Genomic DNA, 47,454 nt, shown 5'->3' with positions numbered 1-47,454 from the left:
TTGCGTACGCAATCGGGGCTGACGAGGACTATGTGAGGCGCTTGTCGCCCGGGCGGACGACGCGGAACCACCGGTGACCGTAACCGTCGAGCGGCACCTCGAGCTGACCCTTCCCGTCGGGCTGGAGGACATGGTCGTGGAACAGGTCGACGACGCGGGACTCCGGCTCGATCCGCTCCAGGGTGATCGGAACAGTGTGCGCCTCGGAGCCGAGGTTGTGCAGGGCGACGAGGTGTCCCGTGTCCGTGCGCAACGAGTGCGCGAGCACCGCGTCGTGCGGCTGCTCGAGCAGCGCGAACTCACCCCAGCCGATCTCCGGCGAGTTCCGATACGCCTGGACGAGCGTGCGGATGAACGTGAAGAGGGACGAGTCGGCATGACGCTGTTGCGCGGCGTTGACATACTCGGGGCCGAAGCCGCCCTCGGTGACCGCCGTGACGAGCTTCCGCTTCGGTGCGGACGAGAACCCACCGTTCTCCTGATCGGACCACTGCATGGGGGAGCGCACCGACTCGCGGCCCGAGAGGTCGAGGTTCTCACCCATCCCGATCTCCTCGCCGTAATACAGCACGGGCGCGCCCGGCAAGGAGAAGATGAGGCTGTAGACCATCGCGAGGCGGCGTGGGTCGCTGTCGATGAGCGGGGGGAGACGGCGCCGGATGCCGCGCCCGTGGAGTCGCATCGATTCCTCGGGAGCGAACTTCTCGAAGACGAACTGACGTTCCTCCTCACTCAGCTGGTTGAGGTTCAGCTCGTCGTGATTACGCACGAAGTTGCCCCACTGATTGCTGGATGCGAGGACCGGGCGCGACTGCAGTGACGTCGCGATCGGGCGGGCGTCCTCGCGAGCGAGCGCGAGGTAGAGCGCCTGGTTCGTGACGAAGTCGAACTGCATCGTGAGCCCGTCACCGTCCTCGGCACCGAAGAAGCCGAACTGCTCATGGTGCGGCAGATTGACTTCGCCCAGGAGCATTCCGGTGCCGCTGCGGCGACCCACGTAGCGGCGGACCGTACGCAGGAAGTCGTACGGGTCGTCGGGGGTGTCGTCGTCGAGCAGGTACGGCACTGCATCGACACGGAATCCGTCGACGCCCAGTTGGAACCAGAAGCCGATGATCTTCGCGATCTCGTCGCGCACCACCGGGTTCGCGGTATTGAGGTCGGGCTGGTGCCGGTAGAAGGAGTGGCGATAGTACTGGCCCGACTTCTCGTCGAGGAACCACGTGCCGTCCTCGGTATCGGGGAAGGCATTCTCCTTCTGATTCTTGGGTGGCGTATCGCGCCAGCGGTAGTAGTCGCGATACGGGTTGTCCTTCCCCTTGAGCGCCTCCCTGAACCACGGGTGCTGGTCGGAGGTGTGGTTGACGACGAGGTCGACGATGATGCGGATCCCGCGGTCCTTCGCCGTCCGGAACACCTCGACGACGTCTCCGAGATGTCCGTAGCGCGGGTCGACGCCGTAGTAGTCGGTGATGTCGTAGCCGTTGTCCTTCTGGGGCGACGGGTAGAAGGGGGCGAGCCAGAGGCACGTGACACCGAGCTCCGCGAGATAGTCGATGCGATGGGCGAGCCCTTCGAAGTCGCCGACGCCGTCGTCGTTCCAGTCGAGGTAGGTTTCGACGTCGAGGTTGTAGACGACCGCGGTCTTCCACCACAGGTCGCTCGTGTCCGTGACCTTCATGCGGTCACCTCCACGTTCAGGTTCGGGAAGACGTCGTTCAACATCATCTCCAGGAAGTGGGCGTGCTCGGTGCCGACGTTGTGGAGGTAGATGCGGTCCGCGCCGCAACTCTCGAGCATCGCGAGGTGCTCGAGGAGCGGGCCCGGCTCGGCGGTGATGAAGACGGACTTCGCGACGTCGTCGGGCGTCACGTAGCGCGATACCTCGTCGAACGCCTCGGGTGTCTCGAGGTCCCAGCAGACGGGCGGGTTGAAGATGTTCGACGCCCACTGGTCGTACGCCTCGGCGAGCGCGGCGTCGTGTGTGGGTGCGACGCTCAAGTGTGTCTGCACCGTGACCTCGCCGGTGCCGCCGTTCTCGCGGTAGGCACCGATGACCTGCTTGAGCTTCTCCTCGGGCTGGGCGATCGTCGCCATGCCGTCGGCCCATGAGGCGACCCACCCGGACGTCTGGTGCGTGACCGCGGTGCCGATGAGGAGCGGCTGGACTTCGGGGAGGGACCAGACGCGCGCTCGGTCCACGGTGACGTAGCCGCGGTGCGAGACCTCCTCGCCGCGGAGCAGCGCCCGGATGATCGTGACGCACTCGAGCAGCCGCTCGTTGCGCTCGGGCTTCGACGGCCAGCGGTCGCCGGTGACGTGCTCGTTCATGGCCTCGCCGCTGCCGAGAGCCGTCCAGAACCGGCCCGGGTACATCTGACCGAGGGTCGCGATCGCCTGGGCGATGATGACGGGGTGGTAGCGCTGTCCCGGCGCGTTCACGACGCCGAAGCTCATATCGGTGCTCTCGAGGGCGGCGCCGAGCCACGACCAGGCGAAGCCCGATTCCCCTTGCCGCTCGCTCCAGGGGGCGAGGTGGTCGGAGCACATCGCGGCGGTGAAGCCGGCCTGTTCGGCCTTCTTGGCCCAGTCGAGCATCGCCCGCGGGCCGATCTCCTCGTGGGAACAGTGGAATCCGTACGTCGTCATGCTCGGCGCTCCAAGGGGTCGGGGACGGCGGTTCCTCCGACCCTCTCGCGGATCGCCCGCCGCGGCGAGGGGTTGCGGCTCGTCATGCGCGGACATCGGGTGAGCGGCGCGGGCGTATTCATGAAAAACTGACACGGATGGTATCCGGTCCAGTAGACAGTCCGCCGCGGCGCGGTTCCTCCGACAGCGGCGATGGCTGGGTCGAGGGGCCCGACGGGCGACGGTTCTGGGGTCTCTTCGGAGCGGCCGGTCTCCTCGCGCTCGACCCCGAGCGCGGCATCCTCCTGCAGCACCGGGCCGTGTGGTCTCACTTCGGCGGGACGTGGGGACTTCCGGGCGGCGCGCGCCATCAGGGCGAGTCGGCGCTCGAGGGGGCCCTGCGAGAGGCGACCGAGGAGGCCGGAGTCCCCGACGGAGCGGTGCGGCCCCGGTTCGCGAGCGTTCTCGACCTGGGGTACTGGTCGTACGCGACGGTGCTCGTCGATGTGCTCGAACCGTTCGATGCGCGCGCGACGGACCCTGAGAGCATCGAACTCAAGTGGGTGGCGCTCGCCGATGTCGACGCGCTGCCCCTCCACCCGGGATTCGAGGCGGCGTGGCCGGCGCTCCGGGAGTCGCTCACGCGACGGGCCGTCGTGATCGTCGACGCCGCGAACGTCGTGGGATCGCGACCCGACGGCTGGTGGAAGGATCGGGCGGGCGCCGCGGAGCGGCTCATCGCCGCCGTCGCGCCACTCGCTGCGGAAGGCGTTCCCGCTCCCGCATTCGATCTGCCCGAGTCGTGGTGGTGGCCGGAGTTCGTGGTCGTCCTCGAGGGGGAGGGGCGGGACGCGACTGGGCCCGATACGTCCGGCGTCACGGTCGCGCGCGCAGAGGGCAGCGGCGACGACGCCGTCGTCGAGCAGGTCGAGCGCGCATTCGACGCGGGTGCCGAGCACGTCGTCGTCGTGACCGCGGATCGTGGCCTTTCCGACCGCGTCGAGCGGATGGGAGCCGGCTTCACCGGCCCCCGCGTCCTGCTCGAGCTCAGCGGCTACTGATCCGCGACTTTCCCCTCGCAGTTTCGCCCGGCGATCGCCCGGCCGGCCGCCTCCGTTCGGGGAGCGCTACGCGCTTCGCCGACCGCCACAGCTGTTCGTGTAGCGGTCGGCGAATCACGTAGCGCTCGGCCTGTCGCGCTGCCCGGTCTCAGCGGCGGTGGAGGATGTACGGACCGTGGTGCAGGACGCCGTTGATGAACTCCCCGAAGGCCCAGAATCCGAGGTCATCGAGGTAGTCGATGCGGTCCCCGTCGATCCAGAACGAGCCCTGGAAGGCGTGGGGCCGCCCGCCGCGAGTCTCGTCGTACCGGCCGTCGGCGGTGAGTTCCTGGTAGAGGAAATCGTCCTCGTCGATCCACATGCCGACGTAGGGGCTCGCCGAGGGGGCGACGACTCCCGACCGCGACGTATCGGGTCGCGTCGGAGCCGCAGTAGTGCACTCGCCGTTCCAGTGCACGACGGCGCCGTCGACGACGATCGCCGCGACGGACTCGGGCTGTCCGAGGATGAGTGCGACCGCTGACGCGGCGTCGGGAGCGAGCTCGGCGGGCACCACGGCGAAGTTCGCCGCGTTCCCCGGCCAGAGCGACCCCAGGTCCGAGGAGCGCTCGGCGTTGAGCCCGAGGGCGGCGCGCGCGTCGACGATCACCGGCACGATGACCATCCCGGTGCAGTCGATGACGAGGGCGTTGTCGTCTCCCGCGGCCGTCTCGATCCCCGGTCCCGTTCCGACGATGAAGCCCGGGCCGAGGAGGATGTCGCCGGACTCCATGTCCCCGACGAGCGAGTCGAAGAGGTGGATCCGCGCTCGAGTGAAGAGGAGCGGTTGGGTGTAGTCCGTGGAGTTCTCCATGATCCGCTCGAGGAGCTCCGGAGTGAATGTGTTCGACATGATGGGTTCCCTTTCCGGTCCCCGGAGTCGGGGGCCGTGACCAAGACTGCGAGAGGGGCACGCCGACAGACAGGCCGCGATGCACCCCGGCGGCCGGCGACGCGGGAGGAACCGCGATGCCTCGCTCGCGCGCGGGACTCCTGTCCGCATGGCAGGGTGCGGCCCACCCTGCCTCGGTTGCGATGTGCACGGCAGACTGGGGCCATGACGACGAGTGACCTGGGCGCTTTCCTCACCGCACGCCGCGCTGCTCTCGCTCCGGGCGACGTGGGTGTGCGCTGGAGCGGAGTCCGACGCGTACCCGGGCTGCGGCGCGAAGAGGTGGCGCTCCTCGCCGGCGTGAGTGTCGACTACTACGCCCGGCTCGAGCAAGGACGTGAACGCCACCCCTCGCTCTCGGTGCTCGACGCCCTCTGCCGCGCTCTCGACCTCGACGAGGATGCGCGCGGTCACCTCTTGCGTCTCGCGGACGTCGCACCGGGTTCGACGGCGCCGGCTCCCGGGACGGAGCGTGTCGACCCGTCGCTGCTCGCGGTGATGGACGCGTGGCCGGACACACCCGCTTTCGTGTTCAATCGGCGTCTCGACATCCTGGCGTGCAACGCCCTGGCCGGAGCCCTCTACTCGGACTTCGAGCGGGTGGACAATCTGGCGCGGATGATCTTCCTCGACCCGGTGGGCGCGGTGTTCTTCGCGGATTGGCGTCGTTCGGCGGAGTCGAGCGTCGCGAACCTCCGGCTCGCGCTCGGCTTCGACGCACACGACGCCGCGACACTGGCGCTCGTCGATGAGCTCGCGGCGGGAAGCCGGGCGTTCGCGGATCTGTGGTCCGGGAACGATGCGCGCGGGAAGACGCGTGAGGCGAAGACGTTCGTGCACTCGGACGTCGGGCCGATGACCCTCGAGTTCAACGCCTTCGATGTGCGAAGCGCTCCCGGCCAGCAGCTCATCGTGTATCGGGCGGAGCCGGGGTCGCCGAGCGATCATGCGCTCAAGATGCTCGGCTCACTCGACGCGACGTCGCGCGTGTACGGGTCGGAGGCCCGGGGCTGATGCTGGGCGGAACTGAAGCGTGCCCCTGAACGGACGCGCGGCTGCGGTCAGGAGAGCGGCCACCGCGCGGGCATGAGTGCGCGGAAGAGGGTGATCTCCTCCCCATCGAGGACACGACTCTCGAGGGCTACGAGAGGGTCATCTCGATCACCTCGACGGGCGCCTTCTTCGGGCAGGAGGCCGCGAGCGCTGCGCTCCACGCCGACGGCGGAGGAGCGGTCGTGAACGTCTCCTCGATGTTCGGCATCGTGGGCGGCTTCGGAGGCGGGCCCGGCTACGCGGCGCGGAGGGCGCCGTGCGCACTCTCACGAAGAACACCGCCCTCGGCTGGGCGACGAAGGGCGTGCGCGTCCACTCGGTACACCCCGGCTTCATCGACACCCCGATCCTCGGCGACCCCGACCGCTCGATGCTCGTCGACACGACGCCGATGGGTCACATCGGCCAGCCCGAGGAGATCGCGGCGGCCATCGCCTTCCTCACGAGCGACGACGCCTCCTTCATGAGGGGCGCCGAGCTCGTCGACGGCGGCTACATCGCCCGCCGACCCGGCGGCCTCCCCTCCTCGGCATTTGCGCACGCAACGGACAACCGCGGCCGTAATCTCACCCGCGGTTGTCCGTTGCGTACGCAGTTGCGACGAGGATCGCGGGTGAGCGGGGCGGTGGCCCTCGTGTCGTGCGCGAGCCGCGGAGTCCGCTACGATGGACGAGTTGTCCTCATGGCAACGGGCTGTGGCGCAGCTCGGTAGCGCACTTGACTGGGGGTCAGGTGAGTTGGAGCGGCAAGATGGCTCGAAAACTAAACAACGGGATGTGGCGCAGCTTGGTAGCGCACTTGACTGGGGGATAAGGGGTCTACCCCGCTTTGGTCGGCCCGAACAACTGAAAATGAATGCCACGGGCTGTGGCGCAGCTTGGTAGCGCACCTGACTGGGGGTCAGGGGGTCGCAGGTTCAAATCCTGTCAGCCCGACGTAAAAGCCCTGGTGAGAGTAGGTTTCTCACCGGGGCTTCACCGTGTCCAAGGGTCGTCTTCTGTGGTCCCCCTCTGGTCCCCCCGGCGTAGTGCGGGACGACCGCCTGTGGGTGGTTGGACCGCCTCGAACCCGCTTCCCGTGGATAAGGGGACTAAAAGGGGACCAGAACGCTTCCGACAGCATTCCCTCGACCTCGGAACGCATCACAGGCTCCTGGCCGCTGGCCGGCCGCGGAGAGGAAGGCGTTGGCCTGCTCGGCGGCGGAGGCGAGGTGGCGGTCGTCGGGGTGGAGGTAGCCGCGGGTGGTTTCCATCGAGGCGTGGCCGAGGATGTCTTGGAGGACGTGCAGCGGGATGCCGGCGTCGGCCATCCAGGTGGCCCCAGTGTGGCGAAGGCCATGTCGGGTGAGGTCGGGCAGTCCGAGCTTCGCGACGATGCCGTCCCAGTTGGTGGCGTCGCGGACGGTCGCGGTGGTGAGGTAACCGCCTTTCGGGCCGACCAGCAGGGAATCGTCTGGCTGCTTGCCTGCGGTGAGGCGTTCCAATACCGGACGGAGAGGTTCCAGGATCGGCACCCGGCGCTCTTTGCGGCTCTTGGTCGGCTTGGTCACCAAGCCGCCCTTGCCGGGGAAGACCTGCCGCCGGATCGCGACGAGGTTCTTGCCGAACTCAACGTCCCCGACCTGGAGCCCGGACACCTCCGAGGACCGTGCGGCGAGCAGGGCGGCGAGCATCACGAAGTCGCTGTAGGACTGGTGCACCTTGCCGCACGCCCTGGCGAGCCGGTTGAGGGTCTTCATGTCCGGGATTGCGTGCGCCCGCGGGGAGGACTGCTCGGCCGACTGTCCGCGGAAGGTGTTGCGGTTCAGGCTCCGCTTGGCGCGGTTCTTGGCGGGGTTGATCAGCACCAAGTGGAGAAAGCAACGTTTCAGCCCCCGTAAGGCTCCGGGAGGTCAAGGGGTGGGGTCGGTGAGCGCCTGCTCGATGCGGGCCGCGGAACTCTTGAGCTCGGCCGCGGCGTCGGGGAGCGACATCCGCCCGGCAGGTGCGATCACGCTGAGCGCCCCGAGGCACCAGTCGCCGCGCATCACGGGCACGGCGATCGCTTCGACGTCATCGCCCATCCACGACTTGTTGCGCACCTCGCCGTGCCCGGTGCGCTCGACCTCGGCGATGAGTTGCTCGTGCTGGGGCGTCCGTAGCGCCTGCGCCCGCCGGTCGTAGGCCAGTAACACCTGCCCCGATGCGGACACGAGAGAGAGGTAGCGCTCCGGGTTGCGATGGATCAGCGAGCGCCGGGGCTCGCGCCGCTCGATGATCACCGCCTCCTCGCCGTGCAGCACCGCGAACGAGATCGGCTCCTTTAGCACGTCGACGAGCTCGTCCATCGCGTCGGTGATCGGATGTGGCAGGAAGTCGAGCTCGACGATCGACCGGGCGAACAGCACCGCGCCGCTGCCCGGACGGTACCGGCGCTCCTGATCCTGCTCCACCCACCCGGTTCGGCTGAGGCTCGTCAGATACTGGTGCGTCGCCGCACGGCTCCAGCCCAGTGCCTCGGCAATGCTCCCCAGGGACGCGGGCTGCGCGCCAAAGCGGCTCAAGACCTCCAAGACCTCGATCGTTTTCAGTGCTGTCTGCAGGATCGGCGTTCCGGCCATCGTCGCGTCTCCTTCTTCGGCCGATGTCGTCTGCGTGTTTCGCGTATGTAACTTTGCCGTGAAAAGGCGGTTTCGGGCATGTTCTGGCGATCAGCAGCTTCGTATGGTGGTGTGTGTCAAACAATAGCATATGCCCGTCAAACACTGTTTGACGATGAAAGGCCCTGCACCATGCGAACTTTCCCCGCCATCGCTGAGATCGCAGACCCCGATCGCTTCATGGACCCCCGCCGCCTCGGCGCGCTGCAGCCGACCCGGCTCAGCGCCTCCCGCGCGTTCATCGCAACCATGGTGCGCGACGGATGGCGCATCGAACAGGACCAGCTCGAGGTCGACCGCGCGGGCAACGGCCGCGCTCGCTACACCGTCATCACCCCGCAGGGCGCCGTCACCTTCCTCGCGTTCCTGCGCGAGCCCGCCGGCGGCAACCGCACCTCGCGCATCATCGGCACCAGCTGGGACATGATCGGCTCGCTCATCGACGGCATCGCCGACGATGCTCAGGTGCACGCCACCGAGACCGAGATCGACAAGCTCTACGAGGGTCGCGCACCGGTCGGCACCCTCGTCTGGTTCCGCTCCAACCAGTCGTTGCGCATCTTCGAGCACGTGCGCCGATCCCTCGCCGACGGCCGTCAGCCCGACCTCGCCGCCATCCGTAAGGTCGGCTACCTCATGCGCAACACCGGCCTCGACGGCAACGGCACCTTCGGCACCACCAGCTTCAAGGCGATCCCCGCCGGCCACCCGCTCGCCACCTCGTACTTCGCCCAGATGCTCGCCGCCTACCTCATGCGCGAACTCGCCGTCGACCTCGTGCAGGAACTCGCGCGACTCGACAACCCCGCCGGGGCGGTGCGCCTGTCGATCGAATCCAAGCGGGCCATCGGCGTGGGCAACGGGTCGGCGCTGGGGTTGGTCATGTTCGTCTACAACCGCCCGCTGCTCATTAACGCGTACGCCCTCGCCTACCTCGAGGCGCTGGAGCACGTGCTCACCGCGCCCATCGCCCCAGGCGACGCGCGCTTCGACCGCCTCGAAGAGCTCATCGACCGCGCCATCGCATACCGCGCCACCGAGACGACGCAGTACCGCGTGTTTACCGGCGCCCGCGAACACGCGGCGGATCTGCGCCGCATCCGCACCGTCGTGCGCGCCGCCCGCCGCGGCGACATCGTCACCGACGGCGATGAGACCCCGCTGGCCGCCGTGCACCGCTACATCCGCGGCCGGGTGAGCCCCGACGCCGAAGCGTCGCTGAACTCGCTGCTGCTCGAGCTGATCCCCGAGTACTGCGACCGCCTCGTCGCCGAGAAGCTCGTGTTCGACGAAACGCTCACGTTGGATCCGGCCCTGCCCGTCGCGCGGGTCGCCGAGCTGATTGACACGCGCTTCGGCTGGGCGCTCGAGCTCCCGCTGAACGACGAGCGGAACCGTGACCGCGTCTGGTACCAGTCCCGCGCCGCCGAAGAGCCCCGCTCCGGGCCGCGCGAGGAGGTGCCCGGAGCCCACGAGGTGATTGCCGACTACCCCGGCGCGCTCCGGGCGCTGCGCGCACTGCTGACCGAGCGCCCCGCCGACGAACCTCTGGGGTTCCTGCTGAGCGAGCGGCCCGACCTGATGCAGATCACCGAGCTCGTGCTCTCGCTCGCCGACGCCCCCTACGCGGTGCCACACGCCGACCCGCACGACACAGACTTCGTGCCGGCCTGGGTCGTGCGCCTCATGAACTCCTTTGTGCACGGGCTCGACCGCACCGAGGACTACCTCAACCGCGTCATCCGCGGCCTCATCTTCGAGGGTGCGCCCTACCGGGAAGAACTTGCCACGGCGGATGCCTCGGCCTGGTGGTGGGTGCGCCGCCAGACGACGCCCGCCCCCGTCCTCGACGCGCTCGCCGACATCCCAACGGCGCCGCCGGTCATCGAGATCAAGCCGAGCGAGACCCTGCTCGTGGCACCAGAGTTCCCGGCGGGCGAGCATCTCGTGCTCAAGTACCGCGAGGCCCGCCTGGTCGCGGGTCGCGCCATGCAGGCGCTCAACCTGCCGGCAGGCTCTTGGCATGCCGCCCGCGACTTCTTCGTCACGGCGCTGCTGGCCGACCCCGCCGCCGTCGACGCCTTCGGCGACCTGCTCGCCGGGGTGGTGACTGAGGCCGGATCGACCTCCCACTGGAGCGCACCGACGACCAACCGCACGGATGCGGCGACCACCGTCGACGGCGGCGGGCAGAGCCTGCTCGTGCTCGGCCACGTGCTGCTCAGCCTGCTCGGCGCACTAGCCGCCGACAAACCGGCCGAGGTCACGCTCACCGACCTGCAGCACGACAGCGCACTGCCCGGACTGATTCTCGGGCTCGCCCGCCTCGGCGTCGCCGCCGAGGCCGACGTCGACGATGACGGCACGGTGGTGCTGCGCATCCGCCGCGACAAAGGCGCCGGTGACGGCGGGTACGCCGCCGCGCTCGAAGCGTTCATCCGCGACGGCATCCCGCTGCCGGCGCGCTCGTGGTGGCGCGTGTACTTCCCGGCGCACGCCGGGATGTACCCCGACAGCGATTTGTCGCGCCAGCACACCGGCACCACGATCAAGGACTTCCACAAGCCCGGCCAGCAGATCACGAGCCAGTTCGAGATCGAGGAGCTCATGGGGCTGGAAGACCCCGACGACAGCGACAACCAGTCCGACTTCTTCGCGGCCACCGGCCGCGCCCAGTGAGGCCCCCCACATGCTCTATTTCGATGGATTGAACTGCTCCCCGTTCGAGTGGGACGTGCCCGACCAGCGCCCGGCCCTGCTGAAGCTGCGTGAGGGCGGCGTGGGCGGCTTCATCTCGACCCTCGCCTGGTACGAGGGCGCGGTCGAGACGATGGACAAGATCGTCAAGTGGCGCTGGATGGCCGAGGACAACAGCGACCTCGTCGCCCTGGCCACCACCTCCGACGAGATCCGCGAGATCGCCGCATCCGGTCGCACCGCCATCGTGCTCGGCAGTCAGAACATCTCGTTCCTCGAGAATCGGCTGGGCTTCGTCGAGCTGTTCGCCGAGATGGGGATGAGGGTCGGGCAGCTGACCTACAACATCCAGTCCGACATCGGCGGCTCCTGCTACGAGCCCACCGACTCGGGGCTCTCGCGCTTCGGGCGCGCGGTCGTGGCCGAGATGAACCGGTGCGGGATGGTCGTCGACCTCTCCCACGTGGGAGACCGCACCAGCCGCGACGCCATCGACGCCTCCGACGCCCCCGTCGCGATCACCCACGCGAACCCGTACAGCCTCGCTCCGCATGCGCGGAACAAGCCCGACGAGGTGCTCGACGCGCTGAAGGCGAACCACGGCATCCTCGGTCTTGCCACCTACCGGAACATCGTCGGCGAACACACGACACCGGCCGCTTGGGCCGACATGGTCGCGTGGACCGTCGACCGCATCGGCATCGACCACGTCGCAGTCGGGACCGACTTCGACCAGACCGGCGGCGAACGCGCCCTCACCTGGATGCGGCAGGGCCGCTGGGCCAAGGAGCGGCAGTACGGCGCCGGCAGCAGCAACAATCCCGCCCCCGCAGCCAAGCTCGACTGGATCACCGGGCCGCAGGATTTCCCCCACATCGAGCAGGCGCTTCGCGACCACGGCTTCAGCGACGACGAGGTCGCGCTGATCATGGGCGAGAACTGGATGCGCTTCTTCGACCGCACGACACGGAGCTAGGAAGGATGGACAAGCGCATGGATCCGGTACACACCGACACGCGCGCGATCGAGGTGGAGCACAGCTCCGGTCACTCGTTCGTGCAGGCCGAACATCTCGTCAAGCGCTTCGGCGAGCATCGCGCGATCGACGACGTCTCGCTCTCGATCGCCAAGGGCGAGGTGATCTCGCTCATCGGCCCCTCCGGCGCCGGCAAGAGCACGCTGTTGCGACTGCTGAACGTGCTCGAGACACCTGACAGCGGGACGTTGCGCGTCGGCGATGCTGCGATGACCTTCGACGGCACCCCGGTCAAGCGGGCGCGCGTGCTCGCCATCCGCCGCCACACCGGCATGGTGTTCCAATCGTTCAACCTGTTCCCGCACCTGAGTGCCGTGCAGAACGTCGCGCTCGCCCAGATGCGCGTGCTCGGCCGCTCCAAGGACGAAGCGCGCACGCGCGCCCTCGCTCAACTCGAACGGGTGGGCCTCGCAGCCAAGGCCGATGCGTACCCGAGCCAGTGCTCGGGGGGTCAGCAGCAGCGCATCGGCATCGCGCGGGCGCTCGCGATGGATCCCGACCTCATGCTGTTCGACGAGCCCACCTCGGGTCTGGACCCGGAGGTCGGGGCCGAGATCCTCGCCGTCATGCGTGAACTGGCCGCCGACGGCACCACCATGGTGATGGCCACCCACGAGATGGAGTTCGCCCGGCATGTGTCGCACTGGACCTGCGTCATGGTGGAGGGCGCGGTCATCGAACGCGGTGCGCCCGCGCAGGTCTTCGACGCGCCCGAGCACGAGCGCACCCGCCGGTTCCTCTCTGCGGTACTGGGTCGCTGATGGCCGAGGCGTTCCTGCTCATCGCCGCCGCGACCGGCGCGACACTCTTGCTCACCGTGAGCGCGGCGCTCATCGGCATCGTGCTCGGCGCACCGCTCGTGCTGCTCGCGCAGAGCCGGTCGGCGATCCTGCGCGGCATCTACACCGTGTTCGTGCACGTCGTGCGCGGCGTGCCCGCTCTGGTCTGGCTGTTCATCGCGTTCTTCGGCCTCGCCGAGCTCGGCATCGTGCTGCCGGCGCTGGCCAGCGCCGTCCTCACCCTCGGGATCATCGCGATCGCCACCATGGCCGAGATCTATCGCGGCGGGCTCGCCGCGATCCGGCAGGGCCAGTACGAAGCCGGCTGGGCGCTGAGTCTGGGTCGGTGGAGCCTCGCGAAGGACATCATCTTCCCCCAGCTGTTCCGCGCGGTCAGCCCGACAACCGCCACCTACATCGTGGGCCTGCTCAAAGACTCGGCGCTGGCGTCGATCATCGGCGTGCCCGAGATCGTCTACGTCACCGGGCTCGAAGTACAGTCGCTCGGACACGGCCTCGAGCTGTTCCTGTTCGCGGGTCTGATCTATCTCGCCCTCAGCATCCCGCTCGGCGTGGTCTCGCGCGTCATCCACGTTCGGCTCACTCGGAGGTATGCGGTCCTATGAGCTCATTCCTTCCGACCACACCCGCGCCGTTGTCCTGGCTCTGGGACTGGTATCAGTGGATCCCCACCCTCCTTCCGGGCTTGGGCACGGCGCTGCTGCTGACGCTGGTCAGCGTCGGCGTCGGCTACCCGCTCGGCTTCGGGCTCGCCCTTTTGACCGAGACCCGGTCGGCGCTCGCGCGCTGGTTCGCGATCGTGGTGGTCGAGGTCGGCCGCGGCCTTCCCATCCTCGTGCTGCTGCTGCTCGTGTACCGGGGGCTGCCCTCGGTCGGCATCCTCTTCGACGCGTTCCTGTCGGCCAGCGTCGCGCTGGTGTGGTCGTCGGCGGCCTACTCGGCCGAGATCATCCGAACCGGGCTCGGTGCCGTGCCGCGCGGACAGTTCGACGCGGCCTACGCGCTGAGCATGAACCGCACCGACATGTACCGGTTGATCGTGCTGCCGCAGGCGCTGCGCGTCTCGATCCCGCCACTGGTCAACCTGGGCATCACGATGTTTCACGCGACCTCGCTCGCCACTGTCATCACGGTCGAGGAGATCATGCACATCGCCAACCTTGAAGGCTCGATCTACTTCCGCTACATGTCCGTGTTCATGGCGGCGGCCGTGATCTACCTCGCGATCACCGTTCCCGTCTCGCTCTACGCCGACCGGCTGGCGAAGCGACTCGGCGGCGTGATGACGGTGCGCAAGACCGTCCTACGCCGCCCGGCCGGATCCGTGCCGGTCAGCGCCGAATCCTGACCCACACCCACACCCACACCCGCACCACTCACCTCACTCCTCACAGTTCGGAGAAATCCCATGAGAACCCCATACCTTCTCACCCCCGTGCTCCTCGTCACCGCCGCCGCCGTGCTCGCCGGATGTTCCGGCACCGAGGAGGCATCCTCTACCTCCGCGCCCGACGCGTCCTGTACACCCGCGCACCCCGACGTGACCACCATCACTGAGGGCGTGCTCACCGTCGCGCAGTACCCCTACGCGCCGTTCTCGATCTACGAGGACGGCGAGCTGACCGGGGTCGAGGGCGACGTGATGACCCGCATCGCCGAGATGGAGTGCCTCACGATCGAGGTCGTGCCCGGCGAGTCGGCCGCGATGATCACCTCGGTGCAGAACGGCCGCGCCGACACCACGCTCGGCTCCTGGTACCGCACCGCCGCGCGCGAGGAGGTCGTGCTGCTCAGCGACCCCGTCGTCACCTCTCCGCTGTCGCTCATCTCGACCACCGGCGCCGACACCGCCGACGAGATCGCCGCGATGACCATCGGCGTCGGTCAGGGCCTCACCAACGCCGAGAACCTCGCGGAGCTGCTTGGCGACAACCTCAAGACCTACCCGTCGGGCGACGCCGCGATGGCCGACTTCCAGGCGGGCCGCGTCGACGGCGTCATCATGGGGCTGGGTGCCGCGGTCGAGCAGCTCAACCTGCATCCGGTCGACGGCGCCAGCATCATGCCGATCCAGGCCGACGAGCGCATCCCGGCGACCGTGGACATCGGGCAGACGAACTTCCCGGTCAACCAGTCGAACGAGGCGCTGGTGGAGGCCATCAACGACGACATCGCCGAGATTCGTTCCTCGGGCGAACTCGCCGAGATCGCCGAGAAGTACGACTACCCGGTCGACGCGACCGAGCCCGGCGAACCCAACCTGCTCTGACCCGCTCGGTGTGCCGGCCGTCGCGTCACGGCCGGCATGCCGCACCATGCCGTGCCGCGGCATCCGTCCTTCGACCCCTGGAAAGGAGTCGCTCGTGAGCGACACCCGCATCGACCTGCTCTTTCTCAGCGAGCCCGACACCGTGGCCGCCGGTGTGACCGACATCGCCGCCTGTATCGACGTGATGGCCGAGACGCTGCGGCTGTTCGCCGTCGGCGACTACCGGCTCTCGGGGCCTCAGGCCAACGCGCAGGGGATCAACCTCACCTTTCCCGCCGAGACGCCGTTCCCGCGGATGCCGGTGGCCGGCCCCGATCGGCGGTTCGCCGCCATGCCCGCCTACCTCGGCGGCGACGTGCACTTCACCGGAGTGAAGTGGTACGGATCCAACGTCGCGAACAAGGAGGTCGGACTGCCGCGGTCGATCCACACGATCGTGCTCAACGACCCCGACACGGGCGCGCCCGTCGCTGTCATGGCGGGGAACCTGGTGAGCGCGTACCGCACGGCGGCCGTTCCCGGCGTGGGGGCGCGGTACCTCGCCGCCGCCAACGCCCGGGAGGTCGCGATCATCGGGCCCGGCGCGATGAACAGCACCTCGCTCGACGCGTTCGTCGCGGTGCGCCCCGGGCTCGAGCGCGTGCGGGTAGTCGGCCGCGCCGCCGCCAGCCTCGAGCGCTACCTCGCGAGCGTGCGGGCGAGGCATCCGCAGCTCGACGTGTCGGTGGCCAACAGCGTCTCGGATGCCGTCGCGAACGCCGACATCGTCAGCGTCGCCACCGTCAGCCCCGCCGGAAGCGCGAACTACCCGTATCTCGACGAGCGCTGGCTCAAGCCGGGCGCGTTCGTGAGCCTGCCGGCGAACGTGCGGCTGGATGCGGAATTCCTCACCGAGCGTGCTCACGCCGTGCTCGACAGCCGGGGAATCTTCCAAACATGGGCGAAGGGGTACACCTTCCCCACGCACGAGTCGTTCGGGTTCATGGGGATGCAACTCATGGACCTCGTCGCCGAAGAGCGGCTCGACGTGGCCGACATCGCCGAGATCGGCGAGATCGTCGCCGGCACGCGCCCGGGCCGCACCGACGAGGAGCGCATCCACGTGTTCGGCTTCGGCGGGCTGCCCATCGAGGACGTCGCCTGGGGTGCGCACGTGTACCGCGCCGCCCGGCGCGCGGGAATCGGCACCCCGCTGAACTTCTGGCGTGAGCCCTTCCTCGCCTGATCGGACCGAGATGAACATCCCTGACTACGACGTGGCCGTTATCGGCCTCGGCACGATGGGTTCGATGGCGCTGTGGCGGCTGAGCCAGCGCCCCGGGCTCTCGGTGATCGGCGTCGAACAGTACGGCATCGGCCATCCCTACGGGGCATTCGCCGGCGAGTCCCGGCTGTTTCGCACCGCGTACCACGAGGGCGCCTCGTACGTGCCGATGCTGCTGCGGGCGCGCGAGCTGTGGTTCGAGCTCGAGGAGCGCGCAGGGACGCCCGTGCTGCTGCCGGTGGGCACGCTCAGCATCGGCCGGCCCGACACCGCCGCGATGCGCAACGTGCTTTCGAGCGTCACCGCGCACGGGCTGCCGCACGACGTGCTCACCACGGCCGAGGCACGCGAGCGGTACCCGCAGCACGCCCTCGACGACGACGACATCGCGGTGCTCGACCACCTCGGGGGAGCGCTGCGCCCCGAGCGGGCCGTGCTCGAAGCGGTCGGAGCCGCGGTGGCTACGGGTGCGCAGGTCGCATCCGGCGAAGAGGTCGTCGACGTCTCGCCGGTTAGCACCGATCGGGTGCGGGTCGAGACCAGCGCTCGCAGCTTCACCGCGCGGCGGGCGATCGTCACCGCGGGGGCATGGGCATCGCGCCTCGACCCCGAGATCGCCGCACGCACCGAGGTGCGCTCGGTGCTGCTGACCTGGTTCGCGCCGCGCGCGTCGCTCGACGCATTCGCCGCGGCATCCTTCCCCACGTTTATACGCGACCGCGGCGACGTGCACTTCTTCGGTGCGCCGAGCGTAGACGGCTACACCGTCAAGGTGTCGCCCGGACGGATACTGCCGGCCGCCGCCGGCGCCGATCAGCTCGAATGGCGCCCCGACCCGGCGCTGCTCAGCACCATCGGTCGCAACGCAGCATGGTTCCTGCCGGATCTGCATCCGGAGCCGGTGCGCTACAGCGTGCACCCCGACCTGTACACAGAGACCAAGGTGCCGATCATCGACGTGACCCACGATGGGCGCATCGTGACCGCGACCGCGTTCTCGGGTCACGGGTTCAAGTTCGCGCCCATCATTGGCGAGATGGCGGCGGCGCTCGCCCTCGACGGGGGCCACGCGCTGTACAACCCGGGGTTCCGGGCGGCGGCGCATCCAGTGCTGACTGGCGCGGGTGCCCGTTGAGCTGCTTCTGAGCTTCATCCGAGCTGCATCGAGGACGGACATTCATGCGAGCCACCTATCTCTTCGGCCCCGGCGACGTCGCGGTCATCGACGCTCCCGACCCGGGGCTCGTCGAACCCACCGACGCCCTCGTGCGCGTGTTGCGCGCGTGCGTCTGCGGCAGCGACCTTCATCCGTACCACGGGGCGACACCGCCGCCCGGCGGCCAGCCGATGGGGCACGAGTTCGTCGGTGTCGTCGAGTCGGTCGGCGCGGACGTCGCGACCGTGCGGTCGGGGCAGGTGGTCATCGCGCCATTCATGTTCTCGTGCGGCGCGTGCGACTTCTGCCTTGAGGGGCTGCAGACCTCATGCCGCATCGGCGGCATCTGGGGCCGCGACGGCATCGGCGGCGCGCAGGCCGAGGCGGTGCGGGTGCCGCTGGCCGACGGCACGCTCGTGCCGGTCGATGTCAGCGAGGACGACGAGCGGATTCCGGCGCTGCTCACCCTGAGCGACGTGTACGGCACGGGATATCACGCGGCGCGTACCGGAGGCGTGCTACCCGGGTCGACGGTCGCGGTGATCGGCGATGGTGCGGTCGGACTGTTCGCAGCCCTGTCCGCCGCTCGATTCGGGGCCGAGAGGGTGATCCTGCTCGGCCATCACGAGTCGCGGCTCGCACTCGGCCGTCGGTGGGGGGCGACGGATGTCGTGCCCACGCGCGGCGACGAGGCGGTGGCGGCCGTGCGCGAAATGACCGGGGGAGACGGCGTGCACGTCGTGCTCGAGGCCGTCGGCCACGCTCCGGCGTTCGCGCAAGCGATGGCGATGGTGCGCCCCGGCGGCGCGGTGAGCCGCGTCGGCGTGCCGCAGTACGCCACCGGACCGATCGGCCGCGAACAGTTCGGTGCGAACGTGACGATCACCGGTGGCCTGGCACCCGCGCGGCGCTACATCCCCGAGCTGCTGCCGGGCGTGCTCGCCGGAGACGTGGACGCCGGCGCCGTGTTCGACGCCGAGGTGCCGCTCGATGACACCGGCGAGGGCTACCGGCTCATGGGCGCGCGCGCCGCGCTGAAGGTGCTCGTGCGGCCGTAGGGTCTTTTCGCGCGGGCGTTGGTGTGTGCTGCACCTGCACCTGCGCTGTGCTCGGCGTTGGAGGATTCGGACCCGGATGCTCCGACATCCGGCATCGACGAGGCCCTGCAGGAGCATCTGACCGCTGACGTCGACCGTGCGCGAGCTCCCCGCCTCTCAACCATCGGATCATCTCCCACGTTGGTCGATGAACAAGATAACCGTTAACTTGTTCATTGACCAAGTACAAACTCGTAACTGCCTCCCACGACGCCGGCGAGGACCGCCCAGCTCGCCCAGCCGCCTGTGCTCCCGACGACGATGCCGAGAGCACAGGCGATCACGCCGACGGTCCAGGCCTCGGACCTGATAAGGCTTCGAGTGGCCGATGCGTCCATGCGTATCGTGCGCAAGATGGCGACGTCGCGCCGGCGCTGTTCGATGGTCACGGCGACACACAGCGACGCTCCCCATGCCGCGAGTGCCGCCGCGATGACGAAGCCTGCGGCCAACAGCACCTCCACGACTCGAAGGGCTTCCGCGTTCTCCTGCGCATTCACGGCGCTGCCGGTCACGGTGCTGATGCCTGCCAGCGTCGCCATGCCACGGATGTTGTCGATGGTTGCCGTCCTGTCCGCACTTGGCGCCGTCCCAAGCCACATCGCAGCCGGAACCGCCCCAGGGGGGCATCCACTGATGTGTCTCCAGGAGGCTCATTCCACGGTGGCGAGTTGCGGAAGCGCAGCGACGGCTTTCCGAGGCAGGACGACATTTCTGAGAGCGTCAGCTGCCGAGGGCGCGCGGAGTTCTTGGTTGGTTGACCTCTGCGAAATCCCTAGATAGCGTCGGTCGCATCCATACCTCGCCGTTGACCAGGGGGACCAAAAGGGGACCAGTGCCATGCAAACCATGCACTGCATGAGCCGCCCTGCATGATCTGATCCGTGGAACTACGCGGTTTTCAGCTTGAATCGAGCCATTTGGACGCCTGGGGGTCAAGGGGTCGCAGGTTCAAATCCTGTCATCCCGATGAAAAGCCCTGGTGAGAGGCAGCTTTCACCAGGGCTTCGTCGTTTCTGGATGTGGTCACTGGCTGGTCCACTTGCTTGATCCGCTCGAGCCGCCATCCGCACCGATGGCGACAAACTCATCGAGTAGTGGCGCAAGGTTCCTTACGGCGTCAACGCCGATTCGTAGTACCTGCGCGGGCTCATAATGCGTCTTCAGATTGTGTCGAACATCACGCCTGTCGGTGAAAGATGCGGCAAACTGCCAGAAGATCTGATCCGTGAGGAAATCGTCGTTGAGGTACATCGTGGTGGCGGTCATCGCGTAGTCGAGCGTTGCCCCGCAACGCGTGTTCGCGCCGATCACCAGAACATCGCCGAGGGTGACGTGCTGCGAATGGTGCTCACCGATCCAGTCAGCTTCACCTTCACGAACGATGATGATTCGCGCGAAGCTGTGTGCCATAGGCTCCACCGACTCCCGGTAGCTCACCGTGCGCGCATACAGCGGTGATCGTCGATGGTTGGCTGAGGTCGTGCGAAGCTGTGGTCGTCTAGTTTCGTGTCGGTCGACGACGAGAGAACTCGTCGTGTCACGGCGGATGCCGGGCGGCGCCCGCCTCATGTTCTGAGTCGGTTCACCGCCCGGCGCGCCGGCGGGTCGAGTCAGTTTTTGCGCACGAACCCCGCGGTGATGGCGCCGAGGACGGCGACCGTGGCTGTGCCGAGGAAGAGCCAAGAGAAGCCGCGGGTGATAGCTTCCGGCGCGCCGACGCCGGCTTCGATCAGTGATTCGGTGCGGAGGGCGGCGATGGTGCCGAGGATGGCGAGGCCGAGTGCGCCGCCGATCTGCTGGCTGGTGTTGATGAGCCCGCCTGCGAGTCCTGCTTCGCCGCCTTCAACGCCGTCGACCGACAGTTGCGTGGTGGTGACGAACGCGCCGCCCATACCGACTCCGATGAGCAGGCTCGGTCCCAGAATCTGGGTGAGGAACTGGGCATCGGACGGAGCGAACGACAACCAGACCAGCCCGGCGGCGAGAACGATCAGCGAACCGATCAGGGTCGGCTTCGTGCCGAAGCGGTGGATGATCGACGGCGCGAGGCCTGCGACGACGACGAGGGCCCCGGCCAGCGGAAGTTGGGTGAGGCCGGTGGTGAGGGCGTCGTAGCCGAGGACGGCTTGCATGTACACGGAGAGGGCGAAGAACAGGGCGACCATCGCTGCGCCGATGAGGAGCATCACGATGTTGCCGACCGTAAGGTTGCGGTTCTTGAAAACGTCGAGTGGGACGAGGGGCTCGGCGGTGCGGCGCTCGATGAAGACGAACAGGACACCGAGGGCGATCGAGACTGCGGCGAGGCCGATGGTCAGTGGGTGTGCGAAGCCGACCTGTTCGATGGCGCTGAGTGCGCCCACGGCGGCGACGAGTGCACCGGTGATCGTGGCCGCTCCTGGGATGTCGAGCTTGCCGTGGGCGCCTGACTTGTCGCGAGTGATGAGCAGAGGGATCGCGACGAGGACGATCGCGCCGATCGGGACGTTGATGAAGAACACGGATTGCCATCCGAGGGCAGCGGTCAGGACGCCGCCGAGGAGCACGCCAGCCGCGGACCCGATGCCCGCAACCCCACCCCAGACTCCGAGGGCTTTTGTGCGGTCCTTTGTCTCAGGGAAGAGGTGGGTGAGCAGGGCAAGCGCTGCGGGGGCGAGGAGGGCGGCGGAAGCACCCTGGAGAGCGCGGGAGGCGAGGAGCATTTCGCTGGTAACCGATAGGCCTGCGAGGGCCGAGGCGGCGACGAAGCCGGCCGTGCCGATAAGGAAGATGCGGCGGTGTCCGTAGCGGTCGGCGAGACGGCCGCCGAGCAGGAGCAGTCCGCCGAAGGCGAGGACGTAGGCGGTGATGACCCACGCGAGGGTTGCGGTGTCGATCCCGAGCTGCTGGCCGAGGACGGGGAGTGCAATGTTGACGATCGAGGCGTCCAGAACGACGAGGAACTGCGCGAGGGCGAGGATGCTCAGGGCGAGCCAGCGACGAGTGCTGCGGGTGGTCGGCGCGGGCGCAGCGACCGGGGTGGTGGTGGTCATGGGTGGGGCTCCTTTCGAGGGGATGCGGGGTGCACCCGCGATCCGGTGAGTCAGTGAGGGGATCCGGGGTGACCGGCGTTGCCGGACACCCCGGGCTCATGCACGTCAGTTCCAGAGGCTGAGCATGGTGACGATGGCGAGCGTGAGTACGCCGAACGTGATCCACCACGCGGTCTTCTCGCCCTGTCCGGTGCGGGAGGCGGCCGGGGTGGTCGCGGGGGTGACGTTGTCGGTCATGGTTCTTGTCCTTTCAGTTGAAGGTCGTGCGGAAGGGGGTGATGCATGGTGGTGGTCAGCTCCACTGGCTGAACATCGCGATGGCGATGAGCGCGAGCGGGGCGAGGGCGACCCAGCGCATCGTGGTCTCGTTCTTCATGTCTCCTCCTTTCACTGTGGGAGAGTGAATAGTCACTCACTCTTTCGGATCTACGAAACTGCGCGCGGCGGTGGGATTGGGTCAGTCTGGGTGGCGGATGCCGTGCGACAGGATCTGGGCCCAGCTCGCCGGGATCTCGTCGATTCGGGCAGTGACGATCAGGTGACAGAGCTGACCGAAAGCCATGAACCGCTGCACCTCGTCGTCAGAGCCAACTGAGCGCTGCTTGGCGAAGTTGGTGACCTTGGCAAGGCCTGCGCGGAGTGCGTCTCCGATCTCGGACACGTCGGCGACAGACTGGGCATGTACCTGGAGCATGAGCAGTGTGCGGTCGCGGATCAGGGCGGCGTAGGCATCGCCCATCGACTCAAGCACCGCCGCGGGTGCAGGGTCGACTGCGGCGTCAGCGCCCTCGGCCAGTGCGTCGATGATCTCGTCGAAGCAGACTTCAAGCGCGGCGACAAACAGCGATTCTTTTCCGGGGTAGAGCTTGAAGACGTACGCGGGAGAAATCTTCGCCTCGCTCGCGACATTGGCCACCGTCGTCCCGTGATACCCGCCGCGTGCGAAGGCGCGCAATGCCGCAGCGGCGACAAGGGGGCGACGAGTGTCGGCGGTGGAGAGGATTGAGCTTCGCGTGGTCATGAGAGTGACTGTACACTCACTCCGGGTGATTGGTCAATCACTCACCAGGGGCTTCTGATTCGGAGGTGGACACGATGGAGCGGTTGATCGTCGACGCGGCAGTTATTTGCAGCGGGTTCGGGGGTGCGGTCGCCGCCGCCCGGCTCGCGCAGGCGGGCTTGTCGGTGGTGGTGCTGGAACGTGGCCGCCGATGGGAGCCGGGCGACTTCCCCCGGGACACCGCATCGGTCGATCATGACTGGCTGTGGTCGAGGGACCACGGTCTCTATGACATCCGCTGGCTCGACCGCATGGTGAGTGTGCAGGCCGCCGGGTGGGGTGGCGGATCGCTCGTTTACGCGAGCGTTTTCGCCCGGCCCCCCGCGGGAGGTCTTTGACTCGTGGCCGGATGGCTATGACAGGGATGCCCTCGACCCATACTACGACCTCGCCGCCCACATGCTGCGCGTGCGTCCCGTGAGCGTCGACCCGCTGACTGGGCACGCCCCAGTGCGCACTGTCGCGATGGAGGACGCGGAGCCGGAGACCGGTGTCGTACAGCTCCGCGGTGGAGGTGGGGTCGAGGCTGGCCGACTACGCGGTCTCGATCGGCGAGAGGTGGCAGCGTGGCAGGCCATCGACCGCATCATCAACCCCCAACCGATCAGCTACCTCGGCTGGGTGATAGCTGGGGGCGTCATCGGCTTCCTCGGCAACGAGGCCGTCGCGATCTTCCGCATCCGCGTCGGCCGCAAGATCGGCTCCGCCGCCCTCGTCGCCGACGGTGTCCACGCCCGCACCGACGGGTTCACCTCCCTCGCCGTCGTGATCGGCGGCATCGGCGTGCTCCTCGGCTTCCCTCTCGCCGACCCGATCGTGGGCCTGCTGATTTCCGCGATGATCGTCGTGCTCCTGATCGGCACCGTTCGCTCCGTCGGACGACGACGCATGGACGGCATCGAAACGGAACTCCTCGCCACGGCCGAGCATGCCCTCGAACACGAAGTCACCGGCATCGACCAGGTCCGGCTCCGCTGGATCGGGCACCGCCTCCACGGCGAAGCCGTCATCCGCGTCCACGATGTCTCCCGCGCCGAGGCGAACAGAATCGCCGCAGCCGCCGAGGACTCCGTCAAGCGGCATCTACCCAGCGTTGACGACATGGCCATCCGCACCCTCGCCAAGTAACTGCCTCAACCGGCTTCAGGATTCGCGAACTTACGGGGTTCTGTCTCAACTGCTACGGGTTCGTTGCGGCGTCTCACACCCACCAGGTGCGCCGTGCCCTCATGTTGTCTGGGGTGGGCTGCGCGGATGGTCGGATGACGGTGTTTCGGGATTCCCGAAGGCTTCCGCGCAATCCCGAAACAACGATGGGATTCGTGAACGCGCACGTTGATGGTATTGATCAGTCGGGTCGACGTCCCGGCTCAGCGCCGACCGTGATTGCCTCGACGATCTCGCGGATGGCCGAGGTGTCGGGCAGGCCACTCAGCGCGCCCGGCCACCAGTTCCCCTGGCGGACATCTGGTATCTCGGCGCAGGCGCTACGCACCGGCCACCTCATCCGGGAGATATACGCCAGCGGAGGCGACAACCGCGGCGTCAGCGACTTGTTCGGCATCGGCGTCGACTTGGCCACCCGCAATGCGAAGACGCTCGAACAGATCGATCCGCCTCACCAACGGTGATGCGTAAGTGGTAACTTACCTGTTGTGTCTGTCGTGATGATCGATCCCTGGTACGCGCTGGCTGATCCGACCCGGCGCCGGGTGTTCAGCCGGGTTGCGGCTGGTCCGTGCTCAGTGACGGAGATCGCTCGGGAACTGCCGGTGAGCCGTCCAGCCGTGTCCCAGCACCTGCGGGTCCTTCTGGACGCCGGGCTGGTGGACGTTCGCCGTCAAGGGCGTGAACGTCTTTATCGGCCTCGGCATGACGGTCTGGCCGGGCTTCGGCAGGAGCTGGAATTCTATTGGACCCAGACGCTCGCGACGTTCAAGACCCTCGCCGAACAGACCTATCAGGCGAACGCCACAGCACAGGAAGGAACCCCGTCACGATGAGCGCCTCACCCGAAGAACTCACCAGCATCCACGCTACGGTGATCGTCGATGCCCCCGCCGAGCACGCGTTCCGTGTCTTCACCGAACGTTTTGACGACATCAAGCCCCACGAGCACAACCTGCTCTCGGTCGCAATCGACCGCACTGTCATGGAACCTCGGACCGGCGGCACTGTCTATGACATCGGCACCGACGGCAGCACCTGCACCTGGGCGAGGGTGCTCGCCTACGAGCCCCCGCACCGGCTCGTGCTCAGCTGGGACATCAGCCCGCAGTGGGAGATCGAGCCGGACCCGACCCGGACGAGCGAAGTCGAAATCCGCTTCACCCCCGAATCCGCGGCGCGCACCCGCGTCGAACTTGAGCACCGACACCTGGACCGGCACGGCGCCGGATGGGAGGGCTTCATCAACCTGGAGACCGGAAATGGCTGGCCGCTCTACCTCGAACGCTTCCGTGTCGCCGTCGAGCGCCCCACACCATCCGCCTGAACCTCCGCAAAGCCTAGAGAAGCCACCGATGGAATCCTTCAACGTGAACCAGCAGCTCGCCCACGCGCTCCGCGCAGTCGTCACTGGCAGCGGCGGCGAGGCAGACGCCTCCTTGCGGGCCGCCGCACTGGAGCGGGCCGCTGGAGGCTCCCCGATCGCCCAACCCTACGACGACCTTGCCCGACAGATCGGGGAAGCGGCCTACCGGGTCACGGACGCGCACGTCGTGGCCGTTCGAGACGCGACCGGCAGCGACAAGGGCGCGTTCGAGATCATCATGTCCGCCTGCATCGGGGCCGGACTGAGTCGGTGGGACGCGGCCGTCCGGGCGATTGAGGGGGCCGGCGATGCGGCTTCCTGACGTCGAGCGCGGCGACACCCTGCGCTCCCGCACCTTGATCCGGATCATCTCTGCCGTCTCCGGCATCCGCCTCCCCGATGCCGCCAGAGTCGCGTTCTACCACAAGGGCTTCGTCGGACCGATGTTCGGCGCATGGACCCAGGCGGCGATGCGCGGCCCCAGTGAATGGAGCATCGGCGAACGCGAGCTCATGGCCGCGATGGTCGCCCACTGGAACTCCTGCACCTTCTGCATCGGCGCCCACCGCGCCATCGCCGTCCGCGGCACCGACCCGCAGACCGTCAACGCGTGCCTGACCGACTACCGAACGGCCCCCATACCGGAAAGGCTGCGCGCCACGCTCTCCTTCCTGGAGACCATGACCCGAGAGCCGGACAAGCTGGACGCGACCCACGCACAAGCGGCGTTCAGCGCCGGCACGTCGCAAGCCCAACTCGTCGACGCCGCTGCCGTGGCCGCGATCTTCAACATCGTCACCCGCTATGCCGATGCGCTGGACTTCACCATCCCCACCGAGGAAGAGTTCGACAAAGCTGCCGGGATGATGCTCAAACGCGGCTACAGCTGACCGGCCGCGCGCATCCCGCCGACCGCGCCCGCTCCTTGGCGAGAGTCGAGACAAAGGCGAGGGTGTGAGTTCCGCGAAATCACACCTCACCCGCCCCTACACTGGCTCTGCACTCGTGAGTTCCCGCCGTTTCAGGTTTGCCAAGGACCGCATCGCGCCCATGATCTGAACCGGCCCTCGGACGGAGTGGCTTCGTGTCCTTCTCGCGACTTGCTGCTCTGGTTCACGAACCAGGGACACGCGGCTGCTAACGATGTTGCGGCCGAAAATGCCGCACTTCAGTGCGGCCGGTCACGTCGCGGCATGGATGGACCTGGTTGTAGGCCTCGGAGAACGGCGTCGAGCAACCGCCCGGTGCGTGCGGAGCGATCGGGGGCGGGTTCGATTCGCCAGAGAAATCCTACGAGGAGGAACACGTCTTCGGCGGTGACGTCCTGACGGACGGAGCCCTCGGACTGGGCGGCCTCGAGCAAGGTGCGTAGTGCACTGAGATCGGGCGTTTGAACGGTCCGCCCTAGTGCATTGTGCAGTGCGGTCGCCATGGCGTCGCCAAGTGCGTTCTTAAGGCGGCCGTAGTCTGCGAGCATCACCAGCCATCGCCGAAGTGCCTCCATTGGCGGGTGCTGACGCAGCAGGTCCGGCGCGGCGGAGGAGAGCTCGTCCATATCTGCTCGGTGCACCTCGATGACCAAGTCTTCCCAGGTCGGAAAGTGGCGGTAGATCGTGCCCTGACCTACGCCGGCCTCGCGAGCAATGGCTGCCATCCCCGACGCGTCGCCGGCCTCAAGCACCTGGCGAGCCGCGGCGACGATCTTGTCCTTGTTCGCTCTTGCGTCTGACCGCATCGGCCTCTCCTCGACAAGTGGACAGTTGTCCGTTATTGTTCATATGCGGACGATTGTCCGGATCGAATCAAGAATACTGCGGATGTTTCGCGTGGCGAAAGTCCGCTAGAGCGGAGACCAGCATGAGCAACTACGGAACACCACTCGCGGGCAAAGTCGCAGTCATCACCGGAGGGTCTCAAGGCGTCGGATTGGGCATCGCGGAGGAGCTCATCGCCCAGGGCGCACGGGTGGCGATCACCGGCCTCGACGCTCAGCGAGTCGGGGCATCGGCGGCGGCTCTGGGCCCGGATTGCGTCGGACTCGTCGCCGATGTCCGCGACGAGTTGGCTATGGCTGCCATGTACGACGACGTCGTGGCGCGATGGGGGGGCGTGGATATCGTCGTGGCGAACGCCGTCATTGGCGACAGCAATCCGCTGGGAGCAATCACCGAGGCGCAGTTCAACAACATCTTCGACACCGATGTGAAGGGCGTGCTCTTCACAGTCCAGCCAGCGGTCGCTCGCATGAGTGGTAGCGGTGCCGTCGTGATCATCAGTTCGACAGCCTCCGTCAAGGGAAGTGAGGGAATGAGCCTCTATGGCGGAGCGAAGGCCGCTCTTCGGAGCATGGTCCGTTCTTGGATTCTGGAATTGCGTGGCACGGGGATCCGAGTCAACGTCCTTACGCTAGGGGCCGTCGACACCCCCTCCCTTCGCACCGCCCTCGCCGATGCGGTGGGCGATGACCAGGTAGATGCTGCAGTGGCAAGGATGGGCGGTGGGTCCCCGCTTGGGCGACTCCTGCAACCCCGCGAGATCGGGACGGCGACTGCCTTCCTGGCGTCCGAAGCATCATCCGGGATCACGGGCGCGGAGCTATTCGTCGACGGGGGCCTCGCACAGGTCTAGTCCGACGACGCTGGCCGCAAGCTGACGTGCGTTCAGTGGGATGGGTCCCGCGGCGCTTGCCGTGATCGCAAAGCGCACGATGACTCGACGCGATGTGCACCACCGGTTGAGATTTCCACGAGCGGCGCCGGCGGATCCCGGCGCTGGCGGAAAGATGGATTGCGGTGCGCGGGTCCCGGCCTGCCTGTGACTGCTGAGGAAGGCCTACGGCTGCTGAGGAAGTTGGACTTGTGCCAGGAGTCCGTAGAGCGCATCCCGTTCGCTCGTGTCGAGCCCGGTGAACAGGCGGGCACCGTGCAGTCTTGTGCTGATCGCGTCCCAGAGTTCATATCCGCGGTCCGTCAAGATCAGCGTACGCTTCCGACCGTCCTTCGGGTGAGGCTGCCGCACGACGAGGCCTAAGCTCTCCAGCTTGTCGGCCGTGAGGCTGACGGTAGACGGGTCGCATCGCAGACGCCCGGCGATCTCACGCAGCGTGGTCGGTTCGCCGCCCGGGGCCAGGGCCCACAGCACGCCGGCAGCCGAGGCCGTCACATCGAATTCGGCCAGCACGTCGGCCACCACCGCCTGCGCCGCGTCGGCGAGGCCCAGGAGGATGCGGATCATCTCCGCCGTTCGCTCTGCGTCGGCGGGCGCCGTCTGATCGCCATGCGATGGAGAAGTCGATGCCATAGACCCATGATACGCTCCAAACTCAATGAATAATTCAATGAGTTTGGAGGATGTTGTGAATGCAGGAACTCAGGCCCACAGGACGGTACTGGTGACCGGCGGCACAGGGTACCTGGCAGGTTGGCTGCTCGTTCGGCTCCTGGAACAGGGATACGCGGCGCGCGCCACGGTTCGCGACCCGGCGCGAAGGACTCAGGTTCGGGCGGCGCTTGCTCAGCACGTCGGTGAAGACAGGGCCTCGTCGGTCGAGTTCGTCACCGCCGACCTGCTCGCCGAGGAGGGATGGGATGACGCCGTCGCGGGCGTTGACTATGTTCTGCATGCCGCATCCCCGCTGGGGTTCAGCGGAGGAGAGGACCTGATCCGGATCGCGCGTGAGGGGGCCGCGAGGGTACTCAGCGCGGCAGCCCGGTCTGGCGTCAAGCGGGCCGTACTCACATCATCGGCCGTCGCGGCGATCTCCGACGATCCACGCCCGTATGGGGTCGAGACGGTGTGGGCGGCCCCGTCAGGCACACCCGCCCGTCGCTACAACGACTCCAAGATTTTCGCGGAGCGCGATGCCTGGCGACTCGCGAACGAGACGGGGCTCGAGTTGTCGACGGTGCTTCCCACGTTCATGCAGGGTCCTCCTCCGGGTGCACCCAGTAAGGAGGGCTCTGTGGAGCTCGTTCGGCGCCTCTTGACCGGCGGCTTGCCCGCTGTGCCGCGCATCGGCTGGGACGTCGTTGACGTCCGCGACATCGCGACCCTCCATCTCCTCTCGATGACCAGCCCTCTCGCGGCCGGCGAGCGCTTCATCGGGTCGGGGGACTGGCTGTGGTGGCGGGACATGGCCCGGATTCTGCGCGAGAAAGCTCCAGAAATCTCCCGCAAAGTACCGACCAAGAACATGCCGGACACCGTCGTCAAGATGCTCGGACGATTCAACCCGCAGATGGCATCACTCCGACTCAACCTCGGCAAGCAGACATCGGTCGATGGCAGTAAGGCGCGGAACATCCTGGACTGGCACCCCCGGCCAGCCGAGGAGACCGTGCTCGACACGGCCGCCGCTCTGGCTGCGATGCCACGCCTCGATGCGGATCAAGCATCGTCGTCCAAGGCTGCCCGTTAGAACCGGCGATTCATGACCAAGCCCAGATCCTCACGACGCCCGTGGCTGCGCCGGGCCCTACTCGCAGTGGCGAGCGTTCTCGTCGCAGGGGTCGCCCTCATCGGTGGCGCATACCTCTATCTGGTACCCGCGCCCTCGGTGGCCGAGCCCGCTCTGTCTGGGTCACTCGGTCACGAGGCGCTCCAAGTGGACGGAATGTCGCGCACCTATCTCTCCTACGTGCCAGCTGATGTGCCGGACGATGCGCCTGTATTGGTGGTTCTTCACGGATCGTTCCAGAGTGGCGAGACCATCCGGACTGCTACGGGCTTCGAGTTCGATCAGCTCGCAGACGCCCGCGGATTCGTCGTCGTCTATCCGGACGGGTACGGGCAGGGTTGGAACGACTGCCGAGAACTCGCGGCAACACCCGCGCGCCAAGAGAATGTGAGTGACGTCAGATTCATCAACGACATCGTGGCGGAAATGTCTGACCGCTACGGGACGTCTGCCGACCGCTACTTCGCCGTTGGCTATTCCAACGGCGGGTAGATGGCCCTCCGGCTTGCCTCAGAAGCGCCGGAGAGGTTGCGCGGCTTGGCGCTTATCTCAGCCAATATTCCCACTGCGGACAACAATCTCTGCTCGGACGTGGGTTCCGACGTTCCTACTGTGGTGATGTCTGGGACGGCAGACCCTATCTCGCCTTTCGAAGGAGGTCCGGTGACGATCTTCGGATTCTCCCCGCGAGGCAACGTGGTCTCCGCGGCAGAGACCACCCAGGCTTTTGTGCGATCCAACGGCATCTCAGCGGAAGCATCAACCCACGCCTTGGCGCACCGTGATGAATCCGGGGAGACGTCTGTGTCTGTCGTTGACTTCAGGGAACCCGGCAAGGCCCCGGTTCGTCAGTACATCATCGAAGGCGGTGGCCATGTCGTCCCAACCAGGATTCAAGGCTTCGGGCGCATTTTCGGGGCGAGCACATTCGACGTGGATGCGCCGACGGAGATCTGGGACTTCATCGCTGCCGAACGATAAATGGATCGTCGTTCGCCCACCGGCCAATCACCTCCCGGACCGTCTGCTCCAGAACGTGCTATCCGGGTCTGAAGGGTGCCGACCGATGCGATGCGCTCTTACGCCTCTTCCCCGGCGTTATCCCGGTCCAGCGTTCTTTTGATCGGCTTTCTTGTCATATCGTCCGGATTGATCTCGGGAACGTGAACAAGGTCAAAAATGCGGGGTCGGAGCACGGTATGCACCGCGGGTTGCGCCTCGACGACTCCCGCGCAGGACGGGGACACGTGTCGGCATCCAGCTCGAGCGCCGGATCTGAAACGTTCGTCTTCTCCGATCCGGACGGCTCCAGGGTGGACTGGATCACACGATCTCGGCATCGGTGCCGAGCACATTCAGGAGTGAGAGGGCTTCCGCGGCGGGCGACCCATGGGGCGCGCTGTAGAGCACAAGGTGCTGGTCGCGATCCGTGAGCGTGAGCATGTCGCAATCGACCGTAACGTCGCCGATGGCGGGATGGCGGATAGTCTTCGTGAGCATCGCGGCGGGCTGCACGTCATGCCGTTCCCAGAGCCCCGCGAATTCGGGGCTCGCGCGGCGGAGCTCGCCGACGAGATTCGTCACGGCGGGGTCCGACGGGTATCGGGCGAGAGCAGCTCGGAGACCTGCGACAACGTGGTGCCGGAACTCCGTGGACTCAGAGTTCCCGACCGACGCCGTGCCGGCCCGTCGCGATTCAAGGAACGCTCGGCGGGCCAGATTTCGGTCTTTCTCGGAGATGTGGGCGAAGTCCCCCATGAGAGCTGCGGCGAGGTCGTTCCACGCGAGAACCTCGAAGGAGGCCGACATCACGAAGGCGGCAGTCTGCGGGAGCCGTTCGAGGAGGGCGAGGATGCTCGGACGGACATCGCGCCGGTGTGTGCGGGTACGAGTCGGCGCGGTGCCGGCGAGAAGGTGGAGGTGATCGGACTCGCCGTCGGTCAGTCTCAGCGCTTCGGCGATCCCCGCCAGAACCTCGCCTGACGGCTTCGGCGCCCTGCCTTGCTCCAGCCTGACGTAGTACTCGGTGGAGATGTGTGCAAGGACGGCGACCTCCTCCCGGCGCAGGCCGGGTGTGCGTCGTCGCGGCCCTGACGAGAGACCGACGTCCTCGGGCCGCAGGCGTTCTCGTCTGCTCCGAAGGAACTCCCCGAGCTCGTGCCGATTCATAGCGCAAGTCTGCACGTCCTGGGCCGACGGATAGTGGTACTGCCTGTGTCTGCCTCCGGTTGGAGGCAGACGGGATGCTGAATGCATGTCTACCAACACCACTCATACCACCGGCACCGCGTCGGTCGGTCTCCTCACCGACAAGGTCATCTTCATCACCGGCGCCAGCCGGGGCATTGGAAAGGCCGCCGCCCACCTGTTCGCGGCAGAGGGCGCCGCCGTCGTGCTTGCCGCCCGCAACACCACCGCTCTCGACAGCACCGTGGCCGAGATCCGCGCAAATGCCGGCATGGCAGACGCCGTCGCCCTCGACCTCTCCGATCGGGCCAGTATCCGTGCCGCCATCGATCGCGTTGACCAGGTCCACGGACGGCTGAACGGCGCTTTCAACAACGCCGGTACCCCGCAAAAGCAGGTCGGCCCCCTCGACACCACGACCGATGAGGACATCAGCGAGCAGTTCGCCGTCAACTTTCTCGCGCACTGGACGGCGATGAACGCCGAGGCCGCGCTGATGCGCCGCAGTGGCGGCGGCGCGATCGTCAACACCTCCAGCATCGGCAGTCGTCGCGCGAACCCCAACCTGCCCGCCTACGGAGCCATGAAGCGCGCGCTGAACAGCATCACCGAGACCGCCGCCGCGACCTGGGCCACCGACGGCATCCGCGTCAACGGGCTCACGCCGGGCGGAACGCACACCGAAATGATGCAGGAGTGGGAGGCTGCCAGCCCCGGCATCATCGCGACAATTAGCGCCGCCACCCCGCTCGGACGGATGGCCGAGCCTCGTGAGGTGGCAGAAGCCGCCGCGTGGCTGCTTAGTGACCGCGCCTCGATGGTCACCGGTGCAATCCTCCCCGTTGACGGCGGCGCCGGAGCCTGACGCAGACGTGACGAATCGCCCGGGAAGGTGGCCGTTGTCACGGGACCGGTCGAGCATGAACGGTGAACGCTCGCGTTCGAACGGACCCGTGCGAGGATGACCGGATGGCGCACACCCCAACCCACCTCCTAACCCCCGCCGACCAGGAGCGCCGCCGGGGGCTGCGGGTGATGAAGGGGGTCGCGCTCGGCGCGCTGGTGTTCATGGCGGTGCTCTTCGTGATCGCATTTGTGCTGCAGGAGCGGTACCCGCCGCTCGTCTACATCCGTGCGTTCGCCGAGGGCGGCATGGTCGGCGCGCTGGCCGACTGGTTCGCGGTGACCGCCCTGTTCCGGCATCCGCTCGGCATCCCGATCCCGCACACGGCGATCATCCCGAACCGCAAGGACGAGATCGGCCGGAACCTCGGCGAGTTCGTCGAGACCCAGTTCCTGCGGCGGGGGGGGGGGGGGGGGGACGTGGAGCGGTGTCGTCCCGCTCAGCCTCCAGCCGAAAGCTGAACCGGTGAGTACCGAGACGGCTCGCGTCGGGGTGTTCGAGCGGACGACGGAAACATTCGCGGACGGTTCCGTGCGAATCGCGGATCTACAGGTCGCGCCCGGAGTCGTTGCGGCTCCCACGGATATCCAGAGCACCGTCGCCGTCGCGGCCCCCGCAGGCGAAATGACCACCATGGCCGACATCACGTCCTGCTCAGTGAGCAGCGGCTCCGGATACTCGAACGCCGACAACTGTCTGGTTCGGGGCGGTGGTGGCCTCGTCACGAACTTCTTCTACGCGAGCTACACCCTTGTTCAGGGAGGGAACAACGATCAATTGCGCAGCACCAAGAACCCGGGTCAGACGTGCATTTACCCGTACAGTTGCACCACCCCGACTCGCTCCCAGTTCGTCGCTCGAGAGAGCCTGTCGACGAACGCGGGAGCGACATACACTGGAACGGCAACCACGCCGGTTTCCTCGCAGACGACGTACCTGAGCATTGAGGTCGGCGAGAACAGGGCACGGCCGATCTGGACCATGCCGTAACCGAAAGGAGGGCGCGATGAGCACGAACTCTTTCGACCCCGTCTACGTGACCGAAGGAATCGCACTCAACGTTCCACTGACTGTCACGATCGCGAGTCTCCTCGTGGCCGCGATAACGGCTGCGGTCGTGGCGATCGTCCGAAAAATCCGACGGTCCAGCTCCGCGCCCATCGAGTGATTCGGGAAGCGCGGGAGTGCACAGGATGTTCCTGGGCTCCCGCGCTTCTTCGTTCCTCGTGAAGCCGCGGTGGTGGGGCCGCTGACGCGTTCGTCGGGGCACTCGCCGGACTGCTGATCTTCACGATCGCGCACGCCGTGCTCGGCTGACTAGGGTCAGCGCAGCAGGCCGCGAGATGTCTACGATCGAGACATGACCGATTCCCTCGTCCTCGTCGCCAACGCCGGCGACGGCAGCATCAGCACCTTCCGTCTCGTCGGCGACTCCCTCGAGCGTCTCGCGGTGACCGGCGATCTCGCTGGCACGTCGACGTTCGTCGTCGACACGGATCGAGACCTCGTCTATGCGGGGGTCAAGCCGGGCGGTGGGCGCGAGTCGGCCGGCATCGTGACGCTGCGCCTCGATCGCTCGAGCGGCGCGCTCTCCGTCGTCTCCCGCCGAGACCTGCCTGGCGGCGGTATGAACTACCTCGCCCTGGCCCACGCGGGCACGGTGCTTCTCGGCGCCTCCTACGGTGGCGGCTACGGCATCACCGCGATCGTTGAGGACGGAGTGGTGGGGGAGCCGGTGTCCCGCATCGAGTACCCGAACCTGCATTCCGTGCTCCCGAGCGCCGACGGCCGCTTTGCCTACTTCGTCTCGCTCGGAGCCGACCTCATCGCGCAGTACGCGCTCGGCGCCGACGCCGCTCTCACTCCACTCGACCCGCCCGCGGTCGAGGCGCCGACGGGCAGCGGTCCGCGCCACCTCGTGCTGAATGCGGCCGACGACGCGGTCTACGTGAACACCGAATTCACCGGGCAGGTGCTGCACTACGCGCGCGACACTGAGACGGGCGCGCTCGAACGCCACGGCGGTGCCGACGTGTTCGATCCCACGCAGGGACTGAGCGTGAGCCGATTCGGTGCCGATCCGCGCGAGGAGCACCTCATCTGGGGTGCCGACCTGCAGCTCGCCGACGGCGGACACCGCATCTGGGCGTCCGAGCGCACCGCGGCCACGCTGAGTTCCGCCGCCCTCGCGGCGGACGGTTCGCTCAGGTCATCGGGAGAGTTCGTCGCCACGGAACCCCAGCCTCGCGGCTTCGCCGTCAGCCCCGACGGCGCGCACATCGTCGTCGCGGGTGAACTCTCGACGACCGTGTCGCTCTACGCCGCCGATGGCGACCGCCTGCAGTTGCTGCAGCAGGCGGAGACGGGCCGCGGCGCGAACTGGGTGAGATTCGTGTGACCGGTACGGCCTGCGTGCTGCCACCGATCCGCGCTCACACGTCGACGCGGGCGCCGGTCTCCAGTTGGATGAAGCGCCACATCCAGTCGAGGGCGATCCGCGGCGTGAGACCGGGCGCGTGCTGCGAGAGTTGCGTCGCGAGTCCGTCGCTGTAGGCGGCGAGCTTGAGAGCGAGACCAGAGGGGTCGTCCACCGCGAACACCCCCTGTTCGACTCCTCGACGCAGCGTCCGGGTGAGGCATGCCTCCCACACCCGGATACGCGCCACGTACTCAGCGGCGACAGCCGGTTTGCGGGCGACGGCCGTCCAATAGTCCGACCACAGCCGCCAGTGGTCGCCGACGGCCTCGGTGTCGTCGAACAGCGGTTCCACGAGCATCCGCACCCCGATGACGGGGTCCAGTTCCGCGTCGACGGCTTCGATGATGGACGAGTAGAAGCGAGCAGTCTCGACGACGACCACCTCGTTGAGGATCTCGGCGACGCTCTCGAAGTGATAGGTCACGGTGCCGACCGAGACGCCGGCCTCGAGTGCGATGTCGCGCAGACGCGTGGCGCCGAGGCCCTCGCGCAGGATGACGCCGCGCGCCGCCTCGATGATGAGCGCTCGGCGGATCTCGGGCTTCCGGCGTTGCGAACCGGAACCGACGGTGTCGCCTGTGCCCGTCACGCGGACGTCCTCGGCACGACGTCGTCGAAACGGCGATCCGCGACCAGCACGACCTCCGCGTCCGGCCCTCCGTCGCGCGCCCAGGCGCGCACCGTATTGATGATGCGGAAGGTGTCGGCGTCGGCCGTCACTCGTGAGGTGGTCTCGAGCCACGCTCGCCAGTCGGACTTCTCGAGACCGATCGCCCAGCGTGATTCCGCGGATGCCGAGAGGGGATCTCCGTCGACGATGCGATAGGTCTCCCGGCTGTCCTCCGTGAACAGGAGGCCGTCCGGGTAGGCGCGGCCGCCGCCATAACCGGGATCGACGTCGAGTACCCATTCACCCGTCTCGACATCGTGCGAGACGCTGCGTTGAGGGAGCGCTGCGGGCGCAGGTAGTCGGCGAATGGCCAGCGGTTCGGCGTGTTCGGCAGGCTCGAAGACCACGCCGTCGTCGGTCGAGCGCGTCCACACGGGCACGGAGACGGAACTGCGCTGCGGAGCGAGCGTGAGGGTCGCCTCGACCGGATGCGGCCAGACCCACGGCCAGTACGCCGACGACACCGCGATCCGCAGACGATGGCCGGGCGGGAACCGATGGCCCGTGGAGACGAGGGGCACGGCGACCGACTCCTCGACGCCCGGTTCGAGGGCGTCCGCACGCTCGCGACCGCGCCGTTTGTCGAGATTGAGGACGCCACGGGTCACGAGGGTGGAGCTGCCGTCCGGGGCGACGTCGCACAATCGCACGATGACGTGGGCGTGCGGCACGTCGCTCGTGAGGGCCAGCGTCACGGCGACGGAACCGAGAACGTCGAACGGCTCCTCGACGGGAACGTCGAAGCACACCGAACGTCCGTCCTCGGCGCGCTGGTCCGGCGGAAGATCGGTGGCGTTGCCGAAGGGGAAGAACCGTCCGGCATCGAGGCCCGTGCTCTGCGGAGACCGGACGACGACCGGCCCGCGTTCACCCCCGATGGTGTCGGCGAGCGGGACGACGTGCGTTTCCGTGACGGCCGACGGCCAGGCCTCTGCCGCGACCCAGCGGCCGGTCCGCTCGGCGTAGTAGGTCGCCGGTGGTTCCGAGTCGTTGATCCAAGCGCGGAGGGCCGGCTCGTCCTCGACGCCGTTCGCGTCGTCGAGCAGCCAGCGGTCCCACCACCGCAGGGTCTCCTGCAGGAAACCGATCCCGGGACCGGGAGCGAGTCCGCGATCCGGATACTGGTGCGACCACGGGCCGATGATGCCCTTCACCGGTGCGTCGAGGTTCTCGACGAGCCTCAGCACCGCGTCGCGATACGGGTCGGCCCACCCGCCGACCGCGAGGACGGCGGCCTGGATGCTGCCGTAGTCCTCGCAGACGCTGCCGTGCCGCCAGTAGTCGTCGCGCTCCTGGTGCGAGAGCCACACGGGGGTCATCGGCCGGCCGTGCTCGAGGCGATCGCGCCACTGCTCGACCCAGCCCGCCCCGACGATCTCGGGTCGCGGAGGCCGCGAATTGAAGGCGAACATCGTTCCGCCCCACGCGGCCATGTCGATCCCGAGCACGGCGCCGCCGATGTAGTGCACGTCGTTGTCGTAGCGGTCGTCGGTCGAGCACACGGTCACGATCGCCTTGAGAGCCGCGGGGGCGCGGCCGGCGAGCTGCAGCGCGTTGAATCCGCCCCACGAGATGCCGAACGCTCCGACCGCGCCCGTCGACCATGGCTGGGCGGCCAACCACTCGATGATCGCGATCCCGTCGTCGAGTTCCTCCGCCGAGTACTCATCGACGAAGAGACCGTCCGACGAACCGGTGCCACGGATGTCCACGCGGACGGAGGCGTAGCCCCGGGCGGCGTACCAGGGGTGACGTTCGCTGTCGCGGGGTGCCGTCCAATCGTCGAGGCGGTAGGGCAGGTATTCGAGCAGCACGGGCACGGGTCGATCGATGGCGGGTGCCCAAATGCGCGCGTGCAGTCGGGTGCCGTCGGGCATCGGGATCCACTGGTCGCGGACCGTGACGTCGTGGAGGGCACGGTGTGTCATGCGCTCTCCCATCGCCGGATTCGGTGTCCGTCGCCGAGGTCGTCCCACCCGTCGGCGTCTCGCCACGTCCGCGTTGTGTCGTCGACGCCGCGCAACACTGTGGTGCCCGGATCGAGAGTGGCGTCGAGCAGTTGCCGCGTGTACGGGTGATTCGGTCCGCTGAAGACGTCCTCGGTGGACCCGATCTCGACGAAGCGCCCGCCCGTCATGACGGCGACGCGGTCCGCGACACCCCGCACGACCGCGAGATCGTGGCTGATGAAGAGGCAGCCGAGCCCTTTCTCGTCACGCAGGTCCGTGAGCAGGTCGAGCACACCGGCCTGGACACGGACGTCGAGGGCCGTCGTGATCTCGTCGGCGATGATGAGCTCGGGGCCGGCGGCGAGGGCGCGCGCGATGCCGACGCGCTGGCGCTGGCCGCCGGAGAGCTGCGCCGGGAGTCGACTCGCGAAGTCGGGCGTGAGGCCGACCTCCTCGAGCAGCTCGGCGACGCGGTCTGGCGAGGTGCTGCCGGTGAAGAGCCGGAGCGGTCGCGCGATCGCGGCGCCGACCGTGCGCCGGGGGTTCAGCGACGTGTCCGCGTTCTGGAAGACGAGCTGCACCGAGCGTCGGAGGTCGAGGGAGCGTCGCGCGACGGGCCGGGTGAGGTCGCCCTCGATGCCGTCGTCGCCGCGGAATGTGAAGGTGCCCGATTCCGCGGGGATGAGGCCGGCCATCGCCGTCGCGAGGGTCGATTTGCCGCTGCCCGATTCCCCGACGACGGCGAGCGTCTCCTGCGCGCCGATCGCGAAAGAGACGGCGTCGACGGCCGGGGGGAGGGAGCGCGCGTACCGGACGACGAGGTCCGCCGCCGTGACGAGCGGGGGTGGGGGAGCGGACGCACGGCCACCTCCTCGTTCGGCCGACAGTCCGGTCGCGGACGTGCGGGGCGCGCTCGCGAGCAGCTCGCGTGTGTATTCGTGCTGCGGGTCCGCGAACAGCTCGGCGGTCTGGCGGTGCTCCACGATGACGCCGTCGCGCATGACGGCGATCTCGTCCGCCATGGCCGAGACGACGCCGAGGTCGTGACTGACGAGCAGGATCGCCATCTCGAGCTCGACGGAGAGGTCGCGGACGAGTTCGAGGACCGCGGCCTGCGTCACCACGTCGAGCGCGGTCGTCGGCTCGTCGAGGACGAGCAGCCGGGGTCGGGCGGCGATCGCCATCGCGATGGCGATGCGCTGCTGCTGGCCACCGGAGAGCTGATGCGGGTAGCGCTCGACGATGGTCTCCGGGTCGGGCAGACGCACATGCCGAACGAGTTCGAGAACACGCTCGTGGCCGCCCGGCAGGCCGTGGCTCTCGAGCGCCTCGCGCAGCTGCCGGCCGACGCGCATCGAGGGGGTGAGCGCCTGGCCGGCGTTCTGGGCGACGAGAGCCGCGGTGCCGCCGCGCAGTGCGCGGCGCTCGCGATCGCCGAGCGCGAAGACGTCGGAGCCGGCGACGGTCACCCGGCCGCCCACGATGCGCGAACCGCGCCGGAGGTGCGCGAGCAGGGTGCGGGCGACGGTCGACTTGCCGCTCCCGCTCTCGCCCACGAGCCCGAGCGCACGACCGGGCCGGATGGAGAGGCTCACACCGCGGACGACAGGTACGTCCCGTCGCCCGGAGGCGTAGGAGATGGAGAGATCGTCGACCTGGACGACGGCGTCGGCCTGGACGTCGACCTGCGCGGGAGCGGGGCTGGGTGCGGAGCTCACGAGACGGCTCCCTTCTGCGCGCGGTCGATGCCGAGCGACTTGCTGAGTCCGTCGGCGCTGAGGTTCAAGCCGATGACGAGGGTGGCGAGGGCGACGATGGGTGCCAGAGCGCCCAGCGGCGCGACCGTGAGGGCTGTGCGGTTCTCCTGCACCATGAGCCCCCAGTCGGGAGTCGGCGGATTCGCGCCGAAGCCGAGGAAGGACAGCGTCGAGATGAGCAGCACGATCCAGGAGGCACGCATCGCGTACTCGACGAGTACGACGTCCATGACGTTCGGCAGGATCTCGCGGAAGACGATGCTGAGCGGCTTCTCGCCGCGTGCGCGGGCGGCCGTCACGTAATCCTGCGTGATAATCGTGCGTGCGGCGCCACGGACGACGCGGGTGACCGCCGGAGCGTAGACCACGGTGACCGCGAGCACGATGACCCAGAGTCCCGAGTCGAAGACCGTGACGACGACGAGCAGCGCCAGGATCGAGGGCACCGCGAGCAGGGCGTCGACGATGCGCATGACGACCTCGTCGAACCAGTTGTCGGCGTAGGCGGTGATGCACCCGAGGACGGTCCCGATGCCGACGGCGATGGTCGTGGCGAGGAACGTCACGAGCAGTGCGTAGCGGCCGCCGTTCAGCGTGCGGGAGAGGATGTCGCGACCGTACTGGTCGGTGCCGAGCCAGTGCGTCCACGTCGAACCGGTGAGGGCCACGGTCGAGTCGGTCGCGACGGGGTCGTGGCCGGCGATCCAGGGAGCGAGCACCGCGAGCACGACGTGCACCGCGATGAGGCCGAGGCCGATCGTGAGGGCGGCGGAGCCGCTCAGGCTGCTGGTGAGGGAGGTCGCGACCCCGCGGATCCGCCCGGGGAGCCCCCCGGGTCCCGCGTTCACGGCGGCTCCGGTGGCGTCGGTCGTCGAGCGCGTCATGAGCGGGCCTTCCGTCGGGTGCGCAGTCTCGGGTCGAGGGCGAGCGCGATCAGGTCGGCCGCGAGATTGCACACGACGTAGACGAGCGCGCTCACGACGGCGATCGCCTGGATGGTCGGGAGATCGCGGTTGAAGACGGACTCCAGCATGAGCTTGCCCATGCCGGGGTAGTTGAAGACGTTCTCCACGACGACCACGCCGCCGAGCAGCCACGCGACGTTGAGCGCGACGACGTTGAGGGTCGGCAGCAGGGCGCTCGGCACCGCGTGACGCCAGACCACCTGGCGGGTGGTGAGGCCCTTGAGCTCGGCGGTCGTCACGAACTCGCTCGCCATGACATCGATGGTGGACGAGCGGGCCGTCCTCACGATGTACGCGGCCATCGCGAGCGTCAGCACGATCGCGGGCAACCAGACGGCGGGCAGGAGCTCGGCGACCGTAGCACTGTCGCCGCGGAGCACGACGGCGGGGAAGACCGGGATCGCGATGGCGAAGAGGAGCACGAGGATCGTGGCGACCATGAACTCGGGCACGCTCATGACGATGAGGCTGACGAGCGAGATCGTGTGGTCGCTCGGGCGCCCGCGGCGCACGCCGGCGATGACGCCGAGCGTGAGCGAGAGGGCGACTCCGACGACCATCGCGGGAACCGCGATGAGCATGCTGTTGCGGAACGCGACGAGCAGGTCCGGTCCGACGGGTTCACCGCTGACCAGCGAGATCCCGAAATCTCCCGTGGCCGAGCCGAGCAGCCAGTTCCCGTAGCGCAGCCACACGTTCTGGTCGAGTCCGAGCGTCTCGCGCAGCGCGGCCACCGCGTCGGGCGTCGCGTCCTGTCCGAGCAGTTGCTGAGCGACGTCACCGGGGAGGGCCTGGACGGCGAAGAAGACGAAGAGGGAGGCCAGAAGCACCGTGAGCAGCGCGGTGGCGAGCCGCCGTAGGACGAGGAGCACGGTGGGGGCGATCGAGGCGTTCATGCGCGGAGTCCGATCGAGAGGTAGTCGAACTCGAAGCCGTATTCGGCGTAGTTGACGACGTTCCGGGAGAGCCCGACGAGCCGGTCGCCGAACATCGGGGTCATGTCGGCGGAGTCCTCGACGACGATGCGCTGGGCGTCCTGGTAGAGCATGCGGCGGCGGTCGTCGTTCATCTCGGCGCGAGCCGCGTCGAGGAGACCGTCGAAGGTGGGGTTCGACCAGGCGCTCTCGTTGTACGACGAGCCCGTCCGGAAGATCTGGTTGAGGAGCTGGTCGATCGGGCGGCCCGTGAACCAATAGCTCACCATGAGCGGCTTCTGCATCCAGATCTGCGTGTAGTACGAGTCGGCCGACGCGTTGCGGACGACCAGATCGATGCCGGCGTCCTTCACGGCGTCGCGGTACGCGACGGCCAGGGGTGTGAACACCGACTCGTAGCTCGAGGTGAAGATCTCGGTGCGCAGGCCCTCGCGCCCGGCCTCCTTGAGGAGGAAACGCGCCTTCTCCGGGTCGTACTCGCGCTGCTCGTCGAGGAACACGGCCTGACTCGGCGGTACGGGGTTGTCCCACCCCGGCGACCCGGTGCCCTGGAGAGCCGTGTCGACGATCGTCTGCGGGTCATAGGCGAGTTTCATCGCCTGTCGGACGCGCGGGTCGGAGAACTCGTCGCTCGTGAACAGCATCGGGATCGTGTACCACTGGGCGTCGGGCGCTCGGGCGACCGTGGCCGTGCTCGAGGCGGAGACCACCTGTGCCGTGGCGTAGTCAAGGTTGGTCTGGGAGATCAGGTCGATCTGACCGGCGAGGAGAGCGTTGACCCGCGCGGTGGTGTCCTGGATGGAGTAGAAGTCGATGCCGTCCAGCACGGGGCGACCGGCGAAGTGGTCGTCGAACGCTTCGATGCTGCCGGTTCCGGCGGGTTCGAACGAGGACAGCCGGAAGGGGCCGGTACCGATGCCGGTCCGGCCGATCTCGGCGGCGCTGCCCTCCGGGATGATGTAGCACTGGTACGCCGTGAGGAGCGAGGGGAACTCGGCGTTGGGCGTGAGCAGTTCGATGCGAAGAGTGAGGGGATCGGGCGCGCTCATGCCGCCGGGACCGATCATGGCGCTCAGCACCTCGCCCTGCGGAGAGGCCGTGGCGGGGTCGAGGATGTGGTCGATCGAGTAGATCGCGTCGGCGGCCGTGAACCGGCGGCCGTCATGGAAGCGGACGCCGTCGCGGAGCGCGAAGGTCCAGACGGTGCCGTCGGCGTTGGCCGACCAGTCCTCGGCGAGGTCCGGAACGGTGACGCCGCTCTCGTCGAGCCTCACGAGACGGTTGTAGAGCGCGCCGAGGTACTCGTAGGCCGACAGGGAACTGGCGGAGTCGAGGGTCTCTGCGGCCGAGGCGGCGGGGCGGGCGATACGCAGACGGCCGCCTCTGGCGGCGGTTCCGGTGGCGGCGGCCTGGGGGATCGTGGGGGTGCGTCGGTCGGGGGCGCACCCCGCGAGGGTGAGCAGACCGAGACCGGCGAGCCCGGCTGCGCCGACGAGAACCGTGCGCCGGCTCGTTTCGGGGACAAGCGGTGTCATACGGGACGACCTTCCATGTTGTCGTTCACGTGAACGATAAGGGAGATGCTCGAGCCTGGCCAGTTCGCCAGACGTCGTTCCGGCGTGTTCGGCCGAGGCCCTGCCCGGCCCGATCCGCGCGTCCACGCGGATGCGCGGGGGTGCCCGTGCACGATCGTTCGGCGTGAGGCTTAATGCAGTCGTTACCTTCGCGCGGGTGCACCGACGTCGTGGCAGGACTACCGGTCCCGTGGAGAGGTGAAATCGTTCAACCGGTCGATGACACGTCCGGAGTGTCCGCGAGGCCAACTGATTCTCGACCTCGGGTGAACGAACGGCGACGATTCTGCACCGCTGGACCCCCGGAGAACCGTGCCCGATGAACGCCCCGTGAATTCTGCGGCGCACCTCCGGGGGCTTGCATATGCGCCGATAGCGTGATCGGCGTCGCCCGCGAACCGAACGCGTGCCACCCCGTAACCGGCCCCGCCGTCTCTCCCAAAGGACGTCCCTCGATATGAAGAGCGATCAGCTCACGCGCGCCATCAGGCGTGTCAGTCCCCGCACAGCATTGACGGCCGGCGGCATCGCCGCGGCCGTCGCCTTGGCCAGTATCGGAGGCGGAATCGCCTTCGCCGCCGCTGGGCTCAACCCTCCTCCCGTCAACCCGGCCCTCGTGCATGTGGCCTCCGCGGTGCCCGACCGCATCATCCTCACTCCGACGGCGACTCCGTTCGCGACGCAAAACGTCTCGTGGCGAACCTCCGTCGACGTCACGAGCCCCCAAATTCAGCTCGCGGACATGACGAAGGGGCCCATAACGGCGTCGACGACGGTCGCCGCCGCGAGTACCACCGAGTTTGCGACCGACCTCGGCTACACCATCAAGTACCACACGGCCACGCTCACCGGCCTGGCCGAGAAGACCGCGTACCTGTACCGGGTCGGCGACGGCGAGACCTGGAGCGAGTGGCTCGAGTTCGAGACCACCGCGGAAGGTGCAGAACCCTTCTCGTTCATCGTGCAGGGTGACGCGCAGAACGACGTGAAGTCCTACGCCTCGCGCGCATTCCGTGCCGCCACCGAGGCTCGCCCCTACGCCAAGGCCGTCCTCCACCTCGGCGACCTGATCGACACCGACGTCGCCGACGCGGAGTGGGGCGAATGGTTCGGCGCGGCCGGCTTCTCGAACGCCTACATGAACATCATCGCGGCACCGGGAAACCACGAGTACTACCCGGGTCCCGACCTCACCCGTTATTGGGGTGCGCAGTTCGAGTACCCGCGCAACGGCCCGGCCGACACCGACGCCATCAAGCAGGCGTTCGACGAGAACGTCTACTACACCGACATCCAGGGTGTGCGTTTCATCACGTTGAACGCCAACATGGCTCACGGCGCTCAGCTCGATGCGCAGACGGCCTGGCTGGAGCGCGTTCTCTCGGAGAACCCGAACACCTGGAGCGTCGTCTCGTTCCACCAGCCGATCTTCTCGGTGACATCCGGGCGCGACAATGCCAGCATCCGCAACGCCTGGTTGCCGATCTTCGAGAAGCACAACGTCGACCTCGTCCTGCAGGGCCACGACCACGCCTACGGTCGCGGCAACCTCTATTCGAACGAGCAGAACCTCCCAGAAGGTGCTGATGCGGAGACGAGCCAGACCGGTCCGGTCTACCTCGTGAGCGTCGCGGGCCCGAAGATGTACGTTCCCGACCCACTCGAGTCGAACAACTGGACAGCGAACGCCGCGCACCTGCGCAGCGTGAACCGTGACACCCAGATGTACCAGACGGTCGATGTGATCGACGGCCAGATGCACGTGGAGAGCCACACGGTGACCGGCGAGTTGTTCGACGCCTTCACCATCACCAAGTCGGACGACGGCGACAAGCTCGTGACCGACGAGACCGCAGCCTGGCCGTCTGGCCCCGGGTCGACGAGGGCCGACATCGGAGCCCCCGAGCGGCCGACGCCCGTCGTGCCCGGTGACGACACCGAGCCCACACCGACCCCGGAGCCGACGACGAGCCCCGAGCCGAGCCCCGAGCCGACCACGACGCCGGAGCCGACCACGACGCCGGAGCCGACCACGACGCCGGAGCCGACCACGAGTCCGGAGCCGACCACGAGTCCGGAGCCGACGACGAGTCCGGAGCCGACGACGAGCCCCGAGCCGACCACGCAGCCGACGTCCGAACCCGAACCGACGGACAAGCCGGTGGCGAATCCCACGATCGAGCTTTCAGCGACCGGGATCGCCGCAGGCGACAGCCTCAGCATGAAGGGTGACGGGTTCTGGCCGAACGAAGACCTGGAGGTCACGCTGCATTCCGACCCGATCGAACTCGGCTTCCCGACAGCTGACGATGCGGGCAGCTACTTCTTCACCGCGCACATCCCCGCGGGCGTCGCACCCGGTGGACACACAATCGTGGTGAGGGGCCTCGAGTCCGGCGCGACGGTCGAGGCGGCCATCACGGTGCTGTCGCCCGGCTCTGAGCCCACCGGCGAGAAGGATCTCGCGGTCACCGGTGTAGCAGGAGTCGGCATCGCCGTCGCCATCGCCGGTGGGGCACTGCTCCTCGGCGTGCTCACCCTCCTGTTCGTCTACGTTCGTCGCCGCCCCACGGATGGTGCCGCGTGAATATCTCGTCTCGATCGTTTCAGAAAGGCCGTCAGTCCATGACGAAATCGTCCACGCCTCGTCGCGGGAGGCGGATGCTGGCGGGCATCGCCGTCGCGGTCGTCGCGGCCTCCCTCTTCTCCCCGGTGATGTCGCCCGGTACGGCGGCATCCGCCGCCGCCGCCGCGCCGAGCGCGCAGCACGGGCCGTCGGTCGTTCCCGATCGAATCGTGTTGACTCCAGCCGATGACCTGTCCACCACCCAGGCGGTGACCTGGCGCACCTCCCGCGGGGTCACGAGCGCAAAGGCCGAGATCCGCACCGCGACGGCAACGCCGTACCCCGGCGGCATCACGACGGTGAACGCGACGAAGAACAGCGACGTCACCACCGAGCACTACGACGAGTCGTTCCACACGGTGGAGTTCACTGGTCTGACTCCCGACACCCAGTACCAGTACCGTGTGGGAGACGGCACGAACTTCAGCGAGTGGCAGCACTTCACGACGGCGTCCGCCAGTGCCGATCCGTTCTCGTTCATCTATCTCGGTGATGTGCAGAACGGCATCAAGTCGGATGCTTCGCGCGTCATCCGCAACGCGTTCCGAGACCGCCCCGACGCGTCGATCGTGCTGCAGGCCGGCGACCTGATCAACGACGCGAACGACGACTCGCAGTGGGGAGAGGTGTTCGACGCCGCCAGCTACCAGTTCGGCACGCAGAACTTCCTGGCGGCGGCTGGCAACCACGAATACGAGGGTGCCGAACTGTCGACGCAGTGGCAAGCCCAGTTCGCCTACCCGGACAACGGACCGACCGGTACGGGGCACATCGAGGAGCTCCTGAATGGCACGGTCTACTACAACGACTACCAGGGCGTGCGTTTCATCTCGCTCAACAGCAACATCACGGACGCTGCGGTTCTCGCCGTGCAGACCGAGTGGCTGAAGGAGACGCTCGAGTCGAACCCGCACAAGTGGACCGTCGTCTTCTTCCACCACCCCGTCTTCTCGCTCGATGAGGGGCGCAACAACCGCGCCATCCGTGAGGCGTGGTTGCCCCTGTTCGAGGCGAACAACGTCGACCTCGTCCTGCAGGGCCACGACCACAACTACGGCCGAGGCAACTCGAACGATGCGGAGAAGGACAACCCCACGAGTTGGGACCCTGACCTCAACTACGACGGCCCGGTGTACGCGGTCTCGGTGGTCGGGTCGAAGATGTACTCCAACACGGGGCCGCGTCTCTGGATCGAGAACGATGCCCATCTGAAGAAGCTGCAGGGCAACGTCGAGCTCTACCAGCTCATCGACGTCTCGGGCGACACCATGCGGTACGAGTCCCGTACCGCCGACGGCGTGTACTTCGACGGTCTCACGATCGTGAAGAACGATGCAGGCAAAGCAGTGACGGACGACACTCCGCCTCAGGAGATCGACCCGTCGAACCCCGGCCCGTGTTTGGGCTGCGAGCCGAACCCCGACCCCACGGATCCAACGGACCCGACCGAGCCCGGCGAGCCGACCGGGACGGTCGACTACGAGGTCACCGGTGCGATCGACTCCGTCAACAAGTCGAACGCGGCGCTGCCCGCCGGATCGGCGTTCTCCGAGTCGAAGGATCGCCTCTACCTCGGGGACCAGAACCGGCGCACGATCAGCGAGGTGAACGTCGATACGGATGAGGTGACGCGGACGATCACGTTGCCTGAGAACATCCGTGATGTGGGGATCGATGATGAGGAGGAGCTTCTC

At 67.7% G+C, this 47,454-nt stretch carries 48 protein-coding genes, 1 tRNA gene and 2 pseudogenes; 32 read left to right on the top strand and 19 right to left on the bottom strand.

Features of this window, described 5'->3' with window-relative positions:
• Window positions 1-28: 28 nt before the first annotated feature.
• Window positions 29-1,681: an alpha-amylase family protein gene (locus ELQ90_RS16415; protein ID WP_128496380.1), complete on the bottom strand. Its 1,653-nt coding sequence runs from the start codon at window positions 1,679-1,681 to the stop codon at window positions 29-31.
• Window positions 1,678-2,649 (bottom strand): TIGR03885 family FMN-dependent LLM class oxidoreductase, encoded by a 972-nt coding sequence (locus ELQ90_RS16410; protein ID WP_128496379.1) that lies wholly within the window; start codon window positions 2,647-2,649, stop codon window positions 1,678-1,680. Before ELQ90_RS16410 ends, ELQ90_RS16415 begins: the two co-directional genes overlap by 4 nt.
• A 137-nt stretch (window positions 2,650-2,786) precedes the next feature.
• On the opposite strand from ELQ90_RS16410, the gene ELQ90_RS16405 reads away from it, so the two are divergent.
• Window positions 2,787-3,689, top strand: a complete 903-nt coding sequence (locus tag ELQ90_RS16405) for an NUDIX domain-containing protein (RefSeq protein WP_128496378.1) — start codon at window positions 2,787-2,789, stop codon at window positions 3,687-3,689.
• A 148-nt stretch (window positions 3,690-3,837) separates the two neighbouring features.
• Here ELQ90_RS16405 and ELQ90_RS16400 read toward each other — a convergent pair whose 3' ends face one another.
• Window positions 3,838-4,581 carry an Atu4866 domain-containing protein gene (locus ELQ90_RS16400; protein ID WP_128496377.1) on the bottom strand — a complete coding sequence of 248 codons (744 nt, stop codon included), beginning with the start codon at window positions 4,579-4,581 and terminating at the stop codon, window positions 3,838-3,840.
• A 204-nt stretch (window positions 4,582-4,785) separates the two neighbouring features.
• Here ELQ90_RS16400 and ELQ90_RS16395 point away from each other — a divergent pair, with 204 nt between their 5' ends.
• From ELQ90_RS16395 to ELQ90_RS16385, 4 genes and pseudogenes are all read left to right on the top strand, one after another.
• Window positions 4,786-5,634 (top strand): helix-turn-helix domain-containing protein, encoded by an 849-nt coding sequence (locus tag ELQ90_RS16395; protein ID WP_128496376.1) that lies wholly within the window; start codon window positions 4,786-4,788, stop codon window positions 5,632-5,634.
• A 41-nt stretch (window positions 5,635-5,675) separates the two neighbouring features.
• Window positions 5,676-5,858, top strand: a pseudogene (locus ELQ90_RS17230) (hypothetical protein); the annotation flags it as partial.
• Between the two features lie 71 nt (window positions 5,859-5,929).
• Entirely contained in the window at window positions 5,930-6,385 is a 456-nt protein-coding gene (locus ELQ90_RS16830; RefSeq protein WP_208020700.1) for an SDR family NAD(P)-dependent oxidoreductase, read from the top strand.
• A 149-nt stretch (window positions 6,386-6,534) separates the two neighbouring features.
• A tRNA-Pro gene (locus ELQ90_RS16385) sits at window positions 6,535-6,608 on the top strand.
• A gap of 155 nt (window positions 6,609-6,763) precedes the next feature.
• On the opposite strand, the gene ELQ90_RS16380 is transcribed toward ELQ90_RS16385, so the two are convergent.
• Both ELQ90_RS16380 and ELQ90_RS16375 read right to left on the bottom strand, forming a co-directional pair.
• Complete coding sequence (locus tag ELQ90_RS16380) at window positions 6,764-7,519, bottom strand: tyrosine-type recombinase/integrase (RefSeq protein WP_243696233.1); 756 nt, start codon at window positions 7,517-7,519, stop codon at window positions 6,764-6,766.
• Window positions 7,520-7,564: 45 nt separating this feature from the next.
• Complete coding sequence (locus ELQ90_RS16375; RefSeq protein ID WP_128496375.1) at window positions 7,565-8,272, bottom strand: IclR family transcriptional regulator; 708 nt, start codon at window positions 8,270-8,272, stop codon at window positions 7,565-7,567.
• Between the two features lie 219 nt (window positions 8,273-8,491).
• Here ELQ90_RS16375 and ELQ90_RS16745 point away from each other — a divergent pair, with 219 nt between their 5' ends.
• The 9 genes from ELQ90_RS16745 (at window position 8,492) to ELQ90_RS16335 (ending at window position 18,591) form a co-directional block, all read left to right on the top strand.
• Window positions 8,492-10,990, top strand: coding sequence for a hypothetical protein (locus ELQ90_RS16745; RefSeq protein ID WP_166409144.1), 2,499 nt, complete (start codon window positions 8,492-8,494; stop codon window positions 10,988-10,990).
• A gap of 10 nt (window positions 10,991-11,000) precedes the next feature.
• The gene (locus tag ELQ90_RS16370) at window positions 11,001-11,984 is read left to right on the top strand and encodes a dipeptidase (protein ID WP_166409142.1); all 984 of its coding nucleotides are present in this window, start codon (window positions 11,001-11,003) and stop codon (window positions 11,982-11,984) included.
• A 17-nt stretch (window positions 11,985-12,001) separates the two neighbouring features.
• The gene (locus tag ELQ90_RS16365; protein WP_208004422.1) at window positions 12,002-12,805 is read left to right on the top strand and encodes an amino acid ABC transporter ATP-binding protein; all 804 of its coding nucleotides are present in this window, start codon (window positions 12,002-12,004) and stop codon (window positions 12,803-12,805) included.
• Window positions 12,805-13,449: an amino acid ABC transporter permease gene (locus ELQ90_RS16360; RefSeq protein ID WP_128496373.1), complete on the top strand. Its 645-nt coding sequence runs from the start codon at window positions 12,805-12,807 to the stop codon at window positions 13,447-13,449. The genes ELQ90_RS16365 and ELQ90_RS16360 overlap by 1 nt, the downstream gene beginning before the upstream one ends.
• Window positions 13,446-14,192 carry an amino acid ABC transporter permease gene (locus tag ELQ90_RS16355; RefSeq protein WP_128496372.1) on the top strand — a complete coding sequence of 249 codons (747 nt, stop codon included), beginning with the start codon at window positions 13,446-13,448 and terminating at the stop codon, window positions 14,190-14,192. Before ELQ90_RS16360 ends, ELQ90_RS16355 begins: the two co-directional genes overlap by 4 nt.
• Window positions 14,193-14,252: 60 nt before the next feature.
• Window positions 14,253-15,113: a substrate-binding periplasmic protein gene (locus ELQ90_RS16350; protein ID WP_128496371.1), complete on the top strand. Its 861-nt coding sequence runs from the start codon at window positions 14,253-14,255 to the stop codon at window positions 15,111-15,113.
• A gap of 94 nt (window positions 15,114-15,207) precedes the next feature.
• Entirely contained in the window at window positions 15,208-16,338 is a 1,131-nt protein-coding gene (locus ELQ90_RS16345; RefSeq protein ID WP_243695085.1) for a tyramine oxidase subunit B, read from the top strand.
• A gap of 10 nt (window positions 16,339-16,348) precedes the next feature.
• Window positions 16,349-17,512: an N-methyl-L-tryptophan oxidase gene (gene solA / locus ELQ90_RS16340; RefSeq protein WP_128496370.1), complete on the top strand. Its 1,164-nt coding sequence runs from the start codon at window positions 16,349-16,351 to the stop codon at window positions 17,510-17,512.
• A 44-nt stretch (window positions 17,513-17,556) separates the two neighbouring features.
• The gene (locus tag ELQ90_RS16335; RefSeq protein ID WP_128496369.1) at window positions 17,557-18,591 is read left to right on the top strand and encodes a zinc-binding dehydrogenase; all 1,035 of its coding nucleotides are present in this window, start codon (window positions 17,557-17,559) and stop codon (window positions 18,589-18,591) included.
• Between the two features lie 212 nt (window positions 18,592-18,803).
• Here ELQ90_RS16335 and ELQ90_RS16330 read toward each other — a convergent pair whose 3' ends face one another.
• From ELQ90_RS16330 to ELQ90_RS16315, 5 genes are all read right to left on the bottom strand, one after another.
• Window positions 18,804-19,172: an ABC transporter permease family protein gene (locus ELQ90_RS16330; RefSeq protein ID WP_128496368.1), complete on the bottom strand. Its 369-nt coding sequence runs from the start codon at window positions 19,170-19,172 to the stop codon at window positions 18,804-18,806.
• A 484-nt stretch (window positions 19,173-19,656) separates the two neighbouring features.
• Entirely contained in the window at window positions 19,657-20,043 is a 387-nt protein-coding gene (locus ELQ90_RS16325) for a hypothetical protein (RefSeq protein ID WP_128496367.1), read from the bottom strand.
• 200 nt (window positions 20,044-20,243) lie between these two features.
• Window positions 20,244-21,665: an MFS transporter gene (locus ELQ90_RS16320; RefSeq protein ID WP_128496366.1), complete on the bottom strand. Its 1,422-nt coding sequence runs from the start codon at window positions 21,663-21,665 to the stop codon at window positions 20,244-20,246.
• A 105-nt stretch (window positions 21,666-21,770) separates the two neighbouring features.
• Window positions 21,771-21,902 (bottom strand): hypothetical protein, encoded by a 132-nt coding sequence (locus ELQ90_RS17130; protein WP_279432146.1) that lies wholly within the window; start codon window positions 21,900-21,902, stop codon window positions 21,771-21,773.
• A gap of 220 nt (window positions 21,903-22,122) precedes the next feature.
• On the bottom strand, window positions 22,123-22,686 hold the full coding sequence (locus ELQ90_RS16315) for a TetR/AcrR family transcriptional regulator (RefSeq protein WP_128496365.1): 564 nt from the start codon (window positions 22,684-22,686) through the stop codon (window positions 22,123-22,125).
• Between the two features lie 74 nt (window positions 22,687-22,760).
• Here ELQ90_RS16315 and ELQ90_RS16740 point away from each other — a divergent pair, with 74 nt between their 5' ends.
• The 7 genes from ELQ90_RS16740 (at window position 22,761) to ELQ90_RS16285 (ending at window position 26,148) form a co-directional block, all read left to right on the top strand.
• Window positions 22,761-23,063, top strand: a complete 303-nt coding sequence (locus ELQ90_RS16740; RefSeq protein WP_208004421.1) for an NAD(P)-binding protein — start codon at window positions 22,761-22,763, stop codon at window positions 23,061-23,063.
• Between the two features lie 220 nt (window positions 23,064-23,283).
• Window positions 23,284-23,853, top strand: coding sequence for a cation diffusion facilitator family transporter (locus ELQ90_RS16310; RefSeq protein ID WP_341810347.1), 570 nt, complete (start codon window positions 23,284-23,286; stop codon window positions 23,851-23,853).
• Between the two features lie 134 nt (window positions 23,854-23,987).
• The gene (locus ELQ90_RS16305) at window positions 23,988-24,356 is read left to right on the top strand and encodes a hypothetical protein (RefSeq protein WP_128496364.1); all 369 of its coding nucleotides are present in this window, start codon (window positions 23,988-23,990) and stop codon (window positions 24,354-24,356) included.
• Between the two features lie 36 nt (window positions 24,357-24,392).
• A complete protein-coding gene (locus tag ELQ90_RS16300) occupies window positions 24,393-24,728 on the top strand; it encodes an ArsR/SmtB family transcription factor (protein ID WP_128496363.1) in 336 nt (111 codons plus the stop codon).
• Window positions 24,725-25,219 carry an SRPBCC family protein gene (locus ELQ90_RS16295; protein WP_128496362.1) on the top strand — a complete coding sequence of 165 codons (495 nt, stop codon included), beginning with the start codon at window positions 24,725-24,727 and terminating at the stop codon, window positions 25,217-25,219. The genes ELQ90_RS16300 and ELQ90_RS16295 overlap by 4 nt, the downstream gene beginning before the upstream one ends.
• Before the next feature lie 28 nt (window positions 25,220-25,247).
• Window positions 25,248-25,580 (top strand): hypothetical protein, encoded by a 333-nt coding sequence (locus tag ELQ90_RS16290; protein WP_128496361.1) that lies wholly within the window; start codon window positions 25,248-25,250, stop codon window positions 25,578-25,580.
• A complete protein-coding gene (locus ELQ90_RS16285) occupies window positions 25,567-26,148 on the top strand; it encodes a carboxymuconolactone decarboxylase family protein (protein WP_128496360.1) in 582 nt (193 codons plus the stop codon). The genes ELQ90_RS16290 and ELQ90_RS16285 overlap by 14 nt, the downstream gene beginning before the upstream one ends.
• A gap of 278 nt (window positions 26,149-26,426) precedes the next feature.
• On the opposite strand, the gene ELQ90_RS16280 is transcribed toward ELQ90_RS16285, so the two are convergent.
• Window positions 26,427-26,993: a TetR/AcrR family transcriptional regulator gene (locus ELQ90_RS16280; protein WP_128496359.1), complete on the bottom strand. Its 567-nt coding sequence runs from the start codon at window positions 26,991-26,993 to the stop codon at window positions 26,427-26,429.
• Between the two features lie 122 nt (window positions 26,994-27,115).
• On the opposite strand from ELQ90_RS16280, the gene ELQ90_RS16275 reads away from it, so the two are divergent.
• Window positions 27,116-27,886, top strand: a complete 771-nt coding sequence (locus ELQ90_RS16275; protein ID WP_128496358.1) for an SDR family NAD(P)-dependent oxidoreductase — start codon at window positions 27,116-27,118, stop codon at window positions 27,884-27,886.
• Window positions 27,887-28,090: 204 nt separating this feature from the next.
• On the opposite strand, the gene ELQ90_RS16270 is transcribed toward ELQ90_RS16275, so the two are convergent.
• Window positions 28,091-28,558, bottom strand: a complete 468-nt coding sequence (locus tag ELQ90_RS16270; RefSeq protein ID WP_128496357.1) for a MarR family winged helix-turn-helix transcriptional regulator — start codon at window positions 28,556-28,558, stop codon at window positions 28,091-28,093.
• A 37-nt stretch (window positions 28,559-28,595) separates the two neighbouring features.
• Between ELQ90_RS16270 and ELQ90_RS16265 the strand changes: the two genes are divergently transcribed.
• The 3 genes from ELQ90_RS16265 (at window position 28,596) to ELQ90_RS16255 (ending at window position 30,695) form a co-directional block, all read left to right on the top strand.
• On the top strand, window positions 28,596-29,675 hold the full coding sequence (locus ELQ90_RS16265; RefSeq protein WP_128496382.1) for an NAD-dependent epimerase/dehydratase family protein: 1,080 nt from the start codon (window positions 28,596-28,598) through the stop codon (window positions 29,673-29,675).
• Window positions 29,676-29,870: 195 nt separating this feature from the next.
• A complete protein-coding gene (locus ELQ90_RS16735) occupies window positions 29,871-30,206 on the top strand; it encodes a CE1 family esterase (RefSeq protein ID WP_166409138.1) in 336 nt (111 codons plus the stop codon).
• Window positions 30,207-30,377: 171 nt separating this feature from the next.
• The gene (locus tag ELQ90_RS16255) at window positions 30,378-30,695 is read left to right on the top strand and encodes a hypothetical protein (protein ID WP_128496355.1); all 318 of its coding nucleotides are present in this window, start codon (window positions 30,378-30,380) and stop codon (window positions 30,693-30,695) included.
• Between the two features lie 342 nt (window positions 30,696-31,037).
• On the opposite strand, the gene ELQ90_RS16250 is transcribed toward ELQ90_RS16255, so the two are convergent.
• A complete protein-coding gene (locus tag ELQ90_RS16250; RefSeq protein ID WP_128496354.1) occupies window positions 31,038-31,883 on the bottom strand; it encodes a helix-turn-helix transcriptional regulator in 846 nt (281 codons plus the stop codon).
• Window positions 31,884-31,968: 85 nt separating this feature from the next.
• Here ELQ90_RS16250 and ELQ90_RS16245 point away from each other — a divergent pair, with 85 nt between their 5' ends.
• The 5 genes and pseudogenes from ELQ90_RS16245 to ELQ90_RS16230 all read left to right on the top strand — a co-directional run bounded on the left by ELQ90_RS16245 (window position 31,969) and on the right by ELQ90_RS16230 (window position 35,203).
• Window positions 31,969-32,766 (top strand): SDR family NAD(P)-dependent oxidoreductase, encoded by a 798-nt coding sequence (locus tag ELQ90_RS16245; protein WP_128496353.1) that lies wholly within the window; start codon window positions 31,969-31,971, stop codon window positions 32,764-32,766.
• Window positions 32,767-32,870: 104 nt separating this feature from the next.
• A pseudogene (locus tag ELQ90_RS16240) lies at window positions 32,871-33,209 on the top strand (DUF445 family protein); the annotation flags it as partial.
• A gap of 61 nt (window positions 33,210-33,270) precedes the next feature.
• Complete coding sequence (locus ELQ90_RS16235; RefSeq protein WP_128496352.1) at window positions 33,271-33,795, top strand: hypothetical protein; 525 nt, start codon at window positions 33,271-33,273, stop codon at window positions 33,793-33,795.
• A 16-nt stretch (window positions 33,796-33,811) separates the two neighbouring features.
• The gene (locus tag ELQ90_RS16730; protein ID WP_166409136.1) at window positions 33,812-33,973 is read left to right on the top strand and encodes a hypothetical protein; all 162 of its coding nucleotides are present in this window, start codon (window positions 33,812-33,814) and stop codon (window positions 33,971-33,973) included.
• 192 nt (window positions 33,974-34,165) lie between these two features.
• Window positions 34,166-35,203, top strand: a complete 1,038-nt coding sequence (locus tag ELQ90_RS16230) for a lactonase family protein (RefSeq protein ID WP_128496351.1) — start codon at window positions 34,166-34,168, stop codon at window positions 35,201-35,203.
• A 34-nt stretch (window positions 35,204-35,237) separates the two neighbouring features.
• Here the strand turns inward: ELQ90_RS16230 and ELQ90_RS16225 are convergent, their stop codons facing one another.
• From ELQ90_RS16225 to ELQ90_RS16200, 6 genes are read right to left on the bottom strand one after another with little or no spacing between them, the layout of a single operon-like run.
• A complete protein-coding gene (locus tag ELQ90_RS16225) occupies window positions 35,238-35,873 on the bottom strand; it encodes a TetR/AcrR family transcriptional regulator (protein ID WP_243696232.1) in 636 nt (211 codons plus the stop codon).
• The gene (locus ELQ90_RS16220; protein ID WP_128496350.1) at window positions 35,870-37,882 is read right to left on the bottom strand and encodes a CocE/NonD family hydrolase; all 2,013 of its coding nucleotides are present in this window, start codon (window positions 37,880-37,882) and stop codon (window positions 35,870-35,872) included. The genes ELQ90_RS16225 and ELQ90_RS16220 overlap by 4 nt, the downstream gene beginning before the upstream one ends.
• Complete coding sequence (locus tag ELQ90_RS16215) at window positions 37,879-39,621, bottom strand: dipeptide ABC transporter ATP-binding protein (RefSeq protein WP_128496349.1); 1,743 nt, start codon at window positions 39,619-39,621, stop codon at window positions 37,879-37,881. The genes ELQ90_RS16220 and ELQ90_RS16215 overlap by 4 nt, the downstream gene beginning before the upstream one ends.
• A complete protein-coding gene (locus ELQ90_RS16210; RefSeq protein WP_128496348.1) occupies window positions 39,618-40,544 on the bottom strand; it encodes an ABC transporter permease in 927 nt (308 codons plus the stop codon). The genes ELQ90_RS16215 and ELQ90_RS16210 overlap by 4 nt, the downstream gene beginning before the upstream one ends.
• Complete coding sequence (locus tag ELQ90_RS16205) at window positions 40,541-41,521, bottom strand: ABC transporter permease (RefSeq protein ID WP_128496347.1); 981 nt, start codon at window positions 41,519-41,521, stop codon at window positions 40,541-40,543. Before ELQ90_RS16205 ends, ELQ90_RS16210 begins: the two co-directional genes overlap by 4 nt.
• The gene (locus ELQ90_RS16200; protein ID WP_128496346.1) at window positions 41,518-43,095 is read right to left on the bottom strand and encodes an ABC transporter substrate-binding protein; all 1,578 of its coding nucleotides are present in this window, start codon (window positions 43,093-43,095) and stop codon (window positions 41,518-41,520) included. The genes ELQ90_RS16205 and ELQ90_RS16200 overlap by 4 nt, the downstream gene beginning before the upstream one ends.
• Window positions 43,096-43,591: 496 nt before the next feature.
• Between ELQ90_RS16200 and ELQ90_RS16195 the strand changes: the two genes are divergently transcribed.
• Window positions 43,592-45,721 (top strand): purple acid phosphatase family protein, encoded by a 2,130-nt coding sequence (locus ELQ90_RS16195; protein WP_128496345.1) that lies wholly within the window; start codon window positions 43,592-43,594, stop codon window positions 45,719-45,721.
• A gap of 38 nt (window positions 45,722-45,759) precedes the next feature.
• Window positions 45,760-47,454, top strand: a 1,695-nt coding sequence (locus tag ELQ90_RS16190) for a purple acid phosphatase family protein (protein ID WP_133425027.1), incomplete at its 3' end; no start/stop codon positions are given.

Source organism: Labedella phragmitis, from assembly GCF_004078635.1.
In the GTDB taxonomy this organism is placed as follows: domain Bacteria; phylum Actinomycetota; class Actinomycetes; order Actinomycetales; family Microbacteriaceae; genus Labedella; species Labedella phragmitis.
This window is presented reverse-complemented; position numbering and strand designations above follow the sequence as displayed.

What these genes read in the sequence shown, in the direction of transcription:
- ELQ90_RS16375 (WP_128496375.1), bottom strand. Translation starts at nt 8,272, where the DNA reads ATGGCCGGAACGCCGATCCTGCAGACAGCACTGAAAACGATCGAGGTC.
- ELQ90_RS16250 (WP_128496354.1), bottom strand. Translation starts at nt 31,883, where the DNA reads ATGAATCGGCACGAGCTCGGGGAGTTCCTTCGGAGCAGACGAGAACGC.
- ELQ90_RS16410 (WP_128496379.1), bottom strand. Translation starts at nt 2,649, where the DNA reads ATGACGACGTACGGATTCCACTGTTCCCACGAGGAGATCGGCCCGCGG.
- ELQ90_RS16735 (WP_166409138.1), top strand. Translation starts at nt 29,871, where the DNA reads ATGTCGCGCACCTATCTCTCCTACGTGCCAGCTGATGTGCCGGACGAT.
- ELQ90_RS16210 (WP_128496348.1), bottom strand. Translation starts at nt 40,544, where the DNA reads ATGACGCGCTCGACGACCGACGCCACCGGAGCCGCCGTGAACGCGGGA.
- ELQ90_RS16270 (WP_128496357.1), bottom strand. Translation starts at nt 28,558, where the DNA reads ATGGCATCGACTTCTCCATCGCATGGCGATCAGACGGCGCCCGCCGAC.
- ELQ90_RS16320 (WP_128496366.1), bottom strand. Translation starts at nt 21,665, where the DNA reads ATGACCACCACCACCCCGGTCGCTGCGCCCGCGCCGACCACCCGCAGC.
- ELQ90_RS16220 (WP_128496350.1), bottom strand. Translation starts at nt 37,882, where the DNA reads ATGACACACCGTGCCCTCCACGACGTCACGGTCCGCGACCAGTGGATC.
- ELQ90_RS16330 (WP_128496368.1), bottom strand. Translation starts at nt 19,172, where the DNA reads ATGGCGACGCTGGCAGGCATCAGCACCGTGACCGGCAGCGCCGTGAAT.
- ELQ90_RS16360 (WP_128496373.1), top strand. Translation starts at nt 12,805, where the DNA reads ATGGCCGAGGCGTTCCTGCTCATCGCCGCCGCGACCGGCGCGACACTC.
- ELQ90_RS16405 (WP_128496378.1), top strand. Translation starts at nt 2,787, where the DNA reads ATGGTATCCGGTCCAGTAGACAGTCCGCCGCGGCGCGGTTCCTCCGAC.
- ELQ90_RS16290 (WP_128496361.1), top strand. Translation starts at nt 25,248, where the DNA reads ATGGAATCCTTCAACGTGAACCAGCAGCTCGCCCACGCGCTCCGCGCA.
- ELQ90_RS16295 (WP_128496362.1), top strand. Translation starts at nt 24,725, where the DNA reads ATGAGCGCCTCACCCGAAGAACTCACCAGCATCCACGCTACGGTGATC.
- ELQ90_RS16415 (WP_128496380.1), bottom strand. Translation starts at nt 1,681, where the DNA reads ATGAAGGTCACGGACACGAGCGACCTGTGGTGGAAGACCGCGGTCGTC.
- ELQ90_RS16315 (WP_128496365.1), bottom strand. Translation starts at nt 22,686, where the DNA reads ATGACCACGCGAAGCTCAATCCTCTCCACCGCCGACACTCGTCGCCCC.
- ELQ90_RS16300 (WP_128496363.1), top strand. Translation starts at nt 24,393, where the DNA reads ATGATCGATCCCTGGTACGCGCTGGCTGATCCGACCCGGCGCCGGGTG.
- ELQ90_RS16305 (WP_128496364.1), top strand. Translation starts at nt 23,988, where the DNA reads ATGACGGTGTTTCGGGATTCCCGAAGGCTTCCGCGCAATCCCGAAACA.
- ELQ90_RS16200 (WP_128496346.1), bottom strand. Translation starts at nt 43,095, where the DNA reads ATGACACCGCTTGTCCCCGAAACGAGCCGGCGCACGGTTCTCGTCGGC.
- ELQ90_RS16400 (WP_128496377.1), bottom strand. Translation starts at nt 4,581, where the DNA reads ATGTCGAACACATTCACTCCGGAGCTCCTCGAGCGGATCATGGAGAAC.
- ELQ90_RS16365 (WP_208004422.1), top strand. Translation starts at nt 12,002, where the DNA reads ATGGATCCGGTACACACCGACACGCGCGCGATCGAGGTGGAGCACAGC.
- ELQ90_RS16195 (WP_128496345.1), top strand. Translation starts at nt 43,592, where the DNA reads ATGAAGAGCGATCAGCTCACGCGCGCCATCAGGCGTGTCAGTCCCCGC.
- ELQ90_RS16205 (WP_128496347.1), bottom strand. Translation starts at nt 41,521, where the DNA reads ATGAACGCCTCGATCGCCCCCACCGTGCTCCTCGTCCTACGGCGGCTC.
- ELQ90_RS16335 (WP_128496369.1), top strand. Translation starts at nt 17,557, where the DNA reads ATGCGAGCCACCTATCTCTTCGGCCCCGGCGACGTCGCGGTCATCGAC.
- ELQ90_RS16275 (WP_128496358.1), top strand. Translation starts at nt 27,116, where the DNA reads ATGAGCAACTACGGAACACCACTCGCGGGCAAAGTCGCAGTCATCACC.
- ELQ90_RS16245 (WP_128496353.1), top strand. Translation starts at nt 31,969, where the DNA reads ATGTCTACCAACACCACTCATACCACCGGCACCGCGTCGGTCGGTCTC.
- ELQ90_RS16325 (WP_128496367.1), bottom strand. Translation starts at nt 20,043, where the DNA reads ATGGCACACAGCTTCGCGCGAATCATCATCGTTCGTGAAGGTGAAGCT.
- ELQ90_RS17130 (WP_279432146.1), bottom strand. Translation starts at nt 21,902, where the DNA reads ATGACCGACAACGTCACCCCCGCGACCACCCCGGCCGCCTCCCGCACC.
- ELQ90_RS16355 (WP_128496372.1), top strand. Translation starts at nt 13,446, where the DNA reads ATGAGCTCATTCCTTCCGACCACACCCGCGCCGTTGTCCTGGCTCTGG.
- solA (WP_128496370.1), top strand. Translation starts at nt 16,349, where the DNA reads ATGAACATCCCTGACTACGACGTGGCCGTTATCGGCCTCGGCACGATG.
- ELQ90_RS16730 (WP_166409136.1), top strand. Translation starts at nt 33,812, where the DNA reads ATGAGCACGAACTCTTTCGACCCCGTCTACGTGACCGAAGGAATCGCA.
- ELQ90_RS16395 (WP_128496376.1), top strand. Translation starts at nt 4,786, where the DNA reads ATGACGACGAGTGACCTGGGCGCTTTCCTCACCGCACGCCGCGCTGCT.
- ELQ90_RS16230 (WP_128496351.1), top strand. Translation starts at nt 34,166, where the DNA reads ATGACCGATTCCCTCGTCCTCGTCGCCAACGCCGGCGACGGCAGCATC.
- ELQ90_RS16350 (WP_128496371.1), top strand. Translation starts at nt 14,253, where the DNA reads ATGAGAACCCCATACCTTCTCACCCCCGTGCTCCTCGTCACCGCCGCC.
- ELQ90_RS16285 (WP_128496360.1), top strand. Translation starts at nt 25,567, where the DNA reads ATGCGGCTTCCTGACGTCGAGCGCGGCGACACCCTGCGCTCCCGCACC.
- ELQ90_RS16745 (WP_166409144.1), top strand. Translation starts at nt 8,492, where the DNA reads ATGGACCCCCGCCGCCTCGGCGCGCTGCAGCCGACCCGGCTCAGCGCC.
- ELQ90_RS16740 (WP_208004421.1), top strand. Translation starts at nt 22,761, where the DNA reads ATGGAGCGGTTGATCGTCGACGCGGCAGTTATTTGCAGCGGGTTCGGG.
- ELQ90_RS16265 (WP_128496382.1), top strand. Translation starts at nt 28,596, where the DNA reads ATGAGTTTGGAGGATGTTGTGAATGCAGGAACTCAGGCCCACAGGACG.
- ELQ90_RS16370 (WP_166409142.1), top strand. Translation starts at nt 11,001, where the DNA reads ATGCTCTATTTCGATGGATTGAACTGCTCCCCGTTCGAGTGGGACGTG.
- ELQ90_RS16280 (WP_128496359.1), bottom strand. Translation starts at nt 26,993, where the DNA reads ATGCGGTCAGACGCAAGAGCGAACAAGGACAAGATCGTCGCCGCGGCT.